The sequence below is a fragment of the Catenovulum sp. 2E275 genome (assembly GCF_025515275.1).
GTDB lineage: Bacteria > Pseudomonadota > Gammaproteobacteria > Enterobacterales > Alteromonadaceae > Catenovulum.
The window spans coordinates 1-57671 of record NZ_JAOPFU010000016.1; the positions used below are offsets into that span (position 1 = coordinate 1).

The following is a 57671-nucleotide window of genomic DNA, read 5'->3' on the forward strand; positions in this document are numbered from 1 at the left end:
TGTTCTCAGAGAAAATCCCTCACTAGAAAAAGAACTTAAACTAAAAACCAATAAATTTAAGGCTTTAGCTAACTTCTTATCCAGAGTTGAGGTTAGTTAATTTTTCAGGTTAGGTGTTTGAACCTAACCATCCAGCGCATCTATCCCTAAATAAATAATTGGCATAATGGCTAATATCAGCAAAACGAAATGTTGCGGACTGTCGGCAAAGTTCAGGCTTAATTGGGTTAGCCAGCTAAAATCCGGCAGTTGGGTGAAATTAACAAAAGCCAAGATAATCGCACTACATATAAATGCCAATAATAACAAACGGCTTTTCAGTTTTTGATAAGCCGTTTGCCGGGCTATAATCTGTTTGATTACCTGCTGTTGAAAATCGTCTGCTGCAATGGCTTTCATTGGTTGACTTAACAGTGTTTCAATATCCTGAGTCATAAGTTTATTGCCTGTGTCGAGTTGATATATTCGGTTAGTTTTATTTTGCCACGGTTAATTTTAGATTTTATGGTGCCGAGCGGCAGCTGCATAATGTTGGCTACTTCCTCTTGAGTATAACCAAACGTAAGATGCAATGTCAGAGCTGAGCGTTCATCATGGCTGACTTGCATAAGCGCTTTTTCCAGCATGATTTGCGGTTCAATATTATCCTTTGAATGAATTATGATTTCACCTTCACTGAGCTCATATTTATCTTTTTTCAGATAAGCTAAAAAATGACGGTAACAAATCATCAATAACCAACCGGCAAAGCTGCCAGTGTGCTGGTACTGATGCAATTTATTAAATGCAGTTACAAAGGTTTCTTGTGCTATATCATCAGCCAGCGCTGCATTTTGCTGAGCTAAACGGCGAGCATAATTACGCACTTGCTGCTGGTGAATATGAACTAAATGCGCAAAAGCCTGATGATCATTATTCACCAGCACTTTTGCGATTAATTGGGCTTCTATATCCAAAATGCTACCTTACTGGTCATCAAATTTTGGGCGAAGTTTCCAGATCACGATATAACCCAAACCAATAATCACAGGAATTAACCCAATTCCGACTAATTCAAAGTCCTGCTCACTAATATCAAACAGTGAAAACACCGCAAGTGCTAAACCAATTGAAATTAAGGTAATGCCTTTTTTAAGATCGTTAAATGGTTTATCTCTAAGCAATTGTTTAACTAAATCCGGTGATAAATCCTGCCCTTTTTCAATTGATAACTGCAAAGTTTGCTGAATTTGGGATTTGTTTTTGTAGTTAATAAATAAAGCTGCCACCACAATAACAGCCAATGTCACAAAAAATGCGACGGGTACAATGATTGCTTCCATAAGTTTCTCCTGATTTGTTTACCTTTAGTTTGTTGTTTCAGTTATATAGAGAATATAGTTTTAAATTTAGATGCATTTTTTGTAAAAATTTTTTACGGGGGCAGGTTTTAAATCTTCACTATAAGCTGAAAAGTTTGAATGAGTTCACACAAAATTGACTTTTTTGTAATTAAAATGTTTAAATTTATAGTTATTTTAATATAGTATTATTGTATTAAGTTAATTCTTAACTTAGATATTGCTTAATAAAACGCCATATTAAAACAACAATGAGCACTACAAAGGTCGATTAATGAAATATACAAATATAGCAGCCAGCTTAGCTTTGGTCTTGGGGAGCGCAGCAGCATTTAATGCATCCGCTGTGTTAAACGGAACATACGTTTTAAAAAATAATCACAGCGGAAAAGTGATGGATGTGTATGGCTTTTCAACGGACGATGGTGCCAATATTATTCAATACACTCAAACCAATACCAATAATCAACTATGGGATATTAGTAATGTAAACGGCAAATATTCGATTATTTCTGTTCACAGTAAAAAAGCCCTTGAAGTTTATAATTTTGATACCGCAGATGGTGCAAATATTGTGCAGTGGACCTATTGGGGTGGTCCGGCACAATTATGGAATTTAGATGCGTTGTCTAACGGAAATTATGGATTGGTTAACGACTATACTGGCAAAGCGGCAGAAGTTTATGATTTTTCAACAGCAAATGAAGCTAATATTGCACAGTGGACTTATTGGCAAGGCGCGTCGCAGCAATGGTCTTTAGAGCATGCAACTTATCCAGATCCCTCTGTTGCCAATACCCAATTTGGTGATATTTCGGTACATGATCCGTCCATTTATCAAACCGAAGTAAATGGTCAAAAAACGTATTATATTTTTGGCTCGTTTGCGGCCAGCGCTAAATCAACCGACTTAATGAATTGGACCTCAGTTTCGGACGGGGTTGATAATAATAATCCGTTATTTGGCTACAACATCACCAACGAATTAGCAGAAGGTTTTGCATGGACTGGTGATAATACGGCTTTGTGGGCTGCTGATGTTGTTCAGTTAAATAATGGTCAGTTTGCTTATTATTATAATCAAAGTTTAATGACAGAGCCGCGCGGTTATACCGGTGTTGCTACCAGCAGTAATATAGAAGGCGCATACGCAAATCAAGGTTTAATTTTAAAATCTGGTATGTGGGGGCAAGAAAGCGAAAATGCCGGCGAAATATATGATCCAACGATTCATCCAAACGCAGTTGACCCACATGCGTTTTACGATAATAACGGTAAATTATGGCTAGTTTATGGCTCATATTCGGGCGGTATTTTTATCCTAGAATTAAATCCATCAACTGGTAAACCTTATGCTGGACAAGGTTATGGTACGCATTTGTTAGGTGGTGATCACAGCCATATCGAGGCTGCATTTATTCAGTACAGCCCAGAAACAGGTTATTACTATTTATTTAGCTCGTTTGGTGGCTTAGCGTCTGACGGTGGCTACAACGTACGTGTTGCACGTTCAACTTCACCAAATGGTCCATACTATGATGCGCAAGGCAATAACATGGCGAATGTTCGTGGTGATCGCAACTCAATTGCACCTTATGGTGTTAAATTGATGGGTGGGTTTGAATTTGCTGGTGAATACGGCTATATGGCACCGGGTCACCAATCAACCATTTATAATTCAGATACAGGTCAATACTTTTTGGTATTTCACACCCGTTTTCCAAACAGTGGCGAGTTCCATCAGGTTAGAGTGCATGAAATGTTTATGAATGCAGACGGCTGGCCTGTGGTTGCCCCCCAAAGATATGCCGAGCTAAATGGCGAAAATAAAGTTGATTTTTACGATATGTTGGGTAGTTATAAGTTTATTAATCATCAAAAAGATATTAATACGACTGCTAAACAATCCGTCAATATTCAGCTTAATTCTGATGGTACAGTCACGGGCAGTGTAACAGGCACTTGGTGGTTGCAAAGTGATAATAAATTCCAGATAACGCTGAATAATTTAGGTACATTTAATGGTGTTGCCAGCTGGCAGTGGAATAGTGCAACCAATCAATTAGTAACAACTTTTACTGCAACTTCTACAAATGGTGTTTCAGTATGGGGGACTAAATAGACTAATCCGAACGTTCGTATTTGGCTTTTAGGAATTAGTCGCACTCATTTTTGCGCCACTTTGTTAATAATTTGTTGTTCTCGCTTAGGCGGGAGCAACAAATAATAAAGCAACTAACTAAGAGGACAAAATGAAGATGATCCTGCCAACTTTAATTAAGCGGCTTAAACAGCCGCTTAAATTATGTTTTAACGCGTTAATTATTTTAGGGCTGAGTTTAGGGGTATTTAATCCGGCATTGAGCGCCGGATTTGTCAGTACCAATGGCACTAAAATACTGGATGAAAATGGCGACGAGCTATTTTTAAGTGGCATTAATCTGGGTAACTGGCTAGTTTGGGAAGGTTATTTAATGATGGGCGATTTTAATTATCGTACTCATACCCAGTTTTTTAATCAACTAGCTCAGGCATTTGGGAGTACAGACAAAGCGGCTGAGTTTGAATACCAGTGGCGGCTTAATTATGTTGACGCTCAGGCTATTGCCGATTTAAAGGCGCTGGGGTTTAACTCAGTTAGAGTGCCTTTTAACTATAATTTATTCTGGTGGAACGGACAGTTACGCGATAACGGCTTTGAATATTTTGATCGTGTGATTGAGTGGTGCCGGGCTAACAATATGTATGTTTTGCTCGATATGCATGGCGCACCGGGTTATCAAAATCCGGGAGATCATTCTGATAATGTTAATTCAAATGCAAGCCAGCCACGAGATACAGTGACATTTTGGGATGGTAATAATGTGCAAATTGCCGCTCAAATTTGGCGGCATATTGCTAATCGCTACAAAAACGAGCCAGTTGTTTGGGGTTATGAGTTAATTAACGAGCCGGTTTTACAAGATGGCCGTGAATACGAGTTATTGCCTTCTTATATCACAATGAAAAACGCGATTCGTGAAGTAGATAATAACCATATTATTGTGGTTGAAGGCAGTTGGTGGGGCTCGGATTTATCTAAAATTGACTGGTCCAACCCAACCACTCAAGCGCAAACTGGCATTAGCTCAAAGTGGGACGATAAACTGGTTTATCAAATCCATCATTATGGGCCAGTTGCCGATACTATGGGGCGGGAAAATATCACTAATCATTTAAATATTCCGCTAATTATTGGGGAATATGGTGAAACTGATCCGGCTAATTTATTGGCGATTACTAACTGGGCAAAAGCAAATTTAGCTGGTTATTACCCTTGGTCATTTAAAAAAATGTCGCATGACAGAACTTTATGGACCATTCCAACCAACGCTGCATACGAGCAAGTTAAAACTTTTATTAATCAAGGTGGTACACCACCAGTACATTTATACGATGCAATGATTAATTTTGCCCAAACCAATATTAAAAATGGTCATTCAAGTCATACTTGGCATCAAGATTTTTACGATGGGGTTAAACCGGATGCAACGACTGAAAACTGCTCAAATTCAGGGAGTGTGCAAGTATTGCCGGGAAAGCTCGAAGCAGAAAACTTTTGCGCTAATCATGGTGTTGAAATAGAAAATACATCCGACATGGGAGGCGGTCAAAACATTGGTTATATCGACTCTGGCGATTGGATTGAATATAAAATAAATGTTAGCGCTGCGGGTAACTATACCATTAATAGCCGATTCGCTTCGGCTGATTCTCAAAGCCAGTTTGAATTGTTAATCGATGGGGTTCACACGGCGAGTATCAATACACAGGCAACAGGGGGTTGGCAGAGCTTTCAAACCCACAGTTATTCAGGGTATTTAAATGCCGGAGAGCATCGCTTGCGGATTAATTTTTTAGCTGGCGCAGTTAATATTAACTGGTTTGAGTTTGTATTAAATAGTTCAAGTTCTGGTCCAAATGCATTGCAATCCGGTTATTATTTTATAACTAACGATGCAAGTGGCAAAGCTTTGGATGTGACCGGTGTGTCAACGGCTGATGGTGCTAACATCCAACTCTGGGATTATACTTATGGAGCAAACCAGCAATGGCAGGCGGTACAAATTAGTGGTAATCAATTTGAACTGATTAATCTAAACAGTAGTGCATGTTTAGATCAGGATAATAGTAGTCAAAACGTTCAGCAATGGACTTGTTTTGGTAGTAATAATCAACGCTGGCAAGTTGAACCACAAGCAGATGGCAGTTATTTAATTAGAAATTTCGCAAGTAATTTATTACTGGAAGCTGAAAATAGCGCAACCAGTAATGGAACCAATGTTAAAACCTCAATCACCAATAATACCAATTATCAGAAATGGTGGTTTAACCAAATCCAGTAAGATTTAGATAAAACGGTTTCTATTTCAACGTTCGGATTTAATCCGAACGTTCGTTTAGGGTCGCTCAGACGCTTAATTGAAGATAAAAGTTAACATTCTGTTTAATTTTAGCTGACTTTAAAGTGGTTGATGTGGTTTTAGCTCAAACAGATTCAATAATAAACTTTAGCTTGCATCCGGCAATTAAGTGGCATGTATTGCAAATTGGTGTAGAAAAAACACCGGTTATTTTAGTCGATAACTTTTTGGCTGACATTAATATGCTGCGCCAGTTCGCATTGACTGCTGATTTTCAGCAGGAAAAAATCACTTATTATCCCGGTGTACGTGCTCCTTTGGTCAATGCTTATATCGATTTTGTTTTAAATCAGCTTGCGCCGGTTATCAGTAAAATATATCAGCTTAAACCCATTAACATGCTGGCTGCTGATCAAGGCTTTTATTCTTTGGTAAATAAAAAAGCAAAAAATTTAAATAAACACCAGTGTATTCCGCATTTTGATTCGTTAAATAAAAGACAGTTTGCGATTATGCATTATTTAAACTCGGGTGAATTTGGTGGTACTGGTTTTTACCGTCATTTGCCAACCGGATTTGAACATATTGAGCAAGATAATTTAGCGCTATATCAAATGGCGCGTACTCAATTTGAATACGAGCATGGTCAACCAGATAAAACTTATATTAATCAAAGCACTGATGAATTTAAGTTATTAGGCAAAATTGCGTATAAATTAAATCGGCTGGTGGTTTATCCCGGCACTTTATTGCACTCAGGGTTAATTCAGCAAGCTGATTTATCGAGTGACCCAAATAAAGGGCGGTTAACCGCCAATATTTTTGCAGAGGTTAAATAACTTGATCTGTGGAAAACTATCCTCGTTTTGGAATTATTTAATCTAATCGTTGAGAAATTTACTTCAACATTTCTTATACGCACCTCAGGTTAAATAATAATCGAGTAACCGGCGATATATAAAAATAAAAGGTAAAAAATGACTCAAATTAAACTATTAAAATCTGTTCATTTCAATTGGCTTATTCGTGTATTGGCCGTTCTAATCAGTTATTTATCGCTAAGTTTTGTTGCGAGCGCAGAACCATATCAGTTAAAAACTAATATTTCATATTATCCCCAATCACAAATTTCAACCGATTATCAGCAAAGCCAAAGTGTTTTGGATTTGTATTATCCAACAGATAAAAAATCATTTGCGACCATTGTTTGGTTTCACGGTGGCGGATTACGCGGTGGTCATAAAGAAATCCCACAAGCTCTTAAAAATCAGGGTTTTGCTGTAGCAGGTGTTGGCTACAGATTATTTCCAAAAGTGAAAAGTCCGGTTTATATACAAGATGCAGCTGCGGCAACCGCGTGGGTGTTTCAGCATATTGAAGCTTTTGGAGGTGATAAATCTAAAATTTTTATTGCCGGACATTCAGCTGGTGGCTATTTAACCAGCATGCTGGGTTTGGATAAACGCTGGTTAGCCAAATATCAGATTGATGCAAATGACATCGCTGGCCTGATACCTTTCAGCGGCCATGCGATTACCCATTTTACCGTGCGTGAAGAACGCGGCATTAAAGGTGAACAACCCATAGTTGATGATTTAGCCCCGCTTTTTCATGTAAGAGCTGATGCGCCGCCATTTATTTTAATCACCGGAGATCGCAACTTAGAAATGCTTGGACGTTATGAAGAAAATGCATTTTTATGGCGAATGATGAAAGTAAACGGACATCAAAATACACAATTATTTGAGCTTCAAGGCTATGATCATGGCGCAATGGCGCAGCCCGCTTTTCATATTTTGATAAATCAAATCAATCAGTTATTACAGGATAAAAGAGTGGCTGAATAATAATATGAGTTGCTCTTTCCACAAAAAAATAAATGTAAGTTTGACTATTATAATGTTTTATAAATGTTAAATAAATATTGCCAATTATGAAATCGTTATCATTTTTGTCTAATTATTTATGCTAGTCTTTGTTTTGGATTTTGTACTTAAAGACAAGCTATATAGCTTATCTTTAAGTATTTATTTTAACTTTTAAAACAAGGATTTTTATGTTTCAAAGTATTTTAAAAAACTTAATAAATAAAATTTTATTTTGTTTAATTTCATTATCTTGTGTATCTGCTCATGCAATTTCTGATGGGCGATACATTTTTGTTAATAAACTTAGCGGCAAAGTTTTAGATGTTTCTGCGGCCAGTCAGGCCGATGGTGCTAATGTGATTCAGTGGGCTCAAGGTGCTGGTTTAAATCAAAGATGGGATGTAAACGATTTAGGTAACGGTTATTATGCGATTAATGCAGCCCACAGCGGTAAAACTTTGGATGTAGAGGGCTGGAACCCAGATAATGGGGCAAACCTTACTCAATATACCTATTACGGAAATGATAACCAGCAATGGCTAATAGAAAGTACGGGTAGCGGTTATTATAAAATTACTTCAAAATTTAGTGGTAAATCAATTGAAGTTGAGAGCATGGCGACCTATGACGGCGCTAATATCAGGTTATGGGATTATTGGGGTGATGATAGCCAGTTGTGGAGCTTAATTCCGGTTGCTGCGCAAGGCACAAGTAAATCAGCTACACAAATTGTTAGTGAAATGGGTGCTGGCTGGAATTTAGGTAATACTTTAGATGCTATTGGCGGTGAAACTGCATGGGGAAATCCGCTTACTCAGCAGTATATGATCAATTCAGTTGCTGCTCAGGGGTTTAAAACCATTAGAATACCAGTAACTTGGCAGGGTCATTTTTCTGGTTCGGATAATACAATTGATTCAGCTTGGTTAGACAGAGTTGAGCAAGTGGTTAATTATGCATTGGATGCTAACTTATATGTCATTATCAATTTACATCATGATGAATGGATTGTACCTACTTATGCAAATCAAGCGGCAACCAGCCAAACTTTAGCAGATATTTGGTCACAAATTGCAGAGCGGTTTAAAAACTACAATCAGTATCTTATTTTTGAAACATTAAATGAACCAAGAGCAAATAAAGGCACTTCGCTTGAATGGTCCGGCACGCTTGAAAATTATGAAGTGGTAAATACGTTTAATCAGGTTGCATTAAATGAAATCCGTAATAGTGGCGGTAATAACTCAAACCGTTTAGTGTTATTACCCGGTTATGCAGCCAGCCCGTGGGAGGATCAGATTCAACACATTGATATTCCTTCAGATAATATGATTGCTATTTCGACTCATGGTTATATTCCTTATACCTTTACCGAGCAGGAAGTTGCTGACGGTGGAGATATGTATTTTGATGATGCAGAAAAAGATTTAATTAATTATGTATTTGATAATTTAAATAGCCGCTTTGTCAGTAACGGTATTCCGGTTGTGATGGGTGAGTGGGGTAGTGTTGATAAAGCTAATACTCAGCAAAGAGCGGCTTATGCTCAATATTATCAAGCGAAAGCAAATAGTTTAGGGATTCCGACAATTGTTTGGGATAACAATGCATTAGGTGGTAGTGCTCATAATTACCGGTTGTATGACAGAGCTAATGACCAATGGGTTTTTCCAAGTATTATCAATAGCATTATTAATCCTTAGTTTATAATGCTATTGATAGCCGAGCTTCTATTTTAGTCAAGGTAGATGGCTCCTTAACTGGAGTTATCTACCTGATTAATTCATCGATTTTATCGGAATACTTTAAGTGTCTTTATAAACATATTACAAAATACTTAATCTTCAAAATAAGTATAACCTTCTAACCCAGTTTTTAATTGCAGATAATATTTATCTTTTAACTCGTTAGTTAACCCAGAATTTTGGAGTTGGGTTTGATAATTTTCGAGCAGGGTTTCTTTTTGAAAATGCACAGTTGCCAATGCTGATTCTGCGGTATCACCTTGTAAAGTATGGTTAATTCGCCAGTTACCTTGAGCATCAAACTCAATATGAGCAGAGTCGGTATCACCAAATAAATTATGCATGTCGCCTAAAATTTCTTGATATGCGCCAACCATAAACATGCCTAATAAATATTCTTCGCCTGCTTGATATTGAGGTAATGGCAAGCTTGACTCTATGCCCATGCCGTCAGCATATTGTTTTAGCTGACCGTCTGAGTCGCAGGTAATATCTTGAATAATCGCCCGCATATTCAATGGTTGATTTAAATTTTGCAGCGGCACAACCGGGAAAATCTGATCTATACCCCATGCATCCGGTAACGATTGGAACAGTGAGAAATTACAGAATAATTTACTGGCTAGTTTTTCATCTAACTCTTCTTTAATTTCGCGGTGAGCACGGGCATTGGAGGTTAAATGCTGTCGGATATGATGCAAAGTTGCAAAATACAATGCCTCTAACTCAGCCCATTGTTGCAGGCTAATTAAGCCTAAAACAAACTTTTGCTGAGCTTCACTAAAATAATGAATTGCATCATGATAACACTCAAGTGCGGTGCGCTCTGATATTTGCTGATTAATCGCCGCCATTTCGTGGCTTTCTAACGGAGCATTTTGGTCTAAACTTGTTGAAAAATTAAGGTTTTCTAATGGCTTAGATGGTGTTTCAATATCAATAACATTGGTGATTAAGACCGCATGATGGGCTGTCATTGCACGGCCAGATTCGGTAATAATATTTGGTTCTTCAATATTTGCAGCCCTGCAAACTTCACTTACCCCAGAAACAATATTTCTAGCGTATTCTTTCATATCATAATTCATTGAACACTGGCTACGGCTGCCGCTGCCTTCATAATCGACCCCTAAACCGCCACCTACATCTAAAGTGGTAATATTAATGCCCAGTTGTTTGAGTTCAGTGTAATAGCGGGCACATTCTTTAATCGCGATTTGAATATCGCGAATATTGGCAATTTGTGAGCCGATATGAAAATGAATGAGCTGGAATAAATCGAGTTTTTGTTCAGTTTTTAATAGGTCGATGGCTGTAAGTAATTGACTGGAAGTTAACCCAAATTTACCTTTTTCGCCGCCTGAGTTTTGCCATTTGCCTTTACCAACAGAGTTTAACCGGATTCTAATTCCTACCGCTGGTGCTGCATTATATAAATTACTGATTTTTATTAAGGTTTTAAGCTCAGATAATTTTTCAACTACAACATAAACCTGATGACCCATTTGAGTGGCTATGGTTGCCAGTTCTAAAAATTCTGAATCTTTATAGCCGTTACAGACAATTTTGAGTGGTTTATCGGTTGCGCCTAAAATTGCCAATAACTCAGGCTTACTACCAGCCTCAAGCCCTATTTGGGGTTTAGCTTTAAGTAGCTGCTCTACCACACTAAATTGCTGATTTACTTTAATTGGATAAACCGGTGTGTAGCTGCCTTTATATTCATATTGGCTGATAGCATCGTTAAACGCTGTGCTTAACGATAATACCCTGTCACGTAAAATATCGGTAAATCTGAGTAAAACGGGCAGGCGCAATCCGGCTTCTTTTAGCGCTTGTATAATTTTTGATAAACTCACCTGAGTTTGTGGCTGACCTTTGGGCTGCGCAACCAAATCACCTTGTTCGTTAATATCAAAGTAACCGTCACTCCAGTTGGCAACGTTATATACAAGTTTAGCTTGAGAAATTAAAGGGGTATTCATGTTTAAATCAAAGCACAATAAGCAAAAACATTAAGTTTAATCATAAATTATCCCGGCGGCTAACATTTTATGGCTAAAGTGTGGATTTATCATTGCCAGCAAAGGTTAAGGCTGGCAAAATTCGCAGCATTTTTTAGCGCATACTGATTGTTTATCACAATCATGATCGAGGAATTTTTAATGTCTGATTTGTCTTCACCAAATTGGTTTACTGAACAATGTGATAGCACAGGTTCTGCTTTTTCTTTACGTATTAAAAAGAAAGTTGTTGAAAAACAATCGCCTTTTCAAAAAATAGAAATTTATGAAACCACAGATTTTGGTCATCTTATGGTGATTGATGGCTGTACTATGGTGACGACTCGTGAAAACTTTTTATATCACGAGATGATGTCTCACCCGGCTTTATTTACGCACCCAAATCCTAAAAATGTTGTGATTATTGGTGGTGGTGACTGCGGTACGTTACGTGAAGTATTAAAACACGACTCAGTTGAGTCGGTTCATCAAATTGATATTGATGAATTAGTGACTCAAATGGCACTTAAATATTTTCCTGAATTATGTGAAAGTAATAGTGATCCGCGTGCTCATGTGATGTTTGATGATGGCATTAAATTTATGCGCGAAGCTGAAGCGGAATCTTTAGATATTGTGATTGTTGATTCAACCGATCCGATTGGTCCGGGTGAAGGCTTATTTAACCATGCTTTTTATACCAGTTGTTTAAATGCGTTACGTCCGGGTGGTATTTTGGTTCAGCAAAGCGAATCGCCAATTTTGCATCAAAAATTAATGAAAGAAATGCGCGATGCAATGTTGGATGTTGGCTTTGATGCGGTACAGACCATACCGTTCCCGCAGCCAATTTACCCAAGTGGCTTTTGGTCATGCACTTTAGCACGTAAACAAGGTCAATTTGGCGAGTTTAGAGTCGAAGATGCACAAGCTTTTGCTGATAAAGCTGATTATTACAATGCGTCAATTCATCAGGCAGGTATGCAATTACCTAACTTTTTGAAAAAAGTTTTATAAGTAACCCAAGTATAGTTAAGCTCATTTAGTTATATTAAGTCGAATATTAAACAAAACCTCAAGGGGATTTGCACTTGGGGTTTTGTTTATTTAACTCTGAGCAACTCTGGATAAGCCGTTAACCAAGCTCAGGTTATTTAGCCAAAGAAACCAATAATTCAGATAGTTTTTGATTATCGTAATAAGGTGCCGATTTAGCCGATACCAAACTGGTTCTGATAATATTAATGCCATTACTGGCTAATAACGCCTCGTCATTAAAACTAATACAATCTCCCAATGTTTCATCAATCACCACATAATTTAATAATTGCTGAGGCGGCAAGTTAAATTGACAGCCGCGTTTAAGATAATTCAATAAAGCTTGAATCGAATCCATTAAGCTCATTGCATATTGTTCTGGGTCTGTACCTAAATTAGGAATATACACTTTGTTACATTGCGCATTGGCAATGCTTTGCCCAACACCTTGTGGTAATAAATTCGCCAAAATGCTCGAATAAAAACTACCCGGCGGATAACAAATTAAGTCAGCATTAGTAATCGAATCTGTTAAATGTGGTTTTATCGCTGGGGTAATCGGATAAGGCTCAGTTTCGCTGGCAGATAAAAATACCTGACATATTTTTTGTTTAATTGGGTCGACTTCTTTTCCGGTAATATTGTGTTGACCAGCTATTAACTGACCGTCTGAAAATTCTGCAACTAAATGATATAAATCATCAATAATTGGAATGACTTTTCCTTTAATATCAAATAGCTGGGTGAATTCATTAATCACAGGTTGTAATTGACGATTTGCTAATAAATAACCACCGGTCAAACATAAATTACCAATGCTTGCACATTTTAAACTAAAGTCATCCGGCATCACGGAATAAAAATGTTTTAAATAAGAACAGATAATATTTTGGCTGTGTGGTGCAATTTTTTGAAAATGAGGCATTTGGCGATTAATAATGGCCAATAACTTTTGTTTGAGTTGAATTTGGCTTTGATCGCACGGAAACCTTAAGCTAAGCAAACGCACGGCTGAGATTGTTGCAGCGTCATGATCATTCGCCAGTGCGAGTAAGCGGTTTCTGATATCGCCAATCGCAGGCATATTAAAATGTTTTCTAAGCTGAGCTGAGCAGCCGCCAGAGTCAAATGTGGTCACTAAATGAATGCTATTATAGGTATGGCGTTTTATGGTTTTACTTAACTTAGCAAGTGCGCTACCGCCGCTAAAAAATAAAATAGCTGGACCAAGTTCAGCATTAGTGTTCAATGCAGTTTCAGTTAACATAATTAAGGCCGTTAAAGCTTTTTATTCGTTATAATAGTTAAGTGTTTAATATCTAAATCTATTAAATATATTAAGTACCCAACACTTTTATTATATCAGTAAAGCCCCAGTGTAAAATGACAACAAATCCTAAAAAATAATAGCACTAATTAGGTAACTTGAGACAGTTTATTCTGTAACTTAGTCACAAATATTATTTATTGTGGTTAAGATTGAATCTCGCATTTCATAACGGTTTAAGTATAATAACTTCTTTTCATTCTGGTTTTTATTTTCGAGAAAGTTTCATCATGGGTTTGTTTAACTGGCACAGAGCTGTTATTAAAGTCGGCAGCGCATTAATTGCACCACAGGGTAAAGATTGTACCGGTCAATTTTTACTGCCCATTGCACGTTATATCTCGGAATGTCGTCAGCAAGGTAAAGAGATTGTTATTGTCTCAAGCGGTAGTGTTGCAGCCGGGCGCAGTCTAATTAACCATAGTGAGGTGCCGTCAATTGCTGAAAAACAAGCAATGGCTGCAGTCGGTCAAACCCGAATGATGGCAAACTGGGCGCGTTTTTTTGATTTCCCTTGCGCACAAATTTTGATTACGCATGACGATTTGGCCGATCGCAGACGCTATGTCAATATCAAAAACACCATACGCGAATTATTAAATAACGGCATTTTACCTATTGTGAATGAAAATGATTCCGTTGCGACACAAGAGATCAAAGTGGGCGATAACGATAATTTAGCCGCTATGGTTTCTCAGGTTGCGGATGCTGATTTATTGGTTATTTGCAGTGATATTGATGGATTATATACTGCTGACCCAAGGTCAAACCCCAATGCGGAATTTATTGAAACCGTTGATTTGGTTGACGAAAGTATTTATGCGTTAGCTGGTGGTACCACAAATAAAATTGCTACCGGTGGGATGCGAACCAAAATTGAAGCGGCTGAAAAAGCTACTTTTAATGGGGTTCATACCTTAATTGTAAATGGCCGAAAAGGTCAGGTATTTGATAAATTATTGCAAAACGAACAGCAAGGTACTTGGTTTAAACGCCAAGCAACGCCTAAAAAAGCGCGTAAGCACTGGCTGCAATATACCTTAAAGTCTCAAGGTAGTATTACACTGGACAAAGGTGCAGAAAATGCAGTGCTGAACAAAGGCGCTTCACTGTTAAGTATTGGCATTACTCAGGTGCAGGGCGCATTTCAAAAGGGTGATGCAGTTAACTTACTTGATCAAAAAGGGCAAGTGATTGCTAAAGGCATTAGCCAATATAGTCAGTTAGAGCTGACCAAGATTCAAGGCAAACAAAGCCAGCAAATTGTTGATATTTTAGGGTATTGTCCGAGTGATGTGATTATTCACCGTGACGATCTCGTGATTTTATAAAAAGGTAAATAAATGAGCTTTTCAATCGCACAAATGGCAAAAGATGCCCGCAAAGCATCATTTTCTGTTGCTAATTTAAGCACTGCACAAAAGGATGCGGCATTAAGTGCAATGGCAGCAAAATTAATTGAAAGAACCGATTTAATTTTAACTGAAAACGAACGTGATTTAGTGGCCGGTAAAGACAACGGCTTAACCGATGCTATGATCGACCGTTTGCGTTTAACGCCTGAACGTATTCAGGATTTAGCTAATGCGCTAATTGAAGTCACTCAATTACCTGATCCGGTTGGCACAATTAACGAAATGAAAGTACGCCCAAATGGCATGCAAGTTGGCAGAATGCGTATTCCATTGGGGGTTATTGCGATGATTTATGAGTCTCGCCCTAATGTAACGGCCGAAGCGGCTGCATTATGTTTAAAATCTGGTAATGCGGTTGTGCTACGTGGCGGTAAAGAAGCTTTGTATTCAAATTTAGTTATTGCTAAATGTTTACACGAAGCTTTAGTTGAACAAAATATTGATCCAAACGCGATTTGTGTTGTACCGGATACAGACAGAGCCGTGATGAATGAATTAATGACTTTGTCTGACGATATTGACCTGATTATTCCACGTGGTGGTGAAGGGTTAATTCGTTTTGTGACTGAAAACAGCCGAATTCCTGTGATTCAACATTTTAAAGGGGTTTGTCATTTATATATTGATGAATCTGCGGATATTGAAATGGGAATTGATTTATTGCTTAACGGTAAAACTCAGCGTACGGGTGTATGTAATGCGCTTGAAACTTTACTGGTGCATAAAGATATTGCAGAGCAATATTTACCAGTTGCCGCTCAAGTATTAGCTGAAAAAGGCGTTACAATTCATGCTTGTGAAAACAGCATTGGCTATTTTGACGGCGCTCAAGCTGCAACAGTGGCGGACTGGGAAGCTGAATATTTAGCGTTAGAGATTGCAGTTAAAGTGGTTGATGATTTTGATGCAAGCATTGCCCATTTAGAGCAATTTAGCTCAGGCCATACTGAGGTAATTTGTACACAAAATTATGCTCGCGCCAATGAGTTTGTTCGTCGAGTGAATAGTGCTGTCGTCATGGTTAATGCTTCATCGCGTTTTTCAGATGGTGGTCAGTTAGGGTTAGGCGCTGAGATTGGTATTTCAACTTCTAAATTACATGCCTATGGTCCAATGGGGCTGGAAAGCTTAACGACCCAAAAATTTGTTGTTTTGGGGAATGGTCAGGTACGGCCATAAATTGTTATTAACTTTTCCCGATAGTATAAAATAGAGCGCCAATTGGCGCTCTATTTGTTTGTAGCTATTTAAATCAACTTAAATTTTTGTGTATCAGAGTGATCAGGTTCAATTCGAGGCGTATTATTGCACGAATACTAGGTACTTTTGAAAACAATGCTATATAAAAGAATGAGTTGCCAGTGACATTCCTAGCTCTGTTGATTTTTTGAGTACGATTTTTTCAGCCGTTTGTTTGGTATTTTATCTAAGGCATTGCGATTGACGTGTAGTGAGCCACACGAATGAGCTATAAAGACTGTGTGCTCCTTACAAAGTTACCTTACCCCACATTTATGTGGGGCAGCACAGAAGAAACACCAAACAAACGCTGCCTTTTAGTTTTGTCCTAAAAGCTAGAATAAAAATTATTTAACTTACTTTAGATGAATTTGTTTTGATTAAATGGCTTTAATTTCCAGTTTAATATCGATATTTATATTGATTTAGCTCGATATTAAGCTCTTTTATCAATAGCGTTTAATCAGATAGAAGCTAAAATTAAATAAGTTATGTTCATGCTTATTTAATTTGGATGTTTGATGATTAAAAGTGATAATTCGCTGAAATTGATTTTTGCTCTTTTACTTTTCTTTTACTCAATAAATAGCAATGCCGAAGAAAAAAGTATTAGTTTAGTTTATACGCTAGATAATCCTAAATTTACTTACTTGTTATCTTTATTTTCTGCTAAGACAGGTATCCAAATTGATTCGATCGAATTAGATAATAATAAACTTAAAAGTCAATTACAGCTTGATGATAGTGAAACTGTGATCCCAGATGTAATGATAGTACCAGCTGATTTTATTGGTTTAAAAAAGCTTAATTATAACCCTGTACCAAAAAATTGGTTGAATCCTTATTTACGAGAGAAAGATATAAAAAATGCCAGTATTAAGGGACAAGTTTATGGTATCCCAATTATTTCAGGGAATCATTTAGTACTTTATTACAATAAATCAAAAGTGACAGAGCCGATAAAAAATTGGCAACAGCTTATTTCAGATACAAAAAGTGCTTTACCGAAAATTGCTTGGAGTTATAGCGAGATGTACTGGTTAATTCCTTTTTTAACGGCATTTAATGCACTACCTTTTAACCCAGAATCAAATCCTGCGGTCCAATTTGATACAGAACAAATGCAACAGGCTTTAACTTTCTACTGGTCATTAAATAGGCAAGGTTTGATCGATGGTAAATGTGCTTATGAGTGCGCAATCAACCAATTTAAACTCGGACATGTAGATTATTTAATTGATGGTTTTTGGAGTTATACCAGTTTAAAGTCCAGCTTGGGTAATGATTTAGGGGTTACCGCATTACCTAAAATTGGTAATAAAGAGATGCGTTCCTATTACTCAGTTTATTTGATGGCTTTTCCTAATCACTCTTTAAGTAAACATAAACAAGCTGACTTAAAAGAATTGGCAGATTTTTTTCAATCAATCGAAACTCAAGAATACCTTTCTGAAAACCTGTTTTCTTTACCAACACATTCTCTGGTATTTAACTCGGTTTCTCGTAAGGCAAACCAGAATTTAAAATCAGTTATTAGCCAGATGGAAAGATCGATTGCTATGCCAAATAATCCTGAAATGGCGATAATTTGGGAGGTTTTATTCAAAGGGTTTAATCGTTATGGTAGTGGTGTTTTTGATGCTCAAAAAACTACAGAGTATATGCAACATATAGCAACACGCTCAATTTCTAATTTAAATTAATAAGATGAAAAAACATTATCAAGATGTCCTGTTTAAAAGTATTGCGAGTGTAATTCTTGTTCCTTTATTCATTGTTGGAGGTATTTTAGTTTATTTTTCTTACCAAAGAGAATTAGATAAGGTAGAGCAAAATCTTGAGTGGGAGAGTAAAGTCGCAGCTGCTTCTGTTTATAATAGCTTAACCCAAATTAAGTTTGATATCTTAGAACTTAAGTCAAACAAAGCTTTAGCTGAAGTCCCCAAGAATATTCTTTTTTCTCAGTATGTAGCCAAAGAACTGCAGTTTTATACAGAACAAAACCATCTGATTGAATCCATGTTAATTTTAGATGATTCTGAATTTATTGTTGAAGCTTATCCGGTTGAAAGCTTGAAACTTCCTACACAGCAGCTCAGTGCTTTAGCAAAAGTATTTATTGAGCAAAATCCAGCAGAGACAGATACTCAATTATATTTGCTATCGCAATCTGAGCTAGGTTCAGATTATTTTTCTAAGAAAGAATTTAGTTATGTTTTAGCTTATATTGTTCCATTACAAAAGCGAAAGAATTCTATAGTCAACCCTTATGAAACCACTGGTATTTTAGTTTGTTTGATTGAAATGGATAAACTAATGGCACCTCTTCATAGCACAATACGAGATGAACATTATTTATATCATTTGAATTTACCAGATAAATCGTTGGCAATGACACAATTAAGTCGATATGCATCTTATTTCATGGCACAGAAAAAAATAGATTTAACAGTTAAAGATGGAGAATTGATATTTCCGTTAAGTTTAAAAGTCTTTCAGAATAAAAGTGACCTGCATTATATCTTCATTACTAATATTGTGATTTTAACTTTTTTATTTATTTTGTTTTTATTGGTATTACTTTATTTTATTAAACATTTTTCAAAGCAGATTAACCAACCTTTACTTGATGTAATTAGTTTAAGCCGACAGTTTGCCCGTGGCAATTATCAGGCTCATAAAAAAAATAGTGAATATGCTGAGTTTGACGAGTTAATATCTGCCATGCATCAAATGGCTAACAAAATTGATGAGCAAGTTAATAGTTTAAAACAAGCAAAACAAGTAGCGGAGCATTCTGAAAAATTAAAAGCTCAATTTTTGGCAAATATGAGTCATGAAATACGTACCCCAATGAATGGTATTTTGGGTATGTTGCAGCTAATAAGCCAAACAGAGTTAACTGAAAAACAGGCGCATTGGTTAAATAAAGCAGAAGTGTCGGCCAAGAGTTTGTTAGCTTTATTAAATGATATTTTAGATTTCTCTAAAATTGAGGCTGGTAAAGTGATTATTGAATGGCGGGATGTAGATGTAACGGAATTAATAGAGTCAACTTTAAGTTCACTAATGAAACAAGCTGAGGATAAGTCAATTCAACTTGAGCATCTGTACTCAGAAAAATTTCCTCGATACTGGCGTTTAGATCCAACCCGCTTCAACCAGATATTATTAAATTTGGTTGCGAATGCAATTAAGTTTACTCATTCAGGTACAGTAATTGTGAAACTGGAGAACCAGGATAAAGCAGGATTTAAGCTGACTGTTGAGGATACAGGAATTGGAATGTCAGTTGAACAACTAGATAAAGTTTTCAATACATTTGAGCAAGCGGATGCTAGTACAACCCGAAAATTTGGCGGATCAGGTTTAGGATTAACTATTACAAAAAGCTTGGTTGAGCTAATGGACGGGGAGCTCACAGTAAAATCTGAACCTAATGTAGGTAGTTGCTTTTGTGTCTATTTTAAAGCAAATGCCATTGAAGAACCTGTGCAGGAAAAGCCTAAAGAGTCAACTAAATGTCCTGATTTGACTGGAATCAGAATTTTGGTCGCAGAAGATAATGAAATTAATCAAGAAGTTTTAGCATCTATGCTGGCTGCCACTAAAGCAAATATTTTAGTGGTATCAGATGGCATAAAAGCAGTAAAAGCAGTAACTGAATTCAGACCAAATATTATTTTAATGGATGTACAAATGCCAAACTTAGATGGTATTAGTGCAGTTAAACAAATAAGAGCATCTGGTTATCAAGCATCAATTATTATGCAAACAGCTAATGTAATGCCCTCCGATATTGAGTATTATTTTAAAATCGGGGCTGATGACTATATAGATAAACCTATCGATTTAAATCGGCTGTATAAATTGTTAAGTCCATTAGCACATAACCATAATTAAAAACATTTATGAAAAGATATTTAGTATTTGCCTGCTGTGCACTGGTATTGTCTGCTTGTGCGGCAATTGGAATGAATCAACTCGATTTATGGTTTGGCTCGCCTAAAGTGAGAGACAGAATTGTAGCAACAGATAGTGACGCCGGACAAACCTATTTATCTCAGGTTAAGCCTGTTTTAGAAAGCCGCTGCGTTGTTTGCCACGGTTGTTATGATGCACCTTGTCAGTTAAAACTGTCATCACCGGCCGGAATTGATCGCGGTATTAATCCACAACCGGTTTATAACGGTGAACGTTTATTAGCAATTGAACCCAGCCGTTTATTTATTGATGCAACCTCAACCCAAAACTGGCGCGAAAAAGGCTTTAAACCGGTTTTAAATGAAAGAGATCAGACTATTGAGGCTAATTTAGCCGGCAGTGTTTTATACCAGAGTTTAGCCCTTAAATATAAACACTATGAGGTAAACCAGCCGATATTAGGTGATGAATATGATTTTTCTTTAAATCGGGATCAAACCTGTTCGGCAATTGAGGAATACGAGCAATTTTCCGCTAAAAACCCGCATGCCGGTATGCCTTATGGGTTACCGCCAGTTTCAACCGAAGAGTTTAAAACGTTACAACTTTGGTTAAGTAAAGGTGCGCCAATGGCTGATATTGCGCTGCCAGATGCTAATTTATTGGCTCAAATAGACCAATGGGAAGCGTTTTTAAATCAAAGCTCGCTTAAACATCAATTAGTGGCTCGTTATATTTATGAACACTGGTTTTTAGCGCATTTATATTTTGATGACCAAGGCATTGATACCGAGTTTTTCAAGTTGGTGCGTTCAAGTACGCCACCGGGTGAAACTTTAAACGTGATTAATACCCGACGACCGTTTGAAGATCCTAAAACCGATAAAGTGTATTACCGTTTTGTGCAGGATAAAACCAGTACAACGGCTAAAACGCATTTGCCGCTGCAATTAACAGAACAAAAATTTAACCGGATTAATCAGCTATTTATTGAGTCGGAATATTTGGTAAGCGAGCTACCGAGTTATCAAATTGAGAAAGCGTCTAACCCGTTTGTGACTTTTGCTGAGCTGCCGGTACAGGCGCGTTATCAATTTATGTTAGATAATGCCCAGTTTATTATTATGGGATTTATTAAAGGGCCAGTGTGTCGTGGCCAAGTGGCATTAAATGTAATTAACGACCACTTTTGGGTGGTATTTGCTGATCCTAAATTAGTTGCCGATCCTAGATTTAATCAATTTTTAATTGAACATAAACACAATTTAGCACTGCCCGCAGCAGAAGATAGCAATGCTTTACCTATCGCAAACTGGCTTAAATATGCAGAACAAGAAAGCGAATATATGGCTGCCAAAGCCGAGTTAGCTAATCAGCTTTTTAAGCAGGGTGAGCATTTAACTGAAGAGTTAATTTGGCAAGGTGAAGGCCATAATGATAATGCGGCACTGACTATTTTCCGGCATTTTGACAGCGCTACTGTGGTTAAAGGTTTGATTGGTCAAAACCCTAAAACCGCATGGATAATTGATTATCCAATGTTTGAGCGGATCCATTATTTATTGGTCGCGGGATTTGATGTGTACGGCAACGTGGGCCATCAGTTATTAACCCGCTTGTATATGGATTTTTTACGGCTAGAAGGTGAAAGAAACTTTTTAGCTTTATTGCCACAAACTCAAAGACAAACCATTAAAGCTTACTGGTATCGCAACGCGAATAAAAATTTGGCAGAGTATCTACAATCGGAAAAAAATCAGTTTAATCAGCCAAGTGGTATTCAATATAAAACTGATCAAGTTCAGGCTGAGCTATATCAGCTTATTAAACAAAGGCTTGAAAAAGTAAATAACTTAACTTACCAAATTGAGCCGAATGATCAGTTGGCTTTACTTAACAATTTACCTTACAAAGCGGTTAATTTATTGCCGCCTGTTTCATTTATTTTGGTAGAAGAGGCAAATCATTACAAAGCTTATACTTTGCTGCACAATAACGCGCACTTTAATATTTCGAGTTTATTAAATGAAGAAAATCAACGTGAATATACGCAAGACTACGCAACCATAGCACCCGGTTTTATTGGCGATTACCCACAAGCGATCTGGCTGGTGGCTGAAGCTGAGATGGGCGACTTTATGCAAAGTTTGGCAAAAATGGAAACTGAGCAGGATTATCAGGCGGTTAAATCTGAGTTTGCGATTCGCCGAACCCATCCGGATTTTTGGCGTTATAGTGATTTTATTCATAGCCTTGCTAAAAAATATCGCGGTATTGAATATGGTTTATTCGATTATAATCGTTTAGAAAACAGGTGATTAGATGCATAAAGTGATATTAACTGGTTACATTATTGTACCCGAGCACGAACTTGAAATGATTAAACAAGCTTTAGCGGAACATATTAAACTCACCAGAAATGAAGCTGGCTGTGAGCAATTTAATGTGACGCAAAACTCGCAACAAAGTCAGCGTTTTGAGGTGCACGAAATATTTAGCAGTCAGGCGGCATTTGATGCGCACCAGTTAAGGGTTAAAAATTCAGACTGGGGCAGGGCATCGGTTAATGTTGAGCGACATTATCATATTGAAAAAGTTGAGGTTAATTAGCAAAGCCAAATTCTAACCAAAGTTAATATCATCAACCTAAAATTATGAAAGGAATACAATAAATGGATTTTTTAACCCAAACTTTTGATGCTAAACCTATTCAAAATACTCGAATTAAAAAGTCGGCGTACATTGTGGTTAGCAGTGTTTTGATTGTTTATTTATTTTTGCTGATATTTGAGCAGTCACAGTTGATTTTTGTGATGAGCATTCTTTTTGGCTCACTGATGTTTCATCGTTTTTACCGAGAACCATTTCAAAATGCTTTTTTTAGCATTAGTTTTGAACCACACAGGCTAGTTTATATACATGGTAAAGCCACGCTATGGTTTTTGGATTATCAACAAATAACGGGCTTTGAGGTTCACCCACAAAAATACTGGCTTGGCATTAAAACCTGTTCCTCAGAGTTAATCATTTATACTCAAACGGATTCTTATATGTTACCACTGGATTCATCTTATTTTACTCAAGAAGAAATCCAGCAAATGATAGCTTTGTTTAAAGCCAAGACGGGATTACCCTGTAAAAACCCAGTTTATTAACCGAACAAGTTATGTTGTATTTTGATGAGCCGGATGGTTACGCTTATTGGTATAAGCACAAGAAGCTTTTGAGTAAAAAGTCATTTAAATTGTTCGTGGCTTTAACTGTTATTATGCTTGGACTACAGTTAATTTGTACATACTTTGAACTGAATTTGATACCTGATTATGTAACTGCCGTTATCACAAACCCAGTTTTATTTGATTTTACTATAACTGCTGTTATTGGTTATTTAGGCATTTGGGTTAGTGCTAAATTTAATTTAGAAGATATTATTTGCAGTTTTGAGCAAGGCTGCCTCTACCGTGAAAAGAAAAATGAACGCTCTATAGAAAGCTTGGTTCGTCGGGAACCAAAACTTTATCTTAATGATATAAAACATTATCAGTTTGAACTCATCAAATGGAAAGGATATCAGTTTTATGTCTGCAGAATTAAACTAAAACCAATGAAATCAAATAGATACAACACTTATCAATTTGGTATTCCAGTTAAATATTTTGAGAAAAATAAAGACTTGATAGAAAAGCAGCTAAACCAAAAGATGACTCTTGATGAACTTATGTCAGCTTCATTAAAAAGGTAGGGTAAGTAATCCTGCTGTACAGAGTTTAAAATAATTGCCCAAAAACGATCTAGTCTAAAAAATTTACCTCTGACCGTTTTTGGGGTTATTGCGTTATGATGTAGCCATTATTTAATAGCCAACACTATCGGCATAATTGAGTATTTTAGTACCATAATTTCCACCCCATTCATAACCGTAGCGGCGTTCTGGTTCTACTTGCATTATGTCATACACTTTGCCAACTCCGGGTGGATTATCGGTTGGTAAACGGCCGCTAAAAAAGCCGGTATTGGTATCTAAATCATAAAATCTATACCACATTGTACTGCCGACTTGAGCTTGAATTGGATTATAGCTGTCATCTGAACTTCCACTTGAGCGTTTAATATAAGCCGTATTTTCAACTTTTACTTCGGTATTTCTGAACCAGTTTAAAGCGGATTTTACTGCGGATTCAATTTGAGGGCTTTGAGGGCGTGTCATTAAAAACGCAATAATCAGCACAGATTCTTTACCACTTTTAGAGGCCAGTTCGTATGATCTGGCGCCTTTTGGTTGATACGTTTGTGGATCGTGCTGCGCACACCATACCGTTGCTTCGCCATTTTGAACTATCTGTGAATTTAAAATAAAGTCGACACCGTTATTGATAGCCAGATTAATGCGGGTGAGTTGATCTGCGGTTAATAAGTCATTATTAAGTGGCGCTTGTTGGCGGCTGGCTTGGTCTAACAAAATGAGTACCCGTGCCATCGCGTTATCATTAAAAGTGACATAATTTGAGTAAGACGTACCGGAGCGAGCCGGATAAACTTGCGGCCAGCCACCGGTTGAGGTTTGCATGGTTAATAAAAATTCAAAGGCTGCTCTGGCTGCATCTCTGTATTTGGTGTCGCCGCTTCTTTGATAGACATCGGCTAAAAATAATAATTCGGATACGGTTGCATCGTTATCTATGGTGCCTAGTTCTACGCCGCCTGAACCTGTCCAGCCTGAGCGAGCGTCTGTACCATTCCACGCTGAGTCATATTTGCTGACACCATATTTATAAAACCCGCCGTGTGGCATTTGCCAGCTAATCATATTATCGGCTCTGGTTTTATCTGCACTTAATTTAGCTGCATCATCGCCAGACTGGCTAAACCAAGATAAATAATTATTGAGTTCTCCATACACCGGATTATTCTCTTGCGGCAAGGTTTGACCCGTTAATATTTCACAGGTTTGTGCATTAATCCCCGGGCCGGTAATACTTATCGAATCTATATTTGCTAACCCTGAGCTGGTCAGTGCGGTTAATTCAAGTTTATTTGTTCCCTCAACTAACGCGAGAGTTTGGCTTTCGTCTGTCCAGTTAGTCCATTCTGTGGTTGAAACAAAGCTGAATTCGGTTTCTGTTCCCGCGTTTGAATTATTAACTAATTTACCCGATCTTGCCTCACTGCTACCGGTGGCATATTTAATTGTAATTTGATAATTTGCATTTTGATCAGCATAAACTTGCCAGTGAATTGCTGCATTTATCTCATTGGTGGTATCGACAAATCCGCTGCCGCTAAAACCTGCATGTTTAGTGTCAATAATGCCGTCAAACTGACAAAATCCGGTTTCACCTTCTTCTATTTTTGCGGTAGTTTGCTCTGGTTCTTCTGGTTCTTCTGGTTCTTCTGGTTCTTCTGGTTCTTCTGGTTCTTCTGGCTCTGGGGTAGTTGTATTATCTGTTTTATCATCAATCTGATTTGAGCCAGCAGATGGGTTCTCTGCTGAACTATTTGAACTGCTGCCGCAACTAACACAGCTTGCAGCAAGCAGCGCAATAAATAATTTATTAAATTTGAACATAAATAACCTTAAATGAGTGGTTTTGAACGTCACTAAATTTATATAACAATTTAGTTACAAACAACTCATTTTTTTGGTTTTTTATTTATAGTTTTTAACAGGTTTGTTTATTCTGCTTTTTTGAGTGCGACCGCATTAATACAAAATCGTAAATATGACGGTGCTGGACCGTCTGGAAATACATGGCCTAAATGTGCTTTACAGCAATTACAAACCGTTTCTACTCGACGCATACCATGGCTGGTATCTGCATTATAGGCAATGGCATTTTCAGTTGCCGGCAAGGTAAAAGAGGGCCAGCCTGTACCGCTGTCAAACTTTTCATCGGCATCAAATAGTAAATTATCGCAGCAGACACAATAATATTTACCCGGCTCAAATACAGTACAGCTATCGCTACTAAACGGTCGTTCAGTTCCTTTTTGGCGAGTAACATAATAAGCTTCTTCAGATAATAGCTGTTGCCATTCGGCTTCAGTTTTTTCAACGATTTTGTCTGGTTCGGGGTTGCCTTTGGTTGAGTAGAGTAAAATATCTTGCCAGCTAAGCATTGCGAATTTCCTTATGTGAAGTCACTGAATTTTGTATTTTTACTATATGTGTTAGCAATTGATTTGGCGAGAGGGTAAAGTTAAATTTTTATAACTAAGATAATTTTGTATTATCTAAGGAATAATATTCAGACTATGTTTTGTGATCTTTTCAGTGTAATTTTCAAGCTTGTTTATACAAGGCATAGTAATGGATGATAGTAGGCTATACAAATGATCTATAAAGCTCTTTGTGCTTCAGCAAAGTCATCTTACTCCATATTTTTGTGGGTAATGTAGAAGAAATTCTAAGTAAGTGCCACTTTTTAGAATGAAGAAAATTTATCCATCAAACATCCACTGACCCTAGTAAAATAAGCTGTTAGTTCATAATTAAGCTGTGCCTAAATATAGTTTAGACACAGCGGTTATTACATTACTGAGAGATTAATTGAAAAATTTGATTATTATTACCGGCAAGACATTCCCACTGTACAATGTTTGCGCCATCAGCGGTTGAGATGCCGTTGATATCTAAGCAAAGTTCACTGTTACGGTTAATGATACGCCATAAACCATTACCTGCACTTTGGAACCTGAACTGCTGATTATAACCACCCCAATAACTCCACAGCATGACATTTGCTCCGTTACTGGTTGAGGATGAATCAATATCCAAACCTTGTGAAGGCGCATTAACAGGTGAAATTCGGTGCCATATTCCATCAACCGGTGAAATATTAAATTTCTGGCAGTCATTATTTAACCACGACCATTGCTGAATATTAGTACCGCTGCTGGAACCACAATTAGCTACATCAACTGTTTTGTTACTGTGTACTGGCATTAAACGATAAGTTCCGTTTACCGTTCCATTATTTGTTGAGCCACCACCCGGTGGTGTACCAACTTGAGAGCATCCCGATACATTGATACTTGAGCTGTCTGTACGTACTAACTGGCAATTAGGGTTACCGTTTGCGACACTACCCGCAAGAACATGGGTATCAGACGCATCTTCAAGAAAAATACCCTGAGATGTGGTGGTATCAATATCTACGGTATTAATTGTGGTGCCGTGGCTACCACTTACACTGAAAAAGCCGCGACCTGAATTTCGTGAGTAAACACTATTTACCTGCACATTTGGCCCATTATTATTAGCAACTCGGAACGTTGCATAACCGCCACCCCAGTTGTTATAACTACCCGTTACGTTACCGACAGTTCCATTTCGTGAGTCATTTAAAATTAAACCACAACCGCCAGAGTTATTTACCGTTACATCGCCTATGGTAAAACCATCTACACCATAAGTTTCAATACCATGTGTGGTTGAGCCGTTAATATTAATATTTCCTTGAATGGTTAAGTTATTGGCTGAACCAGTGGAGGCATCAACCCTAATCCCCAAACCAACGGCTGCATGTGGGCTTAAATTCATTGTGATGTTTTCGAGTGTGACGTTTGAGCAGCCTCTAAACCAGACACCATATCTGGGATTACCAACCACATGTAAGTTTTTAACCGTAATATTATCGCGGCGATCACAATATACTGGCACCACTAAATCACCGCCGTTGGCATTGACTTGGTGGCCATGAAAATCCAACGTTTGCCCTGCTTGTGGGCGAATTGAATAAACATTACCACCGTCTGGGCCGCTATCGCCTGAGTTACGGATATTTATTGTACCAGTGCCCATATTATTGGCTGCGGCGTTAATTGCATCAAAATATCTTGAACCTTGGTAAACGGCTGTACCATCCACTCTGGCAAGCCAGCTACCATCTGTATTTCGAGTGACTTCTGCATCGGCTATTGCATTTATATGCCAGACGGCAGATAAACCACACAGCCCTATCATTAATAATTGCTTGAGTTTGTTCATTTTTATTCCCAGTTATCTAACTGTAACTTTATTTTATTTAACCAATTTAACTATCAAAATTGATTAAATACGAATACCTTTGATTACTAATTCAGTCAAAGGTGATCAAATGTTAGTCAATTATTAATATAATTCAAATATATTGTAATATTTTATGATTGTTTTTTATCTGTTGAGTTTTTATTTGGTCGGTTTTGATTTTTAACCAGTCAATGTTGAGATAGTGTTGTGTAATCGTTTAACCTTGATTTTTGTCCAATTTTTTATAACTTTTATTAAATTAATTAGATTTTGAGCGAAAAATATTAGATATAGCTTTATAATTTTTCATATTATATGTTAAATTCAACTCAATTAAGTTACATGGTGTAAACGTAATACCTTTATTTATTAAAAGATTGATTAAATTAAGTTCGGGCTTTTTTGATATTTGCCTTAATTTATCTGCTTCTAAAGAGTGTTTAATATGAAAAAACTTACCTCTATTCTTTTTATGGCAGCAGTTTTACAGGCTTGTAGCCATCAACCTGCACAGGTGAATCATCCGGTTCAGCCAGAGCCAGTCATCAAAAACACAGCGCAATTACTTGAAAACAAAAATCCAAATATTTTGCTGATTTCCGATCAAGCGTTTGCCGGTAGTTCAGTTAATGTATTAGCTGGAGTAAAACAAACCGTTTTTACCGCAGGTGAATTTCAGTTTAGTGCTTTTTATAATGCAGATGCGCATTTAGTAATTGCTAAGCGCAAACTAGACAGCCAACAATGGCAAACTCAGGTCACTGATTTTAAAGGCAATGTGAATGATGCCCATAACCATATTAGTTTAGTGGCTGATGGCGATGGTTATCTTCATTTAGCGTGGGATCACCACAATACCCAACTTAAATATGCCCGTTCGACTCAGCCATATTCACTGCAACTTAAAAAGCAGCCTATGTTAGCTAAAACGGATAATGAGTTTAAAACTATGCTTGAACATAGTGTGACTTATCCGCAATTTTATCAGTTAAAAAATGGGGATTTATTATTTGCTTACCGCAACGGCGGCTCGGGGCGTGGTAATTTGGTGCTTAATCAATACAAGCATAATTCAAAACAGTGGCAGCGCTTACATGATAATTTAATTGATGGCGAAGGCAAACGTAGTGCTTATTGGGATATGGCGATTGATGAAAACGGCGTTTTGCATTTAGCTTGGATTTGGCGAGAAACCCCAGATGTGGCCAGTAATCATGATATTGCTTATGCCCGTTCAGACGATCAAGGGTTAAGCTGGCAAACAATAGATAAACAAGCCTATCAATTACCTATCGTGGCGAGCACCTCTGATATTGTTAAACAAATTCCGAAAAATCATAAATTAATGAATCCGCCTGTAGTGGCGGCAGACAGCAATAGTATGCCGTTTATTGCCAGTTATTGGGCTGATTCTCCAACTGATAAACCCGGTTATAAAATTGTTTATGCGGCTAAACCAACCGCAACCGGATATCAGTGGAATACGCTAAAAGCGCCAAAAGTTGCTGAAAATTTTGAGTTAAGCGGGCATGGTACCAAGCGCCCACCAATTTCGCGGGCAGCTTTATTGGTTGATACACAAAATCATCAGCGAACTTTGCATTTAATTTATCGTAACGATTTTCAGCAAGGTCATATTTTATTGTCTACCGTTGATGATTTAACCGATCCTATTTGGCAACAACAGACTTTAGTTAATCAAAATATGGGGGCATGGGAGCCTAGTATTGATCCTGTGCAGTGGAATACTTATAAACAAGCGCATTTATTATTACAAACTGTTGGGCAGGATGACGGTAATGATGCTCAGAGTTTGGATCTTGCGCCGAGCAATATTGAATTATTAATCTGGAAATCAAATTAAGCAGATTAAATCTAAGGGGATAAAAATGAAAAGCTTTAAAAAAGCACTCAATTGCGCAGCCGCTTTATTATGTTTGGGGTCAAGTTTTGCTTATGGCGCATTGCCTGAAAAAAAACAAATTGTATCAGCTATGGAAAAAGTAGCTGATTGGCAAATTGAACATTTTCAGATGGATATGGAACGTGAAAATGAATGGGAAAATCGGTTTAATGCTTGGACTTATGGCGCGCTTTATATCGGTATGGAAAAATGGGCGAGCATGGCCGAAAGCGACAAGTATTATCAGTTTTTATTAAAAGTCGCACAAGATAATAACTGGGATTTAGGGCCGGGCAAATATCATGCGGATGATCAAACAGTAGGTCAGCTTTATATTGAGCTTTATCGCAAATATAACAAACCTGAAATGCTGGAAAAAACTTTACAGCGTACTAAATGGATAAAGGAAAATCCAAGCCAGCAGCCTATGCGCTTAAATCATTATAAATTTACCGAAAGATGGACATGGTGTGATGCTTTATTTATGGCTCCGCCGATTTGGGCAAAGCTTGCGAATATTACCGGCGATGCGACTTACCGTGACTGGATGTTTGCTGAGTATGTGGCCACTACAAACCATTTATATGATCCACAGGAGCATTTATTTTATCGTGACGAGCATTTTATTAATAAAAGAGATAAAGGCCATAAAATATTCTGGTCACGCGGCAACGGTTGGGTTTTTGGCGGTTTAACTTTAATTTTAGAAGAAATGCCGCAAGGTCCGCAAAAAGCTTATTTTACCAAGTTATATAAAGATATGGCGAAAAGCCTGATTAAATTGCAAACCAAACAAGGCCATTGGCCGATGAGTTTAAAAGCTGGCGATTTATACCCAACCCCAGAAACCAGTGGTACGGCATTTTTTACTTATGGTTTAGCTTGGGGGGTGAATAATGGCTTGCTTGAAAAAGATATTTATTTAGAACCGATTGAACGAGGTTGGAATAGTTTAATTAGTCATATCAGACCAGACGGATTATTAGGTTATGTTCAACCTGTAGGCGCAGGGCCTGGTGAAGCTTGGGCAGATAAAACCGAAGTGTACGGTGTTGGTGCATTTTTAGCCGCAGGTACAGAAGTTTATAAATTAGCTAAAAAGTAACTTTAACCTCTATTTTCTAAGCGTTATGGATGGCCGGTAAACGTATTTTGTTCGATTACCGGTATTTTCGCTTACTTGTATTTAATTAACCCTTGCTCGCTTTTCGGGTTAAGCATTTTTATACCCAAGTTCACTTATAGGTAAATTCGTATATCAAAATATTGGAACTCAATATGAAATTTAGTCAAAACAAATTACAACAAACCATACTGATAGCGCTAGCCGGTATGGCAACGGCATGTAGTGGTATTAATGGACTACCAGAAAATAAAGCCCAAACTCAGCAACAGGCAGAGCGGGTTGAATGGGAAAATCCACAAATTTTTGGGATTAATAAACTAGCGCCGCGCGCAACTTTTTATGCGTATGAAAGCAAAGCATTAGCCGAACAAAATCAACGCGAAGCATCGGCTTATTTTAGCTCGTTAAACGGCAACTGGGCATTTAATTGGGTGCGTAAACCGGCAGACAGACCAGTCGATTTTTACAAAACAGATTTTGATTCATCAGACTGGACTCAAATCCAAGTGCCGAGTAACTGGGAATTACAAGGCCACGGTGTGCCCCATTATGTCAATATTGATTATGTTTTTCCGGCTAACCAACCCTTTATTCCGCACGATTACAACCCAGTGGGTTCATATATTAAAACCTTAAATGTGCCCGCTAACTGGCAAGGTAAACGGGTTTATTTGCATTTTGGCGCTGTAAATTCAGCTATGTATGTTTGGGTAAACGGCCAAAAAGTGGGTTACAGCCAAGGCTCAAAATTGCCAGCAGAATTTGATATTACGGATTTTGTTAAAACCGGAGATAATAAAATTGCGGTTGAAGTGTATCGCTGGTCAGACGGCAGTTATTTAGAAGACCAAGACGCTTGGAGTTTAAGCGGTATCGATCGCGAAGTGTATGCTTATGCTACGCCACAAACCCAAATTCGTGATTTTACCGTGACCTCTGATTTAGACAAAAGCTTTAAAAACGGGGTATTTGGTTTAGAAGTTGAAATGGCGTCTAAAGCGAATCAGGCCGTAGCGGTTAAGCTGGATGTGAAAGTGAGTGACGGTAATCAAGTGCTGCTTAATAAACAAATTAGCAAGCAAGTTAAAGATAAACAATATTTAGATGTATCCGGCGTGATTAAGAATATTCAGCCGTGGTCAGCCGAAACTCCCAAACTCTATACCTTAACCATTGAAGCGGATATTAACGGCCAAACTCAAGTCATCGAGAAAAAAATCGGTTTCCGTCATATCGAAATGCAATATGGGCAGTTTTTAGTGAACGGTAAAGCCATCACTATTCGTGGTGTAAACCGCCATGAACACGATCCAAATACAGGTAAAGCACTCAGTTTAGATAGCATGATTGCAGACATCAAACTGATGAAACAGCTTAATGTTAATGCAGTGCGTACCTCACATTACCCTAACGATGAACGTTTTTACGAACTAGCTGACCAATATGGTTTATATGTGTTAGATGAAGCCAATATTGAATCACATGAATATATGCAAATTGGTAATCGACAAGGTTTTACTAATAACGAATACCAACGCAAAACATTTTTAGGTTACCAACCTGAATGGGAAGCGGCGCATATTGACCGAATTGCGCGCATGGTTGAACGTGATAAAAACCACCCATCTGTTATTTTATGGTCACTGGGTAACGAAGCCGGTTTTGGCACCGCATTTGAAAAAGCAGCCGCTTGGATAAAACAAAATGATACAAGTCGTCCGGTTACTTATGGTGGTTGGGGCACTGTAGACGGCCATTCAGCATTAGAGTATGTCGATATTTACACCCCAATGTATGATTTTATTTGGGAGATGCAAGACTGGGCACAAAGCAATCCTAAACAGCCAATGATTCAGGCTGAATATGCTCATGCAATGGGTAACAGCTTAGGCAATTTACAAGCCTACTGGGACTTGATTTATAGCTACCCTCAATTACAAGGTGGCTTTATTTGGGACTGGGTTGACCAAACCTTATTTAAAACCAACGACAAAGGCCAAAAAATAATGGCTTATGGCGGTGATTTTGGCGATAGCCCAAGACCAGACTCAGATAACTTTTTAGCCAACGGGGTTATTCAATCTGACCGGAGTGTTAACCCACATGCGTGGGAGCTTAAAAAAGTGTATCAACCTATTTATTTTAAAGCGGTTGATTTAGCAAGCTTTAGCTTTGTGCTGCAAAATCATCATAACTTTACGGATGCGGGTCAGTTTGATTACGACTGGATACTGGCTAAAAATGGTGAAGCTGTAACGCAAGGCACAATTAACAATATCAGTGCCGCCGCCGGACAAAACCAGATTATAAAACTGGACCTAGATAAAAGTTTAATTGAAGCCGGCAATGAATATCATCTGACTTTACGGGCAAAAGCGAAAGCCAATCAAATTGCCTTTATTGAAGCGGGTGAAGTCATCGCATGGGAACAATTTGCGCTGACTCAACCAGTATTTGCGCATCACTCATCAAACAAAGCCAACAAAATGGCGCTCAATTTAAAACAAACTGAGCAAAGCCTCAATATTCAAGGTAAAGGATTTAAAGTCAGTTTTGATAAAACCACAGGCCAACTGAGCTCATACCAGTTAGCTGGAAAAGAGTTAATTAAACAGCCACTTAAACCGAATTTGTGGCGAGTACCAACCGACAATGATGCCGGTGCGGGTCTACAACACAAACTCAGCGTTTGGAAACAAGCGAGTGAAAACCAAAGTTTAATCTCATTTAGCTCAGAGCAATTGCTTAACGGCCAAATTCAAGTTAAAGCCAATTACAAACTGGGTGATAACACCGCCAGCTTCAGCACAGTTTATTTGATAAACAGTGCAGGTGAAATTGACGTAAGCGCCGATGTTTATCCACAAAAAGGTGGATTACCTATGATGCCAAAAGTAGGGATGAACTGGGTACTTAATGGGGATTACAAACAAATGCAATGGTTTGGCCGTGGTCCACACGAAAATTATGTAGATAGAAACACCTCAGCCGCCGTTGCGGTTTACCAATCAAATGTAGATGAGCAATATCACGATTATTCACGCCCGCAGGAAACGGGCAATAAAACCGATGTTCGTTGGTTTAAACTGACCAATGCACAAGGGCAGGGAATCGAAATTCAAGGCCATCAACTCCTCAGCATGTCAGCTTTACCTATGCTGAATTCAGATATTGAACACGATCGTAAAAACGTACATTTACATGGTGCAGAGGTTGAAGCTAAAGACTTGGTGAATTTGAATATTGATTACAAACAAATGGGTGTCGGTGGTGATAACTCATGGGGCGCATTAATGCACCCTCAATATCAAATTCTACCAGCGCATTATCACTATGGATTTGTGATTAAACCTATTCGCTAACTTCTAAAGGTTGATACTATCCATAACAAAAGCTCGGAGCTATTACCCGAGCTTTTTTATTTCAGCTGAATATAAAATTTTCCAATCACTAGTTTTAATTCAATTTATTTCCATGGTAGAGCGAAAAAGACGTGATCTTTAAACATAAATGATATTGATTATCATTTATGTTTTGTGTATAAAGTACGACTTTAAAATAAATAAAATAATTATTTTATTGGAGTATTGAATGAACCACCCAGCTAAGACACTTTTAGCTTTATCCATATTAACTGCGTTTAATACAACTGCTCAAACAGTTGATGACGAAGCGGATAACATTGAGCGTATTGCAGTTTATGGCCAAAAACAAAAAACCAAAGCAGCTACTAAATTAAATTTATCTGCGCTTGAAACTCCTCAGGTTGTGAGTGTGTTATCACGCGATCAAATTAACGATTTTTCACTGCGTGAAACGAACTCACTATTAGCTTATGCACCAGGTGTCACCGTTGAACAAGTTGAAACCGGCAGAACGTATTACACTGCTAGAGGCTTTGATATTGTTAATTTTCAGTATGATGGCATGGGTGTTCCTTTCTCTTATGGTTTAACACAAGGCCATGATGATTCAGCGCTTTATGAGCAAATTGAAGTTGTTAAAGGCGCTACGGGCTTAACAACAGGTTTAGCGAACCCTTCTGCAACCATTAACTTTGTACGTAAAAGACCGACTAAAGATTTAAATGCAAAATTGTCTGCATCTGCCGGAAGCTGGAATTTGTTTCGCTTAGATGGTGATGTTTCTGGTGAATTAGTTGAAGATCAATTACAAGGCCGCTTAGTTATTGCAAAACAAGAAGGGGACTCATATTTAGATCGTTACTCTAAAGAACTTAATCTATTTTACGGGATTTTAAGTGGTTATTTGACCGACTCTACTAAATTATCTGTCGGACATACGATTAATGATAACCAAAACCAAGGTAACTCATCTGGAGCAGTGCCGTTATTTTATAGTGATGGCAGCTTAACCAACTATGATGTGTATACTAATACAGCACCTAAATGGGCGTATCAGGATGTTAAACAAACTCGAACTTTTATCGAACTAGAGCAAGAAATAGGTTACAACTGGCTATTAAAAGCCATTTATACCCATAATAAGCAAGATAAAGCATGGGAATCTTTTTATTTGGCTGGAGCGCCAGATCCGCAAACTAATGAAGGTATGTTAGCGCATGCCAGCTTTTATGAAGCAAAAGATGAAGAAGGCATAGTTGATTTATATTTAAGTGGCACATTTTCGCTTTGGGGATTGGAACATGATTTAGTCGCCGGTATGAATCTAGCGGATATTAAATTAACTGGTCGCTCTGTTTATAGTAGTGAGTGGAATTATAACCCGGTTGATGCTGACTGGGCTAAAGGTACAACAACTAGACCTGCCTTTGATGTTTATGATCCGGCAACTCAATCTACCAGCATTAATCAAGAGCAAAACTCGTTTTATATTTCATCCCGAATTAGAGCAACTGAAGACCTATCTTTTTTATTAGGCGCACGAACCGTTGATATTGAGCAGGATGGGATTAGCTATGGTGCCCCACAAGATGCATCCGACAACGAAACTGTGCCATATTTAGGGGTAACTTATCAGGTTTTAGACGGTACAGTTTTATATGCAAGTACCAGCGAAGTATTTAAAGCTCAAACTTGGGTTGATGCCGATTTAAGTCCACTTGGTTCGGTAAGAGGCGAAAGTGCTGAAATAGGTGTTAAGCAGGAACTATTTTCCAATAATGCGGTATTAACGGTTGCACTGTTTGAGTCAACACAAGAAAACTTTGGTGAGTGGATTGGCCGTGATGAAACATCTGGCTTAAATATGTATCAAGGCGTTGAGTTTGAAAGCTCAGGGTTTGAGATTGAATTAGCGGGTGAAGTGGCTCAAGGGCTAAATGTGAGCGCAGGCTTTACCAAGTTAAGTGTTGAAGATGAAAACGGTAACGATACACGCCGGTTTATTCCTACTCAGCAATTTAAATTAGCCGTTGCTTATGAGCTTCCTATGGTTTCTGGGTTAAGAGTGGGTAGCGGTATTAACTGGCAAAACGAAATTTATTATGCCAATACGCAAGTGCAGGATAGTTATGCGTTAGTGGATGCATTTGTCCAGTATAAACTCAATAGCCAAATTACATTGGGCTTAAATATTAATAATTTAACCGACGAAAAATATCGCTTAAGCCCACAGTGGGGGCAAGCTAACTACGGTGCGCCACGTAATATGATGGCAAGTATTAGCTGGCAGTATTAATCATAAATAAATAGCCCTGTATAGCAGGGCTATTTATTTAATCTCGGATTGATTTAACTAATACACTCTATCTTTAAAAAATATATATATGAGCTTGTTTATGTTTATAACTTTACTCTCGGTGCAATAAATTCTAAAAAAGCACCTATCCTAGATGACACAGCATTATTTTTATAATAAACGGCAGTTACTTTTTCTCGTTTATTTGGGGTTGGAATATGCTGAGTTAATACTTCTACAAGAGCACCTGAATCAATGTCATCACGGATCATAAAGTTAGATAAGAGAGCAATACCTTGTCCGGCCAAACAAAGCTGACGGACAGTTTCACCACTACTTGCTGTTAGTGCAAAATTTAACTTGTAATCTGAGCTAAAAAACCAATTATTTAAATTGGGAGAGTCTGTAAAACCGATTAACTGGTGTTGCTCTAGTTGATCGATTGAGTTGAGTGGTGGAGATTGGGCCAAATAATATGGGCTTGCGACCAAATGTAGTTGACTTCGTCCCAGTGTTTTAGCATTGAGATTTGAATCTTTTAAATCACCAATTCGTATTGCTAAATCAGTCTTATGTTCTAGTAAATCAATAATATTGTCATGCGATGTTAAATCCAGTTGGATACCAGGATAGTATTTTCTGAATTCACTAATAATTGGTACAAGTTGATGGAGAATAAAAGGACTGGCTGCATCGACTCTAAGTTTTCCGGCCGGCTTTTGACTTAATAGGTTAAGTTTATCTTTTCCTTGTTTAAATAGGTTTAAACCTTCTCTAGCATATTTTATAAATACTATGCCTTCTTCTGTTAATTCTACTCTTCGGGTTGTTCGGCTTAATAAACTTGTATTGAGTTCTGATTCCAAACGGGAAACTGCACGCGAAACTTTAGCTATTTGCTGATTGAGCAAAGTAGCAGCTGCTGAAAAACTACCAGAGTCTACTACAGCAATAAAAGCTTCTATATCTTCTGTTTTTATTGGCATTAGTTATGAAACCTCTCTGATCTTCAATTTTGAATTATTACATTACTTTTTATGGATTATTTCTTTTACTCATGAATGATATTAGCTTGCTTATTTTTTCAATAATAACAAATATGTTTTGTTATTGTTGCTGTTTTTGGCAAGTTAAAGTTAAGGCACAATGATTCTAAATCAACAGATGAGGATATTTTATGCCACTTGCTTTATGGGCTTTGACGATTAGCGCATTTGCTATAGGAACAACAGAATTTGTGATTGTTGGATTAATTCCATCCATCGCCAATGATCTATCAGTCTCTTTGCCATCAGCGGGGCTATTGGTCAGTTTGTATGCTGCAGGCGTTGCTGTGGGGGCACCTCTTTTAACCGCTTTAACTGGAAAATGGCGACGAAAACCTTTGCTGTTAACATTAATGGCTTTTTTTATTGCTGGTAATATATTGGCATGGCAAGCTCCTAGTTACTCAAGTTTAATTGTTGCCAGAATTTTAACTGGGTTAGCACATGGCGTATTTTTTTCTATTGGGTCAACTATAGCTACAAGTCTAGTGGCTAAAGATAAAGAAGCGAGTGCCATTGCTTTAATGTTTAGTGGTTTAACTTTAGCTCTAGTCACAGGTGTACCTCTGGGCACTTGGATTGGGCAAACTTTCGGTTGGCGAGCTACTTTTTTCATTGTGAGTATAATTGGTTTAATCGCTTTATTGGGCAGTTTAATTTTGATTCCTAAAGACTTAAAACAAAATCTACCAGTTAAAGTGAGCGAGCAATTTCAAGTATTAACCAATCCACGCTTATTACTCGTTTATTCTATGACTGCGCTGGGTTATGGTGGCACATTTACCGCCTTTACTTATCTAGCACCCATTTTAGAGCAGGTTGCTGGCTTCTCAGCTAAAACAGTTGGGGTTATTATTTTAGTTTATGGGATATCTGTTGCGGTCGGTAATATTTGGGGTGGTAAGTTAGCAGATAAATATGGTCCGGTTAAAGCTCTGAGTATTATATTTTTTATATTAGCACTTATTTTAGCTATGCTGACTTTGACTATGAATTTTAAGTTGGCAGCTATTATTACGGTATTAATATGGGGCGCTTTTGCATTTGGTAACGTTCCTGGATTACAGGTTTATGTTGTTCAACTTGCTGAAAAATTTACACCTAATGCTGTTGATGTTGCTTCTGGATTAAATATTGCGGCTTTTAATATTGGGATTGCTTTTGGGGCTATTTTGGGTGGGGTTGTTGTTGAGTATTTAACATTGCAAGACACCGCCTGGATTGGCTCAATTATTTGTTTAGCTGCTTTAGGTTTAACTCGTTTTTCTGGTTATTTAGACAAACGAGCAGCATCCAAAAATTATATTGTTTAGGATAAAAGAGGTATCTATGTATTTAGCAGAAAAAGTTATGCCAAAACTGGGCATGGGGACTTTTAGATTAGAAGGTGAAATCGCTTATCAATCAGTAAAGATGGCGCTTGAAATTGGTTTCCGTCATATTGATACAGCACAAATCTATGGTAATGAAGCCGAGGTTGGTCAGGCTATTGCTGATAGTAAGATCCAAAGAGATGAATTATTTGTTACTACCAAAGTATGGAATGCTCAGTTAAATCATGCTGAGTTTATTGAAAGCGTTAATCAAAGTTTGAATAAACTACAGTTATCATCAGTCGATTTATTATTAATTCACTGGCCTTCTCCTGAAAATGGAGAACCAATGCAAGAGTATTTGACTGAATTAAAAAACGCTAAAACAGCGGGGTTAGCAAAACATATTGGGGTTTCAAATTTCACTATTTCAAACCTAAAAGACGCGATGAAAATTTTAAATAAAGAGGAAATTTTTACTAACCAAGTAGAAGTTCATCCTTATTTAACAAACCAAAAACTCCGCGATTTTTGTAAACAACAAGGAATTCATGTTACGGCATATATGCCTTTTGCTGTAGGTAAAGTATTAAAAGATCAAACAATCATAGATATTGCCCAAAGGCATCAGGTGAGTGCAGCGGAAGTTGTAATTGCATGGGAGCTAGCGCATTCTATGTCAACCATTCCCTCATCTACGAAACGGAAAAACTTAGAAGCTAATTTTAAAGCAGTAAACTTAAAATTAACGGAAGAAGAAATTAAAATAATTGATAATCTGGATTGTGGCGACCGACAGGCTATACCTGATTTTGCGCCAGAGTGGGATTAAACAGCCTTTTTCGTTTGATAGCCGTTTTGCGCTATCAAACGAAAAGTTTAATTAGTACTCAACCGGATAATCTTTTTTAAAACTATGGCCGCCAAAAGCCAGCTTTTGAGTCCAGTCTTGAGCCGGTGCTGTCCAGAAAGAATCCGTCGCTGGTAAACCCAAGTGTAAAAAACTGTTGGTGGTGATATACATGCTGCCATTATTTGAATACCAGTCGCCAAGTGAAGCATCTGCACGGGCAAAGCCAATTTGTAAAAATCCGTCTTTAAAATTACTTGGATCAGTAAAAATAGCCTGATGTACCGCGCGTAAAGCACCACGTACAGTACCTTCGGCTAAACTATCCGGTAATTGTTTATTCAGCGCAAGTTGTGATAAAGGTTGAAAAGCCGTGGTACGGTAGGTTAACGAGCGGCCAATTGGCGGGTAAGTGCCAGTTGGTGAAATCAGCCTTTCTAAATGTTCACAAAACCTTTGGCTACGCTTAAGTTGTTGTTGATATAATTTTTTGCTGTCACCATGCCAAAAATAAACCTCTTTATCCGCCATCACTTTTAAAATATCAAGCAGCATAGGGTGAATGACATAAGAATTGTAATAATCAAACGCAAACTGCTCACCATCGCCAAACCAACCATCGCCTAGATACCACTCCAAAAATTTACGAATGGTTAAATCTAGTCGGATTGGGTCATGTTCTTCCCCAATTTTAAGTAAAAAAGCTTCATTAATCGCGGCAAATAACAGCCAATTAGTATAGGGTGGCGTTACTTTTCGCAGCATTTTTATTTTTTCGATAATGCGTTTTTGGGTCGTTTTGGTTTGATTATGCCAAAGCTCAGGTGCGCGCAGCAGAGCTTGGGTATAATAAGCAGAATCTACCAATAACTGGCCTTCACCAATTTCCCAATTTAAATAATCTGCACTATTTGGATTAACTGAATGCTCATACGCTTGTAGCGCATATTCTTTTAATTTAGTACGGGCGGCTTTATCTGCGCCGTCTGAATCTAATCCAAGCCAAGGCGCAGTGCCAGAAATCATTCTGGCAAAACACTCAAGATACGCCACTTTTTTATTACGATTATCGGCATTTGGACTAACTTGCAGCGGAAACTCTTTATGTAGTTTTTCATTTGCGATTAAATACAGTACCGGTTCAGCTATTTTTTGCAGTAAACCGGAAAAATAACTGTGATCATCCGTTGTGTTAGCATTACTTGTTGTATTTATATGAGTATTAGATTGAGCAATAGTTTGTTTAGGTAAACCTATTGCCGCTGCTGCACCGCCAATTGCTGCGGTTGTTAAAAAATCCCGTCTTTTCATATCTTCCCCCAATTTTAAGCTAAGTAACCTCAATTCTGGATAACAAATTGTTTTCTAGTGGTTATTTTACCTTATAACAACATTGAATTCGCTAGAGTCTGTTGATCTTTTGAGGACAATTTTACAGCGTTTTGACTTAATCCATTAGGCCTTCAACGCTGCGCCTCGATTAAAAAGCATTTAGTTAAAACAAAATTTGTACATCAAACGTCAACAGGCTCTAGTAATAACCAGCTATTACGAACACAAATTTACCTTGTACTGAGATAAACAGGCTCTAGAAATAGATATGAACTAAACCTCAATAATTTAACTTACACGACCAACCAAGTGACTATAAATTAAATTTTATTAACCGCCTGCTTTGCAACCGGGCGCTTAGCAGGTAAAGGCGTTTATGAGTATTTGTGATTAAGTGACCAGTTGAGCACGCAATATTTCAACATCACGTTTTGGTGAAGTACCAAACAAGCGGCTATATTCTCTACTAAATTGTGACGGGCTTTCATACCCAACTTGATAACCCGCGCTGGCTGCATCCAGGTGCTCATTTAGCATCAGTCTTTTAGCTTCGTTAAGTCTTAGCCATTTTTGATATTGCAAAGGGCTCATCCCCGTTAAGCGGCGAAAGTGACTATGAAAAGTTGGGATGCTCATTTGTACTGAGCTGGCTAAATCTTTAATTTTAAGTTGTTCAGCATAATTGAGGCAAAGCCAGTCAATGGCTTTGGCGATCTTAAAACCTTGTCCTTCAATTGAGGCTATTTGGCATAAACGATGACCCTGATCACTGGTTAAAAGTCGATAATGGATTTCATATATTACGCCGGATAAAAGTGCAGAAATCGCTTGTGGCTCATCTAATAAATCGAGTAAACGTTTGAAAGCTGCTAAAAGCTTCTCCGTTACCTCGCCAGTGCCGATACATGAGCTTTTTGCCTGCTCGTATTTAGGGAGGACTTCACCACTGGTAATCATTTTGGTGATTAATTGAGTATTGAGTTCTAGATTAAAACCAAGGCAGGGCTTGTCTACAGTGGCCGATAAGGTTTCAGATTTAGCAGGTAGCTCTAATGAAGTAATTAAAAAACGTTTACTGTTGTATGGATAAACTGTTTCTGAGCTGTACATTTGTTTATTGCCTTGCACTACCATTACTACACTGGGCTTGATTAAACAAAAAGCTGGTGGTGTAGGTGCTTCGCGGCGGAATAAATTTAATCCAGGTATTACTGTTGTGCAATCTAAATCTCCACGGCTCCACCTTTCAACAATAGGGATTATCGATTGTTGTAATAACACGGAAGATGAATTAACAATATTTGATTCATTCATTATATGTAGTCCTGTACAGCTTATATGTCGTTATTATTAATAATCTACTCAGTTTTAATTAGATAAAGTTTACTTTAGTTCAATGATTGATTGTCACAAAAAAATAGCAATTCATAGGATTAGGCAATAGAAGCATACAATAGTGATATTAGATTTAAGTTTAGTTCAACAATAATAGATTTATCTTAAATTTAAGGCGTTGAAGAGCTGTACTGATTGTATTTCGAGGTGCACTCAATTTTAAGCCGTTTTATGTAGGAGAAATCTTTATGACTAAACAAACAGAACTAACCGACTCTAAAAAACAAATGCCAACACCGGATTTAGGCCGCCGGGATGCATTAAAAGTGGCCAGTACCAGTATTGCTGCTGTCACAATAGGTAGTTTGGTAAGTGGTCAAGCTCTTGCCCATTCGCAATTAAAGCTGGATGCTGGCTGGGATAAAACCTTTCCTAAAAGTAAAAAAGTGAATCATTCCAAAGTTAGTTTTACTAACCGCTATGGTATTACTTTAGCGGCAGATTTGTATCAACCCAAAAATAAAAACAGCAAACAAGCAGCGCTGGTCGTTAGTGGACCATTTGGTGCAATAAAAGAGCAATCGTCTGGATTATATGCTCAAACCATGGCTGAATTTGGGTTTGTAACACTAGCGTTTGATCCTTCATATACAGGTGAGAGTGGAGGTGAACCTCGTCATGTAGCATCCCCAGATATTAATACTGAAGATTTTAGTGCAGCAGTTGATTTTATTGGATTATTGCCATCGGTTGATCGTAACCGTATTGGTGTTATTGGGATTTGTGGTTGGGGTGGTATGGCGTTAAATGCTGCGGCAATAGATAAACGTATTAAAGCTGTTGTAGCCAGCACTATGTATGATATGACCCGTGTTATGTCAAAAGGCTATAACGACAGTGTTACCCCTGAGCAACGCAAACAAACTTTAGAGCAATTGGCTGAACAGCGTTGGCTCGATGCTAGCAAAGGTGCTCCCGCGTATGGTCCGGTTTCGCTTGAATTACAAGGTGGTGAGCCACAGTTTGTCGTGGAATATGCCGATTATTATAAGTCTGAAAAACGAGGTTTTCATCCAAGAGCGATCAACTCAAATGCTGCTTGGACAATTACTAACCCACTTTCTTTTATGAATATGCCGCTATTAAGCTATATTGAAGAAATTTCTCCCAGACCGATGTTGTTAATCCATGGTGAAAAAGCGCATTCTCGTTATTTCAGTGAAACTGCTTTTGCCGCAGCGGCTGAACCTAAAGAATTAATGATTATTCCAGGCGCAACCCACACCGATCTTTATGACCAACTCGATGTGATTCCATTTGCAAAAATGGATACGTTTTTCAAAAGCAATTTATAGATAAATAATTGAGCTATACAAACTGAGAGCGAGCTGAAACATGGTAAAAAGCACAATCTTTGAAAAGTTACTGAGCGGCAACTCTGTGTCTTTTAATGATCCCGATTATTATAAAATTGTTGAAGCTTGCACCTTTACTCGACAAAAGCTAGTCGCCTTAAATGCGCAAAGCTGCACTGATAAAGTGAGGTTATTATTAACAAAAATAACCTCATCACCAATCGATATATCTACCACTATTTTTCCACCGTTTTATATCAATTATGGTCAAAACACTAAAATAGGTAAAAATGTATTTATTAATTTTGACTGCACTTTTTTAGATTTAGGCGGAATAACAATTGAAGATGACGTAATGATAGGTCCTAAAGTCAGTTTACTATCGGAAGGGCACCCACTTGCTCCAGAAGATAGAAAAATGCTGACTACAGGAAAAATACATATTAAACAAAATGCATGGATTGGGGCAAATGCGACCATTTTACAAGGTGTTACTATTGGAAAAAACGCAATTGTTGCAGCTGGCGCTGTCGTCTCTAAAGATGTACCTGATAATGCCCTAGTGGGTGGTATACCTGCAAGACACATTAAATCACTCTAATTAACCTGCGAGAGTCGCTCTAATAATTTTTTAAACAAGCGACTTATTACCTACAACTCTGCCAAAAATTAAGTTAAGACTAATCTGATAGTAAGCATCAGGAGGTTTTTTGGTTTTATTGTTGATATCGATAACATTTAGATCTATGATGATATGATTTTAAATCGTTAAGAGACTAACAATGACAAGCAGCTTAAAAAGTTTAGCTGAGAAATTTAATGAGTGGTTAATTGAAAAAGCGATTCCTTTATCTGCCGAAAAAGGAATTAATCCTTTAAATCATGCCAGCTATGAGCAGTTTTTACCAACTGGAATAATTGATTATGAGGCTGATATTCGCGTGAGAGTACAAGCCAGACAAGTATATGTATTTGCTATGGCGGCGGGTTATAACTGGCTGGAATACGGAGAGTTAACAGCTAAAAGCATGTTGGATTTTACGGAAAAAAATGCAGCTCATCCCGAGTATGCTGGCGGCTTTTCACATTTGTTTGATTCGGATTTTAATGTTATCGATACCCTTTTTGATCTTTATAATCATGCTTTCTTTTTTCTGGCTTATGGCGGTTTATATCAGGCCAGCCAATGCGATAGCTATTTAGATAAAGCAGAAGCTTTATACCAAATATTAGAGCAAAATTTTAAATCTGAACACGGTGGTTGGTATGAGGGGAATTATCCGGCGCCATATCGGCGACAAAATCCTCACATGCATTTATTTGAAGCTTTTATGTTGCTGTATTCGTTAAGTTTTCAGCAAAAATGGTTAACTCGGGCTACGGCTATGTTTGAGTTGTTTAAGAGCTATTTTTATGATGAAAAACAAGGCGTTTTACTCGAATTTTTTGAAAATAACTGGGCTGCACACAAAAGTAAACGCGGTGACGTAATTGAGCCGGGGCACATGCTGGAGTGGGTTTGGTTACTGGATAGGTATAGTCAGTTGTCGGGTGAAGATGTAACGGCTTATTTAGCGCCGCTGTATAAAAATGCGTTAACAAAAGGGATGTCTGATTCTGGATTAATTTATAAAGAAACCAAAGTAAACGGGTTGATTGTTGACGGTAAAAAGCGTTGTTGGGCAATGACTGAATTAATTAAAGCGAGTTTGGTTATGCTTAAACGAGGCGATCAAACTGCGGAACAAGTCGCAGCAGATGGACTTTCAAACTTAATGTTGTTTTATAGCCATAAATTAAACCCCCAAACGGGTGTGGATGATTTGTATATTGATGAGATAAATGAACAGGATGAGGTCTCAATTGATAAAGCTCCGGCGAGTTCACTTTATCATTTTGTGACTTTAGCTATAGAGCTTAAACGTTATTTAAAAACAGTAGGTTAGTAAAAAAGAGGATAAAAAATGAAAATTGCATTAATGAATGAATTTAGTCAGGCGGGCAAAAATGCCATTATTGCTGAGCAGTTAAACCTAGTTGCGGCTGAACAAGGCCATAGTGTTTTTAATGTCGGTATGAAAAATGATGATGATCATAGATTAACTTATATTCACTTAGGGATTATTGCCGGTTTATTGTTAAATTCTGGTGCGGTGGATTTTGTTGTTACTGGCTGCGGTACTGGGCAGGGTGCATTAATGTCTTTAAATGCACATCCGGGTGTGACTTGTGGTTATTGTATTGAGCCGTCGGATGCTTATTTATTTGCCCAAATTAATAATGGTAATGCGCTTGCGCTGCCTTTTGCTAAAGGTTTTGGCTGGGGTGCTGAGCTTAATATTAAATATATTTTTGAAAAAGCATTTACAGGTGTAAAAGGTCAGGGCTATCCGCCGGAAAGAAAAGCCTCTCAAGTTGAAAATGCGGGGATTTTATCTGATGTAAAATCAGCCATTGCAAAAAATTATCTTGATGCGCTTAATTCAATTGATGCTGCTTTAATTAAGCAAGCAATTGGTGGTGCAGATTTCCAAAATTGTTTTTTTGAACACGCTAAAAACGAAGCTATTATCGACTTTGTAAAGTCCAAACTTTAATCAACGACTTGATTAAATCAACCCATCATAAATCAGACAAGGTAATAGCTGTCTGATTTATCTTGCTGCATTTATTTTCTTGCCATCATGTATTTCCTGAGCTTACTTTTTATTTTCCGCAGTTCAGGTTATTCAACCACTAAAAAGCAATTTGTTATCCAGAGTTGAGGTGACTTAATTGTTAGAACAAACTCTGCTAACATTTTCTTACTTGTTTTCTTAATCTAAATAGCTAATATTATAAGACTATTAACGATAACATTTTTTATTGTATGACTTGACGTTCATTGGTTTAATTTGAATTATCTAATGTTATTTATGGACTTTTACCTAATCTTTCAGGATTTTAAGGCTTAATTTTGAAACAGAATCATTCTAAACAAGGTGCAACCATTCACGATGTTGCCCAATATGCCGGAGTGTCAGCAATGACAGTTTCCAGAGTCGTGAATAAATCGGCTTCGGTGAGTGAAAAAATGCGCAAAAAAATAGAAAGCGCAATTGAAGAACTTAATTATGTTCCAAATTTAGCTGCCAGAGCTGCGCGCACTGGGGTAAATAAAATCGGCATTATTTTCAGCAATCCAAAGTCGCATAACTTGGGTGATTTTTTAATGGGGGCTTTTACCGCTGGCTCAAGATTGGGCTGTGAGTTATTAATTGAACCTTTACCTGCCCATCCAGAACCTTTAGATGCGCTTAAAACTTTGATAAACAAAGGGGTGAGTGGTGTGATTTTACCGCCACCAATTTGTGATTCATTAGAAGCGCATCAACTTGCCAGAAAACATTCGGTTACCGCGTTAAGTTTTGCTTCGGGTAATCCTAAGTTACATTCTCCGGCTGTATTGATTGATGACTTTGCTGGTGCCTCTGCTATGACTCATTATTTAATTGGTTTGGGACATAAAAAAATTGCTTTTGTTAAAGGCGATCCATCGCATTCTCCAGCTATTAGCCGTTTTGAAGGGTTTATGGTTGCAATGGCTGAAGCGGGCCTAGACGTTGAAGACGATTGTATTTTTCAGGGAGATTTTAGTTATAAAAGTGGTTTAGATGTTGCGCAAACCTTATTTGCTCAGGATAAATCTCAGCGCCCAACCGCCATTTTTGCAGCTAACGATGAAATGGCTGCGGCCATTATAGCGGTAGCGCATGGGATGGATGTTAAAGTACCAGAAGAAGTCAGCATTGCCGGGTTTGACGATACCGCGATAGCCAGTACCGTTTGGCCACAGCTCACCACGGTACACCAGCCTTTACAACAAATGGCCGAAAAAGCGGTTGAAATATTAGATGCGACCCTGCGTAAAACCACTCAGGAGCAAAAGCATTTTGTTGCACCGTTTAAGTTGGTCGAACGTGAATCGACAGGTCATTTTTAAGTTACTTTTTGCTCACCATTTCTAATATTCATAATCCAATTAATGTTTACACCTGTGCTGCCTCAAACATCTTGAGGTAGCATGGGGATAGATAACCTGAACTGCACATAAGAAAATTTGCCCAACGGGCTATTTTTCCGCCTTTCATCGTTATTTTTCTGACTAATAGCTCGCTATTAGGTACAGAAAAATGCCTTGATAGACGAAAAACTATCCTCGTTGGAGCGTAAAATAAGCTTGATTTAGCTCTATTTAATCCAATAGTTGAAAAATTTACTTCAACACTTCTTATGCGCACCTCAGGTTAGATAATTGGGTTAAACGTTTCAACTTCCCAACCATGCCTGTTCAAATTTCACCCATAAAATATATTAAAATTTAAATGGTAACCTTATCAATTTAATGCTTGTTTAACATTGTTGAGTTAATTATTTACGATAAAACCCGATTTTATTTAATCTTTAATATATTTTATTTTCATTTTATCTAATTGATTTTAAATATAAAATATTAAAACAAAAGACAATGTTTATTTTATGTAAAAATATTCACAAAAAACACTTGATTAATTAAAATGGTAACGATACCATTATCATAACTTAACGGCTAATCAACAACTTTTGTTTAGCTAACCCCAGACGATTGATTAAGGTACGCACTATGAATACAAAAATTAAATATTTAGTTGCAATGATGGCAATGTCATTACCTGTAATGACAATTGCAGCTGAGAGTGAAGCAACGTCAGATACAGAAGTGATCACGGTTAAAGGTATGAAAGCCAGCTTAATTACCTCTGCTGCAATTAAGCGTGATTCAGTGGAAATTGTAGATTCAATAACAGCAGAAGATGTTGGTAAATTACCTGATCCTAACGTTGCGGAAACTTTAACCCGTATTCCGGGTGTACAAGGTTATCGATATGGGGGTGAGGGTGCATCTCCGGTTGGGAGTGGTAGTGGTTTAACAATACGTGGTTTGTCTGGTCAAACTGCTTCTCGTTTAGATGGCCGTGCTTATTTTACTGCGGGTGGACGCGAATTTAATATTGAAGGCGCAATTCCAGGGATGATTTCTGGGATTGATGTTTATAAAAACCCGATGGCTAAACATATCGAAGGTGGTATTGGTGGTTTAATTGATGTTCACACACGCCGTCCGCTGGATATGGATGGTGAAGTCATTAGTTTTGCCGTGGGCGCGCGCTACAATGATTTTGCTGGTGAGGTTAAACCTGAAGTATTTGGCTTATATTCAAATAAATGGCAGTTAAGCGATGGTGGCGAAGCTGGCTTTTTATTTGCTGCTAACTTTCAAGAAACTCATAACCGTTCAGACTCAACCCCAAGCAACCGAGGTGCGTCATTAAAACGTGCTGTAAGAGCTGATAGTGCTGAATATTTAACGTTATCGGGTGCGAATCAAGCGTATGCCGGACAATCTGATGTTTGGCACTTACAAAGTATTTCAGAAGCCGATGCCGCCAATTATGACTCTAGCGAGTTAATGACCAATATTTCTCAAAATGCGCATGTATTCCAAGAAGATATTAAGCGTGAACGGGTTGGTTATAATGCGGCATTTGAATGGACACCTAATGATAAGTTAAAAACTTATATTGAAGGTAATTACAATAAATATAAGTACAATCAGGACTATCGCTTTATGATTATGAGCGATAGCAGTACAGTTCAAAACTTAGTCACCAAAAATTACAATTTAACAGAGCAATTAGTTAACCGTAATGCAAATGGTGGTTCAAATGACATTATTTCTGAACAAGCTTTGGTAAGCGGTACATTTTTAGACTCTTCATTTTTCTCTTTAGGTGGCCATGAATCCAGACCTTATACAACCTGGATGATAGCAACGGGTTTTGAATGGGATATATCGGATAATCTTAAAAACCAAACTGATTTATCTTATGTAAAAGCAGATCAAACCCGTGAAAATTTTAATGTTAGATTAGATCCAAAGGCGGGATTGAGCTGGGATGTTAGTCGCGATTTATCAGGCTCTCCACACGATATCGCATTTTCAGGGCCGAGCTTAGCGGATGCAGATAATTTTGTATTAACCAGCACAGGTGCAGATGCGCTAAATGTGTATGATGATAATGGTTATGCACTGCAAACCGATTTCCAATATTATCTGGATAATGATTTTTTCCGTACCATTCATTTTGGTGGCCGAATTGCTAGTCAGGAATCAGAATTTTATGATTATCGATATGGTGGTATTAACTTAACGACAGACGGTAATGGTCTGGCAGCGGATCAGTCAAATGCAGTTGAGGCATCCGATTATGCTGATATGTTAGAAACCGCGCCGAATGATTGGGTTCGCAAAGAAGCAGGTTACACCGGCGGTTATTTAACCTTTAGCCCAGCAGCAATTGCCAGTGGTAAATTCCGTGATGAGTTTAGTCAATTTGGTGTCCCAACAAGTCGTACATTAATGAGCAATAAGCATGTTGAAGAAGATACTTTAGCTGCTTATGTAATGACAGACTTTGCGGTATCTTCATTAGATGACCGCATTCGCGGTAACTTTGGGGTTAGGGTTGTCACCGCTGATCGCACAGTATCATCGGGCAATACATCAATCGATACTTCAGAAACCAACGTACTGCCTTCGTTAAATATTACCGGCGAAGTACAGGATGATTTATTAGTACGTTTTGCTTATGCGAAAGGCATTACCCGCCCTAATTTTTCTGACTTGGATGCAAGTCGAACTGTTTTGGCTAATGAAACTGACGGTACTGCCAGTGGTACGAATCCAGATTTAGAAGCACTAGAAGCAGATAGTTTTGATATCTCGATTGAAAAATATTTTGGCCCGGCAACTTATTTATCGGCAGCTATTTTCTACAAAGATATTAGCGGATTTATTAACGCAGTTGGTAATTGTGAAACAGTTGAAGGGGTTGATCCATATAGTGGTGCTATTGCAAATGGTTGTAATAATGGCCAATATTTTGTGACTCGCGCCGTCAATGCGGATGATGGTAATGCTCAAGGGATTGAATTAGCTGGTCAAACTTTCTTTGATGATTTACCGGGTATTTGGAGCAACTTTGGTATTTCAGCCTCTTATACTCATGTTGAAACTGACAATCCAATTAGACGCGATGGTAAAGTCGTGAATACACCTCAGGCTTTCCAGTCAGATGATAGTTATAGCTTTGCTACTATGTATGAAGATGAAGGCTTATCTGCTCGATTAGTTTATACCTATCGTTCCGATTTTGTCTTATTTGGGGTAGCGGATTATCCAATTAATGGCCGTTATGTGAAAGGTTATGGTGTATTGGATGCCTCTGTAAATTATGAGATCAACGACACGTATACAATCAGTTTAAGTGCATCAAACTTAACGGATGAAGCGCCTTCACGTTATGTTGGTGAACCTGGTTCTGGCGTAACTGATTTTGAAAACCAATACTATGTAAACGGACGTAACTTTGGGATTACGTTACGCGCCAATTTTGGTGGCTAATATAGGTTTAAACCGATAGTGATACACATAATCTAAGGACAGATTATGTGTATTTTTTATTTTGCCTTTGAGGATATTTAAATGAAAAACTGTATAACTAACAGGAAAAGCTTATTTGCTGTTATTTTTATTTTTCTGTTCAGCTTAGCAGCCTGCACTACAACTCAACAGTCGGATTTAGCCAGCACTAAAGTGTTAGCGCAAAAAAAGTTATCGTCACCGGATAAATCATTGCAATTTACCTTTACTTTAACTGAGAACGAACAAGGTAAAACCGCTGCGCTTTACCAAATTAGTAAAAATGGTCAGCAGATCATTAAAGATTCAAAATTTGAACTTGAGTTAGATAACCACATGTCAGAGTGGGCATTAGCGATTAAAAATACGCCAACAGGCTCTTGGATGGAAAACCTTGAGCTGGTTGGTGTCGAAGAGTCGAGCCATAATCAAACTTGGCAACCTGTCTACGGTGAAAAAAATGAATATGTTGATAACTATCAAAGCTTAACTTTAAAGTTTATTCAAAAAAACAATCCAAATTACATGATGAATATTGATGTTAGACTGTACGATCAAGGTGCAGCTTTTAGATATTCTTTTCCGGATAACCCAACCGGTATTTACTATCGCATAATGGCTGAAAACACAGAGTTTTCACTGCCTGAACATACCAAAGCTTGGTATATGCCTTGGGCTCAAGGGCCTGCGTCACTGAAAGCTTTAAAAGACTGGCAAACTACCAGCGAAAGACCATTAACGCTAGAATTAGCAAATGGTAAATATGTTGCGCTTGCTGAGGCTAAGGTCATTGATTATGTACGAACTAAGTTTGACCTGTCTGACAATAAAGCCGATACCATAGTCACTAAAATGCATGATCCGGTTGATATTATCACTGGTACAAGCACACCTTGGCGTGTTGTTATGGTGGCTGATTCCGCACCTGAATTACTTGAAAATAACTTTATTCTGCTTAATCTAAACGATGAAAATAAAATAGCGAATACTGATTGGATCAAGCCCGGTAAAATTGTACGTGATATGACACTCACTAATGAAGGCGCTTATGCGTGGATCGATTTTGCTGCCGAGCATAATATTCAATACTTATTATTTGACTGGAAATGGTATGGCCCTGCATTTACGTTTGAATCTGATGCTGGAACCGTTTCTATCGATTTAGATTTACCCAATATTATCAAATATGGTAAAGAAAAAGGCGTTGGTATTTGGGTGTATGTGAATCAACAAGCCTTACTTGCTCAAGATAAAGAGATTTTCCCAAAATATAAAGAATGGGGATTAGCAGGGGTAAAATACGGTTTTGTACAAGTTGGTTCGCACCGCTGGACAGCATGGCTTCATGACTCGATTCAACGTGCGGCAGATAACCAATTAATGGTTAATATTCATGATGAGTTTAGGTTAACGGGTGAAGAGCGTACTTGGCCTAATATTGTAACCGTGGAAGGGATACGCGGTAACGAAGAAATGCCAGACGCAACCAATAATACAGTTTTACCATTTACTCGTGGTTTGGCTGGGCAAGGTGATTATACCATTTGTTATTATGATGAACGGATTAAAACCACTCATGCTCACCAGTTAGCATTATCTGTCGTAATGTATAGCCCACTGCAAACATTATTTTGGTACGACGGTGCGAAAGATTATAACAACGAACCTGAGATTGAATATTTTGCAGAAGTACCAACGGTTTGGGATAACACAGATGTTTTATCCGGCGAGGTGGGTGAATATATAGTAACGGCTCGTCAGTCTGGCGAAAAATGGTTTATTGGTGGTATTACCAATACCCAAGCACGGTCAATATCGGTTAATTTTGATTTCTTAGAGCCGGGTGTTGAATATGTAGCCAAAATATATTTTGACGATGAAACGGTTAATACCCGTACTCAAGTTGGTATTAAAGAAGTAACTGTTAATCAGGCAAGCCAACTGGAATTTGACTTAAAAGCCTCCGGTGGTGTGGCGTTAATGTTAACACCAGTGAAGTAATATTGATTTAGCTCAATTTAGTCTATGCCCGTGAATTTATCAGCACATGGCTATGCTATGTGCTGATATTTATGCATTTTTTATAAAATTTATAAATCATCTTTCTATCATTATTTTCAGAACCATATTATTAGCTTATCTCCACCCCTTATTACTTCCATTTATCTTTAACCTATTGAATTATATCCATGTAATTTAAGGTTAAATTTATTGTTTTATTTTTGTTTCTAGTATGTATAATTCATTTATCGCGTAAGTTGTTATCGTGAACATTTGGTTTGGGGTAATTCTCAAGCCATATAATCTTGTCAGCTCTAGTTAATTTAGAATTGATAATAACTATAAATATGAAAACAATAGAGGTTTTTATGTTATCGATAAAATCAAGTGGTCGGTTAAAACAGATTTTAAAGCAATATTCTGTTTTAACTAAAATAGTTTCAAGCTCTGCCTTCTTAATCGCTATATTGCCCTTATCGGCATTAAATGCAGCTGAAATACCGACTATAACTAGTTATGAGCCGCAAATATCAGAAACGACAGATGCTGGGGGCTTTAAGCACCCAGGTATAGGTTTAACGAAACCTGTGTTACAAAATTTAAGAGCTCAAATTGAAGCTCAGCAGGAACCTTGGTATTCCTATTATCTTGCTATGCTAGAATCTCCTTCTGCAGGCTTGACTGTAACAGCCAGCAACCAAAGTACAGCAGATCCGACTGTACCTAAAAGTATTGCGTTCAATAGTCAGGGATTTAACGCAATGTTTATTGCAGATGGTTTAAAAGCTTATACACAAGCTATCTTGTACTATGTGACGGGTGAACAAGCGTATCGAGCTAATGCAATGGCAATTATTCGGCTTTGGTCGCAAATGGATCCGGTTCAATATGAATATTTTCAGGATGCTCATATTCATACCGGTATTCCACTGAATAGAATGATTACTGCAGCTGAGATTTTAAGATATACCAGCACAACAAATCCTGATTTAGAGTGGAGTGCAGCAGATACCACTGCTTTTACCAATAATTTAATTAATCCGGTCATTGCTACTTTTCAATATACCAATGATGAGTTTATGAACCAGCATTTATACCCACTAATGGGGGCTATGGCGGGTTATATTTTTACCGGAAATCAAGCACGTTTTGCTGAAGCGGTAGAATGGATGACAGTAAATCAAACAGCAAACAATCAGGGATTTAATGGCTCAATAAAACGTTTGTTTCGTTTGGTCGATAAAAACGCAAATACAGGGCAAACCTTAACTACACCCGTTGTTCAGCATGTTGAAATGGGGCGAGACCAGGCTCATGGTGGGGGTGATTTAAACAATTCGGCAATTATTGCACGTATGTTTTTAGCGCAGGACGCCAAAGTTGATCCAATCGACGGTACTTTATCAACAGGCTCTGATGCGGTGGGCATTTATGAGTTTTTAGATAACCGTATTTTAGCTGCGGGTGATTATTTTTGGCGTTATATGTTGGGTTACCAAACTGACTGGGTACCCACTCCATTCTCCATCTTTAATGATGGAACAGTCGCAGGGATATACCAAAGATTATCGGGTCAATACCGTGGTCGTTTGTTAACTGCAAACTTTTGGGATTTATATTATTACTATACTTATCAAACCAATGTAGATTTATCTCAACAGGCGCCTTATTTATTTGAAGCTTTTGTTAATCGAGTACCTTCATTACATTACCATGCTGGTGGATTACAAAATGCTTGGGATAATGTTGATGGGGGGGGGGATTTTTGGCTGTATATACCATCAGCAGCCGTAAATGAAGGGGCAACCTATTTACCCAAAGCACAAACAGATGATGCTTTAGTTGAAATAGAACAAAGATATACGCAATTTGATGCTAATAGCTCAACTGTAACTGAAAGTAATACCGCTTACGTACATGTGAATACCACTCCAGCAGGTAGCAAAATCGCTGTCGTTAATTTGACTTATCCGTCAAATTCATTGATTGGGATTAAATTTCGCTCGTTTGGCTCAGCTAAATTAGCTATCAGTACAGATTTAGATAAAACCCCTTATCAGCAAATTTATTTACCGGATACAGCAGGCCAGTGGCAATATGCGACTTATGAAATTGGAAACTGGGGAAACTATGCTTTAGTTTATTTAAGTTTATCCGGCGATGGCAGTGTTGTTGATATTGATCACTTTAATATTAAAGCTGAGCAAACTTTATCGCCTATGACATTTAATTCAATTGAGCATTCTAATCAATATGTCACAGTCGCCAATACACTGGTTAACTTAGATTTTTCGGCAACAGATTCATCAGCTGGTGATGTATTAACTTACCGAATCGAAAACTTACCCTCAGGTGCAACTTTTGACTCTGCTACAGGGCAGTTTAGCTGGACTCCGATCAATCCAGGGGAAACAGATTTTATTGTTATCGCAAGTGATGGCACCAGTATAAATGCGCAACCAGTTAGTTTTAATGTAACGGCGAACCGAAACCAAGCGGTTACGACTGTTGTTGCCAGTTATGATGAAAATGCAATTTATACCAAAACCAGTTTAGAAAACTTTCAAACTCTACATGATGCGACGCTTGCTATTATCGACTCAGCAACAGACCTTGAGTTTAGTGAGCAATTGGTAACTTTAGCCAATGCAGTCAATGCTTTAAAGCTAGTCAGTCCGCTGCTATCAGACGGAAGCTTAGATTTTTCCAATATAGTGGAATCTAGTTTTGGCAGTAGTATTGCCGTTTTAACGGATGGCGATAATGATACTTTTGGCGGTTTTTTACGGGGTGAGAATTTATTCCACACACTGGACTTTGGGGTGGATTATAAAATTTCTGCTGAATCATTTGGTATTCAAAGCCGGTTACATTTTGTTGATCGTGGTGCAGGTATTACGGTATATGCCTCTAATGATACGTTAAATTGGGTACGCTTAACGCCGGGTGAATCTGAATTTAAAGATGCAATGTCCATTTTAGCGGTTGATCCTCAATTTAACGGACAAAAATTTCGATATATCAAATTTGAAATGATTAACCCACAACCGGATGCACTTCGTAATAACATATTAAATATTATGGAGTTAGGTGAATTAAGAATTTTTGGGCAGCGCTTTGAAACCGAAAACAAATTAGCAAGTGTTGAAATGAGTTCTCCTGCTGCCGATGAAACTAATTTTGTCACTTTAGGCAGTGAAGTGACAGTTTCAATTACCGCCAAAGAAATAGTCAGCAATATGAAAGTGACTATTCAAGGAGTCGAGGCCGTTGTGAGCAGTGAGGATGGTATTAATTGGACCGCAACTGCAACACTCAATCAAGTTTCGCAGTATGGTTATGCAGTTATTTCAGTTGAATATGATACTGAACAAAATGGCAGTACAATGACTAATGAAATCTCGTATATTTCGGATCTGTATATTACTAATGGCGAAGATATTATTCATAATATTGCCGCAAAAGCGGTAGATTTAATTGATCCATCGACTTCTTATGGTCGTCCGAGCTTAGCGGTTACAACTCAAAATGTCGGATATTTATTTGATGGAGATCCAGCTACAACTTCTGATTTCAGAAATGGCGGTAATGGTGCTGGTGGCTATATTACTTTTGATTTTGGTGCCGGTAATGGACTTAAATTAACCAGTGTTGATATGTTAGCCCGCCAAGATGGTTATTATGGGCGGATCAATGGCGCGGTTGTACAAGGCTCGGATGATAATCAAAATTGGATAACTTTATCTTCAGCTGCGCTGCCAACTACAAACTGGCAGAATCTGAATATCGATCTTGTTCAAAAATTTCGTTATATCCGTTTGTACAATTCAAGTAGTTGGTTTGGCAACATGGCTGAAGTGAGATTTCATGGTACTTATTATGGCCCAGTTGATGTTATTGAAACGGTAACATTAAGCTCTGAACAATCTGATAGCAGT

Annotated in this window: 39 protein-coding genes (1 of these 39 running past the window's edge); 28 read left to right on the plus strand and 11 right to left on the minus strand. The window is 37.8% G+C overall.

Annotated features, from left to right (window positions below; translation table 11 throughout):
* Positions 1 to 123: 123 nt before the first annotated feature.
* The 3 genes from N7931_RS09590 to N7931_RS09600 are packed head-to-tail and all read right to left on the minus strand — an operon-like array spanning position 124 to position 1322.
* The gene (locus N7931_RS09590; RefSeq protein WP_262793674.1) at positions 124 to 435 is read right to left on the minus strand and encodes a hypothetical protein; all 312 of its coding nucleotides are present in this window, start codon (positions 433 to 435) and stop codon (positions 124 to 126) included.
* Complete coding sequence (locus N7931_RS09595; protein ID WP_262793675.1) at positions 432 to 956, minus strand: RNA polymerase sigma factor; 525 nt, start codon at positions 954 to 956, stop codon at positions 432 to 434. The genes N7931_RS09590 and N7931_RS09595 overlap by 4 nt, the downstream gene beginning before the upstream one ends.
* 9 nt (positions 957 to 965) lie before the next feature.
* The gene (locus N7931_RS09600; RefSeq protein WP_262793677.1) at positions 966 to 1322 is read right to left on the minus strand and encodes a DUF6249 domain-containing protein; all 357 of its coding nucleotides are present in this window, start codon (positions 1320 to 1322) and stop codon (positions 966 to 968) included.
* Positions 1323 to 1614: 292 nt separating this feature from the next.
* Between N7931_RS09600 and N7931_RS09605 the strand changes: the two genes are divergently transcribed.
* The 5 genes from N7931_RS09605 to N7931_RS09625 all read left to right on the plus strand — a co-directional run bounded on the left by N7931_RS09605 (position 1615) and on the right by N7931_RS09625 (position 9314).
* Positions 1615 to 3462 carry an RICIN domain-containing protein gene (locus N7931_RS09605; RefSeq protein ID WP_262793678.1) on the plus strand — a complete coding sequence of 616 codons (1848 nt, stop codon included), beginning with the start codon at positions 1615 to 1617 and terminating at the stop codon, positions 3460 to 3462.
* A 130-nt stretch (positions 3463 to 3592) separates the two neighbouring features.
* A complete protein-coding gene (locus N7931_RS09610) occupies positions 3593 to 5725 on the plus strand; it encodes a cellulase family glycosylhydrolase (protein ID WP_262793680.1) in 2133 nt (710 codons plus the stop codon).
* Positions 5726 to 5856: 131 nt separating this feature from the next.
* On the plus strand, positions 5857 to 6582 hold the full coding sequence (locus tag N7931_RS09615) for a DUF6445 family protein (protein ID WP_262793682.1): 726 nt from the start codon (positions 5857 to 5859) through the stop codon (positions 6580 to 6582).
* A gap of 138 nt (positions 6583 to 6720) precedes the next feature.
* Complete coding sequence (locus N7931_RS09620; RefSeq protein WP_262793684.1) at positions 6721 to 7590, plus strand: alpha/beta hydrolase; 870 nt, start codon at positions 6721 to 6723, stop codon at positions 7588 to 7590.
* A 209-nt stretch (positions 7591 to 7799) separates the two neighbouring features.
* A complete protein-coding gene (locus N7931_RS09625) occupies positions 7800 to 9314 on the plus strand; it encodes a cellulase family glycosylhydrolase (protein WP_262793686.1) in 1515 nt (504 codons plus the stop codon).
* 134 nt (positions 9315 to 9448) lie between these two features.
* Here N7931_RS09625 and speA read toward each other — a convergent pair whose 3' ends face one another.
* The gene (gene speA, locus N7931_RS09630) at positions 9449 to 11341 is read right to left on the minus strand and encodes a biosynthetic arginine decarboxylase (protein WP_262793687.1); all 1893 of its coding nucleotides are present in this window, start codon (positions 11339 to 11341) and stop codon (positions 9449 to 9451) included.
* 180 nt (positions 11342 to 11521) lie between these two features.
* On the opposite strand from speA, the gene speE reads away from it, so the two are divergent.
* Entirely contained in the window at positions 11522 to 12376 is an 855-nt protein-coding gene (gene speE / locus N7931_RS09635; RefSeq protein ID WP_262793688.1) for a polyamine aminopropyltransferase, read from the plus strand.
* A gap of 133 nt (positions 12377 to 12509) precedes the next feature.
* Here the strand turns inward: speE and N7931_RS09640 are convergent, their stop codons facing one another.
* The gene (locus N7931_RS09640) at positions 12510 to 13664 is read right to left on the minus strand and encodes a GAK system CofD-like protein (RefSeq protein ID WP_262793689.1); all 1155 of its coding nucleotides are present in this window, start codon (positions 13662 to 13664) and stop codon (positions 12510 to 12512) included.
* A gap of 290 nt (positions 13665 to 13954) precedes the next feature.
* Here N7931_RS09640 and proB point away from each other — a divergent pair, with 290 nt between their 5' ends.
* From proB to N7931_RS09680, 8 genes are all read left to right on the plus strand, one after another.
* Positions 13955 to 15055, plus strand: a complete 1101-nt coding sequence (gene proB, locus N7931_RS09645; RefSeq protein ID WP_262793690.1) for a glutamate 5-kinase — start codon at positions 13955 to 13957, stop codon at positions 15053 to 15055.
* Positions 15056 to 15067: 12 nt separating this feature from the next.
* A complete protein-coding gene (locus N7931_RS09650; RefSeq protein ID WP_262793691.1) occupies positions 15068 to 16318 on the plus strand; it encodes a glutamate-5-semialdehyde dehydrogenase in 1251 nt (416 codons plus the stop codon).
* 581 nt (positions 16319 to 16899) lie between these two features.
* On the plus strand, positions 16900 to 18081 hold the full coding sequence (locus N7931_RS09655) for an extracellular solute-binding protein (RefSeq protein WP_262793692.1): 1182 nt from the start codon (positions 16900 to 16902) through the stop codon (positions 18079 to 18081).
* A gap of 4 nt (positions 18082 to 18085) precedes the next feature.
* On the plus strand, positions 18086 to 20281 hold the full coding sequence (locus tag N7931_RS09660; protein WP_262793693.1) for an ATP-binding protein: 2196 nt from the start codon (positions 18086 to 18088) through the stop codon (positions 20279 to 20281).
* An 8-nt stretch (positions 20282 to 20289) separates the two neighbouring features.
* Positions 20290 to 22620 (plus strand): fatty acid cis/trans isomerase, encoded by a 2331-nt coding sequence (locus N7931_RS09665; protein ID WP_262793695.1) that lies wholly within the window; start codon positions 20290 to 20292, stop codon positions 22618 to 22620.
* Positions 22621 to 22624: 4 nt separating this feature from the next.
* Positions 22625 to 22912, plus strand: a complete 288-nt coding sequence (locus tag N7931_RS09670) for a putative quinol monooxygenase (protein ID WP_262793696.1) — start codon at positions 22625 to 22627, stop codon at positions 22910 to 22912.
* Positions 22913 to 22974: 62 nt separating this feature from the next.
* Complete coding sequence (locus tag N7931_RS09675; RefSeq protein WP_262793698.1) at positions 22975 to 23457, plus strand: hypothetical protein; 483 nt, start codon at positions 22975 to 22977, stop codon at positions 23455 to 23457.
* 11 nt (positions 23458 to 23468) lie between these two features.
* A complete protein-coding gene (locus N7931_RS09680; RefSeq protein WP_262793700.1) occupies positions 23469 to 24044 on the plus strand; it encodes a hypothetical protein in 576 nt (191 codons plus the stop codon).
* A 111-nt stretch (positions 24045 to 24155) separates the two neighbouring features.
* Here N7931_RS09680 and pelA read toward each other — a convergent pair whose 3' ends face one another.
* The 3 genes from pelA to N7931_RS09695 form a co-directional block, all read right to left on the minus strand.
* A complete protein-coding gene (gene pelA / locus N7931_RS09685; RefSeq protein ID WP_262793702.1) occupies positions 24156 to 25868 on the minus strand; it encodes a pectate lyase in 1713 nt (570 codons plus the stop codon).
* Positions 25869 to 25975: 107 nt separating this feature from the next.
* Positions 25976 to 26419: a peptide-methionine (R)-S-oxide reductase MsrB gene (msrB, locus tag N7931_RS09690; RefSeq protein WP_262793703.1), complete on the minus strand. Its 444-nt coding sequence runs from the start codon at positions 26417 to 26419 to the stop codon at positions 25976 to 25978.
* A gap of 415 nt (positions 26420 to 26834) precedes the next feature.
* Positions 26835 to 28289: an RICIN domain-containing protein gene (locus N7931_RS09695; protein ID WP_262793705.1), complete on the minus strand. Its 1455-nt coding sequence runs from the start codon at positions 28287 to 28289 to the stop codon at positions 26835 to 26837.
* Positions 28290 to 28755: 466 nt separating this feature from the next.
* Here N7931_RS09695 and N7931_RS09700 point away from each other — a divergent pair, with 466 nt between their 5' ends.
* The 4 genes from N7931_RS09700 (at position 28756) to N7931_RS09715 (ending at position 37000) form a co-directional block, all read left to right on the plus strand.
* Positions 28756 to 30174, plus strand: coding sequence for a BNR repeat-containing protein (locus tag N7931_RS09700; protein ID WP_262793707.1), 1419 nt, complete (start codon positions 28756 to 28758; stop codon positions 30172 to 30174).
* Between the two features lie 25 nt (positions 30175 to 30199).
* The gene (locus tag N7931_RS09705; protein WP_262793708.1) at positions 30200 to 31318 is read left to right on the plus strand and encodes a glycoside hydrolase family 105 protein; all 1119 of its coding nucleotides are present in this window, start codon (positions 30200 to 30202) and stop codon (positions 31316 to 31318) included.
* 173 nt (positions 31319 to 31491) lie between these two features.
* On the plus strand, positions 31492 to 34701 hold the full coding sequence (locus N7931_RS09710; RefSeq protein WP_262793709.1) for a glycoside hydrolase family 2 TIM barrel-domain containing protein: 3210 nt from the start codon (positions 31492 to 31494) through the stop codon (positions 34699 to 34701).
* 229 nt (positions 34702 to 34930) lie between these two features.
* The gene (locus N7931_RS09715) at positions 34931 to 37000 is read left to right on the plus strand and encodes a TonB-dependent siderophore receptor (RefSeq protein ID WP_262793710.1); all 2070 of its coding nucleotides are present in this window, start codon (positions 34931 to 34933) and stop codon (positions 36998 to 37000) included.
* A 104-nt stretch (positions 37001 to 37104) separates the two neighbouring features.
* On the opposite strand, the gene N7931_RS09720 is transcribed toward N7931_RS09715, so the two are convergent.
* On the minus strand, positions 37105 to 37986 hold the full coding sequence (locus N7931_RS09720; RefSeq protein ID WP_262793711.1) for a LysR family transcriptional regulator: 882 nt from the start codon (positions 37984 to 37986) through the stop codon (positions 37105 to 37107).
* Positions 37987 to 38177: 191 nt separating this feature from the next.
* On the opposite strand from N7931_RS09720, the gene N7931_RS09725 reads away from it, so the two are divergent.
* Entirely contained in the window at positions 38178 to 39359 is a 1182-nt protein-coding gene (locus N7931_RS09725) for an MFS transporter (protein WP_262793713.1), read from the plus strand.
* Positions 39360 to 39375: 16 nt separating this feature from the next.
* A complete protein-coding gene (dkgB, locus tag N7931_RS09730; RefSeq protein WP_262793714.1) occupies positions 39376 to 40191 on the plus strand; it encodes a 2,5-didehydrogluconate reductase DkgB in 816 nt (271 codons plus the stop codon).
* Between the two features lie 51 nt (positions 40192 to 40242).
* On the opposite strand, the gene N7931_RS09735 is transcribed toward dkgB, so the two are convergent.
* The gene (locus N7931_RS09735; RefSeq protein ID WP_262793715.1) at positions 40243 to 41520 is read right to left on the minus strand and encodes a DUF2264 domain-containing protein; all 1278 of its coding nucleotides are present in this window, start codon (positions 41518 to 41520) and stop codon (positions 40243 to 40245) included.
* A gap of 411 nt (positions 41521 to 41931) precedes the next feature.
* The gene (locus tag N7931_RS09740; protein ID WP_262793717.1) at positions 41932 to 42855 is read right to left on the minus strand and encodes an AraC family transcriptional regulator; all 924 of its coding nucleotides are present in this window, start codon (positions 42853 to 42855) and stop codon (positions 41932 to 41934) included.
* A gap of 269 nt (positions 42856 to 43124) precedes the next feature.
* Between N7931_RS09740 and N7931_RS09745 the strand changes: the two genes are divergently transcribed.
* The 8 genes from N7931_RS09745 to N7931_RS09780 all read left to right on the plus strand — a co-directional run.
* Positions 43125 to 44231, plus strand: coding sequence for an alpha/beta hydrolase (locus tag N7931_RS09745; RefSeq protein WP_262793718.1), 1107 nt, complete (start codon positions 43125 to 43127; stop codon positions 44229 to 44231).
* A 40-nt stretch (positions 44232 to 44271) separates the two neighbouring features.
* Positions 44272 to 44832: a sugar O-acetyltransferase gene (locus tag N7931_RS19540; protein ID WP_316250574.1), complete on the plus strand. Its 561-nt coding sequence runs from the start codon at positions 44272 to 44274 to the stop codon at positions 44830 to 44832.
* 181 nt (positions 44833 to 45013) lie between these two features.
* A complete protein-coding gene (locus N7931_RS09755) occupies positions 45014 to 46177 on the plus strand; it encodes an AGE family epimerase/isomerase (RefSeq protein WP_262793719.1) in 1164 nt (387 codons plus the stop codon).
* A gap of 18 nt (positions 46178 to 46195) precedes the next feature.
* Positions 46196 to 46828: an RpiB/LacA/LacB family sugar-phosphate isomerase gene (locus N7931_RS09760; protein WP_262793720.1), complete on the plus strand. Its 633-nt coding sequence runs from the start codon at positions 46196 to 46198 to the stop codon at positions 46826 to 46828.
* A 359-nt stretch (positions 46829 to 47187) separates the two neighbouring features.
* Positions 47188 to 48213, plus strand: a complete 1026-nt coding sequence (locus tag N7931_RS09765; protein ID WP_262793721.1) for a LacI family DNA-binding transcriptional regulator — start codon at positions 47188 to 47190, stop codon at positions 48211 to 48213.
* Between the two features lie 660 nt (positions 48214 to 48873).
* Positions 48874 to 51714 (plus strand): TonB-dependent receptor, encoded by a 2841-nt coding sequence (locus N7931_RS09770; protein ID WP_262793722.1) that lies wholly within the window; start codon positions 48874 to 48876, stop codon positions 51712 to 51714.
* A gap of 81 nt (positions 51715 to 51795) precedes the next feature.
* Positions 51796 to 53733 carry a glycoside hydrolase family 97 protein gene (locus N7931_RS09775; RefSeq protein ID WP_262793724.1) on the plus strand — a complete coding sequence of 646 codons (1938 nt, stop codon included), beginning with the start codon at positions 51796 to 51798 and terminating at the stop codon, positions 53731 to 53733.
* A 368-nt stretch (positions 53734 to 54101) separates the two neighbouring features.
* Positions 54102 to 57671 carry the 5' portion of a discoidin domain-containing protein gene (locus N7931_RS09780; RefSeq protein ID WP_262793725.1) on the plus strand. It continues 891 nt past the right edge of the window, so the window shows 3570 of its 4461 coding nt (coding positions 1-3570); the start codon lies at positions 54102 to 54104; the stop codon falls past the right edge of the window.

Excerpts from the sequence above, each read along its gene's own strand:
- N7931_RS09640 (WP_262793689.1), bottom strand. The coding sequence starts at position 13,664 with ATGTTAACTGAAACTGCATTGAACACTAATGCTGAACTTGGTCCAGCT.
- N7931_RS09650 (WP_262793691.1), top strand. The coding sequence starts at position 15,068 with ATGAGCTTTTCAATCGCACAAATGGCAAAAGATGCCCGCAAAGCATCA.
- speA (WP_262793687.1), bottom strand. The coding sequence starts at position 11,341 with ATGAATACCCCTTTAATTTCTCAAGCTAAACTTGTATATAACGTTGCC.
- N7931_RS09755 (WP_262793719.1), top strand. The coding sequence starts at position 45,014 with ATGACAAGCAGCTTAAAAAGTTTAGCTGAGAAATTTAATGAGTGGTTA.
- N7931_RS09725 (WP_262793713.1), top strand. The coding sequence starts at position 38,178 with ATGCCACTTGCTTTATGGGCTTTGACGATTAGCGCATTTGCTATAGGA.
- N7931_RS09600 (WP_262793677.1), bottom strand. The coding sequence starts at position 1,322 with ATGGAAGCAATCATTGTACCCGTCGCATTTTTTGTGACATTGGCTGTT.
- N7931_RS09620 (WP_262793684.1), top strand. The coding sequence starts at position 6,721 with ATGACTCAAATTAAACTATTAAAATCTGTTCATTTCAATTGGCTTATT.
- N7931_RS09745 (WP_262793718.1), top strand. The coding sequence starts at position 43,125 with ATGACTAAACAAACAGAACTAACCGACTCTAAAAAACAAATGCCAACA.
- N7931_RS09720 (WP_262793711.1), bottom strand. The coding sequence starts at position 37,986 with ATGCCAATAAAAACAGAAGATATAGAAGCTTTTATTGCTGTAGTAGAC.
- N7931_RS09680 (WP_262793700.1), top strand. The coding sequence starts at position 23,469 with ATGTTGTATTTTGATGAGCCGGATGGTTACGCTTATTGGTATAAGCAC.
- N7931_RS09710 (WP_262793709.1), top strand. The coding sequence starts at position 31,492 with ATGAAATTTAGTCAAAACAAATTACAACAAACCATACTGATAGCGCTA.
- dkgB (WP_262793714.1), top strand. The coding sequence starts at position 39,376 with ATGTATTTAGCAGAAAAAGTTATGCCAAAACTGGGCATGGGGACTTTT.
- N7931_RS09775 (WP_262793724.1), top strand. The coding sequence starts at position 51,796 with ATGAAAAACTGTATAACTAACAGGAAAAGCTTATTTGCTGTTATTTTT.
- N7931_RS09670 (WP_262793696.1), top strand. The coding sequence starts at position 22,625 with ATGCATAAAGTGATATTAACTGGTTACATTATTGTACCCGAGCACGAA.
- N7931_RS09605 (WP_262793678.1), top strand. The coding sequence starts at position 1,615 with ATGAAATATACAAATATAGCAGCCAGCTTAGCTTTGGTCTTGGGGAGC.
- N7931_RS09740 (WP_262793717.1), bottom strand. The coding sequence starts at position 42,855 with ATGAATGAATCAAATATTGTTAATTCATCTTCCGTGTTATTACAACAA.
- N7931_RS09695 (WP_262793705.1), bottom strand. The coding sequence starts at position 28,289 with ATGAACAAACTCAAGCAATTATTAATGATAGGGCTGTGTGGTTTATCT.
- N7931_RS09770 (WP_262793722.1), top strand. The coding sequence starts at position 48,874 with ATGAATACAAAAATTAAATATTTAGTTGCAATGATGGCAATGTCATTA.
- N7931_RS09760 (WP_262793720.1), top strand. The coding sequence starts at position 46,196 with ATGAAAATTGCATTAATGAATGAATTTAGTCAGGCGGGCAAAAATGCC.
- N7931_RS09735 (WP_262793715.1), bottom strand. The coding sequence starts at position 41,520 with ATGAAAAGACGGGATTTTTTAACAACCGCAGCAATTGGCGGTGCAGCA.
- N7931_RS09715 (WP_262793710.1), top strand. The coding sequence starts at position 34,931 with ATGAACCACCCAGCTAAGACACTTTTAGCTTTATCCATATTAACTGCG.
- N7931_RS09665 (WP_262793695.1), top strand. The coding sequence starts at position 20,290 with ATGAAAAGATATTTAGTATTTGCCTGCTGTGCACTGGTATTGTCTGCT.
- N7931_RS09655 (WP_262793692.1), top strand. The coding sequence starts at position 16,900 with ATGATTAAAAGTGATAATTCGCTGAAATTGATTTTTGCTCTTTTACTT.
- N7931_RS09675 (WP_262793698.1), top strand. The coding sequence starts at position 22,975 with ATGGATTTTTTAACCCAAACTTTTGATGCTAAACCTATTCAAAATACT.
- N7931_RS09705 (WP_262793708.1), top strand. The coding sequence starts at position 30,200 with ATGAAAAGCTTTAAAAAAGCACTCAATTGCGCAGCCGCTTTATTATGT.
- N7931_RS19540 (WP_316250574.1), top strand. The coding sequence starts at position 44,272 with ATGGTAAAAAGCACAATCTTTGAAAAGTTACTGAGCGGCAACTCTGTG.
- N7931_RS09660 (WP_262793693.1), top strand. The coding sequence starts at position 18,086 with ATGAAAAAACATTATCAAGATGTCCTGTTTAAAAGTATTGCGAGTGTA.
- speE (WP_262793688.1), top strand. The coding sequence starts at position 11,522 with ATGTCTGATTTGTCTTCACCAAATTGGTTTACTGAACAATGTGATAGC.
- N7931_RS09700 (WP_262793707.1), top strand. The coding sequence starts at position 28,756 with ATGAAAAAACTTACCTCTATTCTTTTTATGGCAGCAGTTTTACAGGCT.
- N7931_RS09625 (WP_262793686.1), top strand. The coding sequence starts at position 7,800 with ATGTTTCAAAGTATTTTAAAAAACTTAATAAATAAAATTTTATTTTGT.
- N7931_RS09610 (WP_262793680.1), top strand. The coding sequence starts at position 3,593 with ATGAAGATGATCCTGCCAACTTTAATTAAGCGGCTTAAACAGCCGCTT.
- proB (WP_262793690.1), top strand. The coding sequence starts at position 13,955 with ATGGGTTTGTTTAACTGGCACAGAGCTGTTATTAAAGTCGGCAGCGCA.
- N7931_RS09590 (WP_262793674.1), bottom strand. The coding sequence starts at position 435 with ATGACTCAGGATATTGAAACACTGTTAAGTCAACCAATGAAAGCCATT.
- msrB (WP_262793703.1), bottom strand. The coding sequence starts at position 26,419 with ATGCTTAGCTGGCAAGATATTTTACTCTACTCAACCAAAGGCAACCCC.
- pelA (WP_262793702.1), bottom strand. The coding sequence starts at position 25,868 with ATGTTCAAATTTAATAAATTATTTATTGCGCTGCTTGCTGCAAGCTGT.